Source organism: Caulobacter hibisci (assembly GCF_016135805.1).
Taxonomy (GTDB): domain Bacteria; phylum Pseudomonadota; class Alphaproteobacteria; order Caulobacterales; family Caulobacteraceae; genus Caulobacter; species Caulobacter hibisci.
In genome coordinates this window covers 167,377-221,277 of record NZ_JADWOX010000001.1, presented here as the reverse complement: position 1 = coordinate 221,277, position 53,901 = coordinate 167,377, and the positions used below count along the sequence as shown (strand labels likewise).

Genomic DNA, 53,901 nt, shown 5'->3' with positions numbered 1-53,901 from the left:
GAAGACGTCGCCGGTAGCCAGGAAGGCGGGCGCATCGCGCCAGCCGACCAGCCGCACGCGCTCGCCAAGGCCGTGCTCGGCGATCAGACCTTCCAGCCTGACGCGCTCGTCGCCCTCCCCCGCGATCTCGACCTCGAAGGCCAGGCCCCGGTCGCGCAGCAGGGCGGCGGCGGCGATCAGCAGATCGAACCCCTTCTTGGGATGCAGGCGGCCGGCCGCGACGATGCGCGGCGGACGCCCAGGCGCCGCGAAGGGCTCGGCCAGCACCTTCGGGATCTTCACCGCGTTGGGCACAAAGTGGACGCGTTCGGCCGGAACGCCGCGCTCGATAGCCAGCTCGGCCAGATGGCGACCGACGCAGATATAGTCGGTGCGGGTGGTCTCGATGTCGAAGACAGGCTTGTGGACGCAGATCGCCAATCGCGTCGATCGCGGCGCGGCCTTCTGGAACAGGCGCGCGGGCCGCTGGCCGTGGCTGAGGATCAGGGCCGGCTTCACGGCCTTCACGATGCGACGGGCCGCGCCGAGCGTCAGGGGATCCCAGTCGGTATAGGCGGGCATGGACAGCAGCGGCGGGCTGCGGCCGGCCTGACTGTCGGCCACCTTGCCCCCGGCCCGCACGACGCCGGCGCAGAGGCCGCCGCGCCGGGCGGCCCAGGCCTCGAGGATCGGCTGGTAGTCGAGGAACACCTGCTCCAGTCCGCCCAGCCCCTTGCCCAGCATGGCGTGCAGGATGGCGGTCAAGGCGAGCTCCGAAACTGGGGCGCGGGGCCCGGAAAGCGCCGGACCCTTCCCCGCGCGGCCGGTCCTGTCAATGCGCCTGCCGAAAACCGCGACGCCCGCGCTCGCCGCCCCCTCGCCTAGTTCGCGAAAAGGCGGTTATGGTCCCTCCATGCGTTCATCCCTGATCTTCGCCGCCTCCGCCCTTCTCGCCATCGCCGCCTGCGGCCCGGGCGAGGCCCAGGACAGCGCCGCCCCGGCCGTGACCGCCGACGGTGGCCCGGTCGAGACCCGCGCCGCCAACGCCCCCGACCAGAAGCCCGCCTTCGCCGGCCAGACCCGCGCGCCGCTGAAGGCCGCCGGCGTCGCCTACCAGGTGCAGGTCGTGGCCAAGGGACTGGACCATCCGTGGGCGATCGCCTTCCTGCCCGATGGCTCGCCCCTGGTGACCGAGCGCGCCGGCCGTCTGCGCCTGCTGGCCAAGGACGGGACCCTGTCGCCCGCCGTCGCCGGCCTGCCGGCGGTGGACGCCAACGGTCAGGGCGGCCTGCTGGGCCTGGCGGTCGATCCGCACTACGCCCACAACGGCCTCGTCTATTGGAGCTACGCCGAGCCGCGTGACGGCGGCAACGGCACGAGCGTGGCTCGCGGCAAGCTGGTCCCGGGCCCGACGCCCAAGGTCGAGAGCGTCCAGGTGATCTGGCGCCAGACCCCGGCCCTGGCCTCGCCGCTGCACTTCGGCGGCCGGCTGGTCTTCGCCCGCGACGGCAACCTGTTCGTCACCACCGGCGAGCGCTCGATCCCCGAAGGCCGCGCCCAGGCCCAGCGCCTGGACGGGACCCTGGGCAAGGTGATCCGCATCAAGCCGGACGGTTCGATCCCCGAGGGCAACCCCTTCGCCGGCCAGACCGGGGCCAAGCCCGAGATCTGGTCGATCGGCCACCGCAACCTGCAGGCCGCCGCCATCAATCCCAAGACCGGCGAGCTGTGGACCGTCGAGCACGGCGCCAAGGGCGGCGACGAGCTGAACATCCCGCGCGCCGGCAAGAACTATGGCTGGCCGACCATCACCTATGGCGAGGAATATTCCGGCAAGCCGATCGGCGACGGGATCACCGCCAAGGAGGGCCTGGAGCAGCCGATCTACTACTGGGATCCGGTGATCGCGCCCTCGGGCATGGCCTTCTACACCGCCGACCTGTTCCCTGCCTGGAAGGGCAGTCTGCTGGTCGGCTCGATGAAGGAGCACCACATCGCCCGCCTGACGCTGGACGGCGATAAGGTGGTCGGCGAGGAGCGCCTGCTGACCGAGTTCGGCGAGCGGATCCGCGACGTCGTGGTCGGCCCCGACGGCGCCGTCTGGGCGGTGACCGACGAGGAAGACGGCAAGGTGCTGCGGATCACGCCCAAGGGCTGAAGCTTCATCGCGGCGCGATTGACGAATCCACCTCAGGCTGCACCGATGCGGCCACAACCTGCGAGGCTGGGATGTTCAATCGTCGTCGCGTTCTGTCGCTGCTTTCCTCGCCGTTCCTCGCGAGTGTCGCCGGCCGCGCCCTGGCGGCCGACGGCGTCGTGGCCGCGCCGATCACGCTGAACGACAAACGGATCCTGATCGACGTGACGCTCGGAGGCAAAGGCCCCTACCCCTTCGCGATCGACACCGGCGGCGCCTTCAGCCTGATCCGCGAGTCGCTGGCCGAAGAGCTGAAGCTGCGCCAGGTGCGGACCCTGTGGCTGAACGGCAAGCCCTCGCCGATATACGAGGCCAAGGACGTCGTGATGGGCGGCGCCGTGCGCCAGCAGATCGTGGCCTTCGGCGGCATAGAAGGCCTGCGGCTGGGCGCCCAGGGGGCGTTGGCCGCGGGGTTGCTGACCACGGGAGACAGCGAGCTCGACCTCGACGCCGGCGAGTGGCGACTGTTCCCCAACGGGCCGCCGGACCGGAACGGCTATGTCCGCGCGCCCGCCGAACTGCGGCTCGAAGGCGCCAACGCCTCCAAGCGCATCTTCGGCCAGGTGATGCTGAACGGAGCGCCGCTGGAGGCGATCCTCGACACCGGCGGACCGCTGGTCCTGACCATGCCCTACGAGGAAGGCGTCAAGCGGGGCCTATGGAACGACGCCACGCCCTATTCGCCGCAATCGTTTTCGGGCGGGGTGCTCGGCCTGAGTAAGAGCCGCGGGCGGATGGTGCGGGCCAAGCGGCTCGAACTGGGCCCGATCGTGCAAGAGAACGTCCTGGTGTGCGTGCGTCCGCCCGACATGGATCAAGCCGGCCAGCGCGCCCATGCCGTGCTGGGCCTGCCGTTCCTGCGGACCATGAACTGGTCGCTGTCCAGCGACGCCCTCTGGGTGAGGCGCAACAGCCAGGCCCCCACCGTGCCTACCTATGCGCTCTCCGGGGTGTGGGTGACGAACGACGGCGGCAAGGTCGTGGTCGATTCCGTCGGTGGCGGCAGCCCGGCGGCCAAGGCCGGCGTGCGTCCGGGCGACGTCGTTCAGAACGTGGCCGACCTGCGCGAGGCCATCGCCCTGTTCAACGGTCCGGCCGGCCAGCCGAGCACCGTGACGCTGAAGCGCGGCGGCGAGACCGTGACGGCCGAGTTCGTGATGACCGACTACCTCTGAGGCTCAGTCCACGTCTTGCCGGGCCCGCCAAGCCTTGCGGGCTTCGGACGGCTTTCCCTTGACCAGCGCCCCGGCCGCGACGCCGGCCAGAAACGAGGCGGTCGGATGGGCCAGGATGATGTCGGCCACCCGCTCCTCGATCGGCGCCTTGCGCGACTTGGCGTGCTGGTTGGACTGGGCCAGGGCCCAGATCGCCACCACGGCCGCGGCGATGGCGGCGACGATGGCGTGGGCCCAGGCCGTGCCGACCACCGAGGCCAGAAAGGCGAACACCGCCATGGCCCCCGAGACAGCGGCGATCGCCGCGGCCATGACCAAGCCCGCGCCGCGCACCAGCCGCGAGGTCAGCCTCTCGATGAAATCGTCCACCATCGCCCTCTCCGTGAAACAGCCTTTCGGCTAACGCGCGAGGCGGGGTTTGGTGTCAGCCCGCCGACACAAGCAGGTCTGTCACCGCTTCGCCGATGGCGAGGCTGCTGGTCAGGCCCGGACTCTCGATGCCGAACAGGGCCACGAGACCGGGCAGGCCGTGCGTCTCGGCGCCGCGCAGCTGGAAGTCGGGCTGCGGCTCGTCGGGTCCATGCAGCTTGGGCCGCACGCCGGCGTAGTCGGGCGTCAGGGCTCCGTCGGGCAGGCCCGGCCAGAACTTGCGGATATAGGCCGCGAAGGCCTCCGCTCGCGCCGGATCGACCGAATAGTCGGGAGCCGGGACGTATTCCAGGTCGGGACCGAACACCGCCTGGCCGCCCATGTCGTTGCGGTAGTGGGTGCCCAGCGCCCCGTGGATCGGCGGGGGATAGATCAGGCGCTGGAACGGCGCCCGGCCGGCCAGCCGGAAATAGACGCCCTTGCCGTAATGGGCGGTTGGGATCTGATCGGCCGGAAAGCCCTCGATGGCCGCCGCTACGCCCTGCGCCGATAAGCCGGGCGCCGTGACTAGCAGGCGGGTCGTCAGGGCGGTCGGATCCGCGCCGCCGGCTCGCACCGAGAACCCGCCGCCCTCCAGAGGCGTCGCGCCCTCGAACGGCGTTCCCAGCACCACCGCTCCGCCGGCGGCCTCGATCTCGCCTTGCAGGGCCAGCATGTAGTCGTGGCTGGCGAAGACGCCGCTCTCGGGCGACAGCAGGGCCGCGTGGGCGTTGAGGCCGGGCTCAAGCGCCTGGGCCTGTGCGCCCGACAGTCGCTCCATGCCCTCGACGTCATTGGCCAGGGCCTGGTCCCAGATGGCGTCGAGACGGACGATCTCGTCGTCGCTGGTGGCCACGACCAGCTTGCCGCACTTCTTGTAGGCGACCTTGTGGGCGTCGAGGAACGCATAGAGCCGCCGCCGGCCTTGCACGCAGAGGCGAGCTTTCAGCGAACCGGTCGGATAGTAGAGCCCGCCGTGGATCACCTCGGAATTGCGCGACGACACGCCCTGGCCGATGTGCCCCTCGGCCTCCAGCACCGCGACCACCAGGCCTCGCCGCGACAGGGCGTAGCCGCAGGCCAGCCCCACCGCGCCCGCGCCCACCACGACGGCGTCGAAATCGAACTCGGTCATTTAAACGCCACCGGCCTTCGCGCCCCGTGCCGGACGCCGAGGATGAGGATGTCCCGCTCGCGGATGCGATAAGGGATGAGGTAGAGCGGAATGGTCACGCCCCGAACGCCCGAACCAAAGGCCGGCTTCAGGCCGTATCCCTCCGGCGCATTCGCCAGGCTCTGGCAACGTTGGATAAGGTGGTCGACGAAGCTTGCTGCTGCCCTCGGCTTGTCGGCGGCGATATCGTCGCCGATCGCGCTGATGTCCCTTGCCGCCGGTGCGCTCAAGCGAACCGGCTTCAAGCCTGATCGTCCTGAGCGTCCGCCATGTCCTCGTATCTGGCCGGAAGATTGACCGAAACCATCGAAGCGCTGCGAACCGGCCTGTTCATGGCGGCAAGCCTAGCACGAACCCGGTCGAGCGCCAGTCGCGCCCATGCCTGCACCAGGCGTGGCCTATCCACGCCAGCGGCATAGCTTGACCATTGCCAGCGCGCCAGTTGCATGTTCAGCCGTGGATCGCAGTCCAAGGATCCGAGTCATGAGCGCTTCACGTCGCCCCGCCATTGTCGTCCTGGGACTGTCTGGCGCCCTGCTCGCCGGTGCGGCCCTCGCGCAACCGACGGCCTATCATCGGCTGAGCGGCCCCGACGTGATCTGGACCCGCAAGCCCAGCGGAGCGGACATGGGCTCGCTGTTTCCCAGCAAGGCCATGCAGGCCGGCCGAGGCGGCGCGGCGGTGCTCGAATGCCTGCTCACGCCGAAAGGCGGTGTCGCCGACTGCGTAATCTTGGCCGAGACCGAGCCCGATTTCGGCAAGGCGTCGCTGAAGGTCACGCCGAAATTCGGCTTCGACGTCCGCAAGATGACTCCGGACATGCTGGCCGGCGCGGTCGTGACCCTGCCGATCAGCTGGGGAGCCCCCGACGGGCGGCCGCCCCTCACGCCGGAATATCGGGCAGGCGGGCGCCCCTACCTGATCACGCCGAAGGCCGACGGGAAGGTTCCCTGCGCCACCAAGGCCGCGCCGGACCAGCACTGCGACATCCACGACCTGACCTGGGAAAAGCAGCCGAGCCTGGAGGAGACCGCTCCCCAGGTCCGGATGGTCCACGGCGGGCCGGACGTCACCAGCCTGCTGTGCTCGACACGCCCCGACCGTCAGCTGGATGGCTGCGAAGCGTTCGGCGCGCCGACCGCCGAACAGCTGGACGCCATGGACCAGCTGGCCAAGCAGTTCGTGGCCAAGGCCGAGGCCGACGACAAGACGCCGGTGACCCACGGCCGCGTACTGCTGCGGTTCAACTGGCCGGTGCTGCGCCGCGCGGTCGACGCCAGCCATTTGAGCCCGCCCGCGCAGCCCTAGGGTCCGTACTCAATAAGCGCTAGCGACGGAGCGGTGTTGCTGATTCAAGGCTTCTGAAAGGGAGCCTTGAAGATGGCCAAGCAGGTTCAGTGGCTTAGCGATGAAGAGTGGGCTCGGATCGAGCCGCTGCTGCCACGCGGGCGAAAGGGCGCTCACCGGGTGGACGACCGTAGGGTGATCTCGGGGATCGTCCACATGCTCAAGAGCGGGGCGCGCTGGCGCGACTGCCCGCCGGAGTTTGGCCCCTACACGACGGTCTACAACCGCTTCAACCGCTGGAGCCGCCAGGGCCTTTGGCTGCGGATGTTCGAGGCCCTGACTGGGCACAACGGCATTTTCGACGGCGCGGCCATAGACGCCACCCACATCAAGGCCCACCGCTCGGCGGCCGGCGCAAAAGGGGGGCCTTCGCCCAGGCGATAGGCCGCTCACGCGGCGGTCGCACCACCAAGGTCCACGGCCTGGTCGACGAACGCGGCAAGCCCCGGGTGTTGCTGCTCAGCGCCGGAAACATCAACGACATCAGCATGGCCCACGCCCTGATCCAAGCCGCCGGGCCATTCCGTCGCCTGCTCGCCGACAGGGCCTATGACGCCAATCACTTTCGCCAGCGGCTGGCCGAGCAAGGCGCCGAGGCGGTCATACCCTCCACCACCTCGCGCAAGGTCCCAATCGCCTACGACGCCCAAGCCTACAAGCAGCGAAACCTCGTCGAGCGCATGTGGTGCAGGCTCAAGGACTTCCGACGCGTGGCCACCCGTTACGACAAGCTGGCCAGAAACTACCTCTCCGGCGCCCTCATCGCAGCCCTCTGCGCCTACTGGCTCAATTGAGTCCGGACCCTAGGGTCCGCGACGTCTAGGCGAGCGTCCCCCACTGTTCCCAAAGCTTGCCCCCCGTCGCCTTGGCCTTCTCCACGGCGGCTTCCTTGACGTGGCCGTAGCCGCGGATCTCGGAGGGGACCTCGGCCAGCTTGATCGCCAGGGCCTTGTTCTCGGGGCGCAGGCCGGCGGCCAGGCGGTCGAGCGTGACCTCGTAGTCGGCGATCAGGCCTCGCTCCATCTTCCGCTCCTCGGTCTTGCCGAAGATGTCGAAGGCGCCGCCGCGCAGGCCCTTCATCCGGGCGATCACCGGGAAGGCGAAATCAAGCATCCAGCCGCCGAAGGCGATCTTCCTGGGCCTGCCGTCCTTGCCCTTGGGGGCGATCAGCGGCGGCGACAGCCAGACCTTGGCCTTGCCCCCCTTGAAGGTTCCGGCCAGTTCCCGGGCGAAGCGGCCGTCGGTGTAGAGGCGGGCGACCTCGTACTCATCCTTGCAGGCCATCAGCTTGTAGAGGTTTACCGCCGCAGCCCGGGTCAGGGGCAGGTCGGCGCCCTCCCCGACCACCGCGAACTCGGCGTGACGGACCTTCGCGATCCGTTCGGCGTAGCGGGCGGCGTAGGCTGCGTTCTGATAGGCGGCGAGGTCCTCGACGCGGCGGGCGACCAGGACGTCCAACGGTTCGGTCTGCGGGGTGGGCACGTCAGTCGGCTTGTCGCCGGCCATGGCCGGGTCGAAGGCGATCTGACGACCCAGCTCGAAGGCCTGCAGGTTGGCGTCGGCGTCCACCCCGTTCAGCTTGATGGCCCGGTAGAGCGCGCGACTGGAGACCGGGATCACGCCGCGCTGCCAGGCGAAGCCGACCATGATCATGTTGGCGTAGATGGCGTCGCCGAACCGGGCCTCGGCCAGGCGCTGGGCCGGACAGGCGTCGAAGGCCTTGGTTGCGGCCTTGACCCGCCGGGCCATGGCCCCGCCGTCGAAGCGCACGTCGCGGCTGGTGACGAAGTCCGCCGTGGGGGCGAAGTCGCTGTTGCCGAAGGCCATGGTGCGGTCCTTGGCGTAGAGCGACAGGGCCTCGGGGCTGGCGGCGACCAGCAGGTCGCAGGCGATCAGCACGTCGGCGCTGGCGGCCGGCACGCGGCCGCCGACGATGGTGTCCTCCAGCTCGCCGATCTTGACGTGGCTAAACACCGCCCCGCCCTTCTGGGCCAGGCCCGTCATGTCGACCACGCTGCCGGCGCGGCCGTCGATATGGGCGGCCATGGCCAGGATCGAGGCGACGGTGGTCACCCCGGTGCCGCCAACGCCGGTGAAGATGATCCGCCGCACGCCGTGGAAGTCCTCGAACGCCGGCAAGGGCGTGGAGTCCGCCGACAGCGGCGCGGGCTTGGCGGTCTCGCCGGCCTTTTCGGCGCCCTCCAGGGTGATGAAGGACGGGCAGAAGCCCTCGACGCAGGAATAGTCCTGATTGCAGCTGGACTGGTTGATCTTGCGCTTGCGGCCGAAGGCGGTGTCGAGCGGCTCGACCGACACGCAGTTGGACTTCACCGAGCAGTCGCCGCAGCCCTCGCAGACCAGCGGATTGATGAACACCCTCTGCGTCGCCTTGGCCATGGTTCCGCGCTTGCGGCGGCGTCGCTTCTCGGTGGCGCAGGTCTGGTCGTAGAGCAGCACCGTCGTGCCGGACGTCTCGCGCAGGCGCTCCTGCACGGTCATCAGCTCCGAACGCGGGAAGATCTCGACGCCGGGGGCCAGGTCCGTCACGCCCTCGTAGCGCTTGAGATCGTCGACGACGATGACCGTCTTGGTCACGCCTTCGCTGGCCAGCTGGCGGGTGATCTGGGCCGGGGTGAAGCCGCTCTCGGCGCGCTGACCGCCGGTCATGGCCACCGCGTCGTTGAACAGCAGCTTGTAGGTGATGTTGGCCCCGGCCGCGACGGCGGCGCGGATGGCGAGCGATCCCGAGTGATTGTAGGTGCCGTCGCCGAGGTTTTGGAAGACATGCTTCTCGGTGGTGAAGGGCGCCGCGCCGACCCAGGTCAGGCCCTCGCCGCCCATGTGGGTGTTGAGGTCGGTCTGGGGATCGTTGAAGCCGGCCATGTAGTGACAGCCGATGCCGGCCAGGGCGCGCGAGCCCTCGGGCAGCTTGGTCGAGCTGTTGTGCGGGCAGCCCGAGCAGAAGAACGGCTTGCGGGCCTGGTCCGAGGCCAGGCTGACGGCGGCGACGCCGGCGGCCGAGACGCGGTTCAGATAGGCGCGCGCCCGCTCCATGTGCGAGCCTTCGGGCAGGCGGTCGTAGATGGCCAGAGCGATCTCGGCCACAGACAACGAGCCCAGCTCCGACAGCAGGGGATGGCCCTTCTCGTCGGTCTTGCCGATGATGCGGGGACGGGCCTGGGCCGGCAGGTCATAGAGCGCGGCGCGCGCCTGGGGTTCGATCAGGGCCCGCTTGTGCTCGATGACCATCAGGGTCTCGAGGCCGGCGGCGAAGGCGCGCAGGCCCAGCGGCTCCAGCGGCCAGGGCATGCCGACCTTGTAGACCGACACGCCGAGGTCGGCGGCTTCCTGCAGGCTCACGCCCATGGCCGAGAAGGCCTCCAGCACGTCCTTGTAGGCCTGCCCCTGGCAGACGATGCCCAGGCGGGCCTTGCCGACCCGCACGTGCGAGGCGCCCAGCACCACCCGGTCGATCTGGTTGGCGCGGGCGAAGGCCAGGGCGGCGGGGATCTTGTGGAGACGGAGACGACGCTCCTTCTCCATCGGCTGATCCTTCAGCCGGATGCCCAAGCCTCCGGGCGGCATGGCGAAGTCCGGGATCACCGCGTGGTGGCGATCCAGCGACACGTCGATGGTCACGCCGCTGTCCATAGTGTCGGCTAGGGCGATCAGACCGGTCCACAGGCCCGAAAAGCGCGACATGGCGATGCCCAGCAGGCCGTAGTCGAGCACCTCCTGCACATCGGCCGGCGACAGCACGGGAATTTCGAAGTCTTGGAACGCGAATTCCGACTGCGACGGCAGGGTCGAGCTCTTGCAGGCATGGTCGTCGCCGGCCACGGCCAGCACGCCGCCGGTCGGGAAGGTCCCCGCGAAATTGGCGTGCTTGAAGACGTCGCCGGTGCGGTCGACGCCGGGCGCCTTGCCGTACCAGAGGCCGTAGACGCCGTCGTGGGTCGCGCCCGGGAAGAGGTTGGCCTGCTGGCTGCCCCAGACCGCCGTGGCGGCCAGGTCCTCGTTGAGGCCTTCCTTGAAGACCACGTCGTGGGCGGTGAGCAGCTTGTTGATGCGCGCGGCCTGCTGGTCGAGGCCGCCCAGGGGCGAGCCGCGATAGCCCGACATGAAGCCCGCGGTGTTCAGTCCGGCGAGGCGATCCAGGCGCTTTCTATCGAGCAGCACACGGAGCAGCGCCTGCACGCCAGTGATGAACGCGCGACCATCTTCGAGCACATATTTGTCGTCAAGCGTGACTTCCGAGTGCCGCATGGCAAAATTTTTCCTCCCGGGTCTTTTCGCCCGTAAGGCAATATCTTATAGAAGCGCGGAAATTGTTTGCCCAAGGCGTGCCCGAGTCAGGGGCGCTTCGCGCAAAATCGACGCGTCAAACACCCTCTGGGGGGAGGAATTCTTGTCCGAACAACTCGACGCCGTGGATGCCAAGATCCTGGATCTCATCCAACACGACGCCGGACTGTCCGTCGCCGAGATCGCCGAGCGAGTCGGGCTGTCTTCCAGCCCGTGCTGGCGACGCATCAAGCGACTGGAAGACGCGGGCGTCATCCAGCGCCGCGTGACCATTCTGGACCGCGAAAAGCTGGGCCTCGGCTTCGAGGTCTATTGCACCGTGAAGCTGTCGCTGCCGACCAAGGAAAACCTCGAGACGTTCGAGCACGCCGTGGCCAAGTGGGCCGAGGTGGTGCAGTGCGCCACCGTGACCGGCGCGGCGGACTACGAGATGCGCATCGTCACCCGCGACATGCACGCCTTCGACGAGTTCCTGCGCGACAAGATCCTGTCGCTGGGCCTGGTGTCGAACATCGAGAGCCGCATCGTCATCCGCGGCGTCAAGAACTCGACGGCCGTGCCGCTGGGCCTGGTCAGCCCCTATGTCAGCCCCCTGAGCTAGGGGTCATGAGGGCGGCGCGAGCCGTCCTCGACAACAGCGCTTGCATCCCAGGCCCGGGAGTCCTCCACTAGGGGCAAGGTCGGATCATATCGACCGGGAGGACACGCCCCATGGGCCAGCACGTCGATCACACGACGGCCGGCGAGCGCTATCGGCGCTTCGCCGACTTCTATCCCTTCTACCTGTCCGAACATCAGAGCCGCACCAGTCGCCGCCTGCATGTGGTCGGCACCGGCCTGGTCATCATCAGCCTGGTGCTGGGCTTCTCGATCAGTCCGTGGTTCTTCGCGGTCGCGCCGCTGGTCGGCTACGGCTTCGCCTGGATCGGCCACTTCGTGTTCGAGAAGAACCGCCCCGCCACCTTCCGCTATCCGCTGTTCAGCCTGATGGGCGATTTCCGGCTGTTCTTCGAGACGGTGGGCGGCCGCCGGCCCTGGTAGGGCGGCCGTCGCGCAAGGCTTTTGACCTGGGCTTCCGGATTGGCGCCGCACTTGCTGCGTAGGGTGGCAAGCGACCCATTTCGAGAAAGCCGCCGGACTATGTTCCAGAAGAAGAAAGACGTTCCCGCTTCGCTGTCCCTGGAGCCCCTGGCGACCGCCCCGATCCAGGTGCAGCTGCAGCCGCAGCCGGCCCCGCCGCCGCCGCGCCCCAAGCCCGCCTCGCTGATCGCCCAGGGCCTGACCATCCGCGGCGACGTCTCGGGCGACGGCGAACTGCATCTGGACTGCGTGGTGATCGGCGACATCAAGGTCGGCAAGCTGGTGCTGGGTCCCAACGGCAGCGTCGAGGGCTCGATCGCCGCCCAGGCCATCGAGATCCACGGCAAGGTCAAGGGCACGGTCGCCGCCCGCGCCGTGCGCCTGTACGGCACGGCCAAGGTCGATGGCGACATCGCCCACGAGCAGCTGGCCATGGAGACCGGCGCCGACTTCCAGGGCCGCAGCGTCAAGTTCACCCGTCCCGCGCCCCAGCCCGCCCCTGCTCCCGCGCCAGTCGCGCCGGCTCCGGTCGCGAGCGCGCCCGCCGACTACGCCCCCGTCGCGGGCTGATCGCTGGAAACCGGCCGGGCGATCCGGGTATTGTTCGGACGAGGCGCTTCGTCGCCCTCGTTCGCCGGATTCGCATGCCCATGACGCCGCCCGTTCGCCTCGTCCTGATCCTGGCCGCTCTCGCCACCGTCGCGGGCTGCTCGCGCAACGACGACAAGGCCGCGACCTCGGCGGCGGGGACGGCGGCTTCGTCTGCGAACGCGGAGGCCGCGCCCGTGGCCGGCGGACCGCCGAAGCCGATGCGCCCCGGCCTCTGGAAGACCACCGCCCGGACGGCGGGCGGCGCCGAACGCACCACCACCCAATGCATCGGCGAAGGCCAGGACCCGGCCGCGATCGCCGCCCAGGACACCCCCTGCGGCAAGCCCCAGGTCACCCCGGTCATCGACGGCTTCACCATCGAGCTGGCCTGCACCAAGGACAACATCGCCTACAGCCTGGCCGGCGTGGTCAAGGGCGACTTCGAGACCCGAACCACCAGCACCCTCGAAATGATCGTAAAGGCCTACGGCGTGTCCAAGACCATGAAGCTGGACAGCGAAAGCGTCTATGTCGGCCCGTGCGAGGCGGCCCAAGGTTCGCCCCCGCCTCGGGACTAGGCAAAACCCCATACCCAAACGGCGTTATGTGTCCCGCTGGCCACAAGCGCCGAGCTTCGCGGCCGGCTCTGCTTTTTTACAGGAACAGCAAGGCTTCTGGGTTCATTGTCTTCGCATGGGGGTTCCGTGAGTTCGAGGAGCCGATGACGATGAACGGTCCGCATCTGGCCGTGGTGCCCGAGGAAACCGAAGGCGCTGAAGTCTACAACCTGACCCGGGGTCCCGAGACCACGGCGCAGCGTCTGCAACGCCTGCAACATGAAGCCCGGCTGCTGGCCCGCGAAGAAATCGAGGCCCTGGAAAGGGACCTGATCGCGTTGGGCGAGCGCGCCCAGCAGATCGCCGAGGGCGGCGAAGCCTATGCGGTGGGTCTTCGGGAAATGGCCTCGCGGCTGTCGTCCGACCTTCCTCAGAAGGCCCAGTCCCTGCGCGCGATCCTGGAACGCACCGCGAGGAGCTGACCTTCGAAAAGAAAACGGCCCGGAAGCAAAGCTCCCGGGCCGTCGAATTCTCGAGATGAAGACGCCTGGGCCTAGAGGCCCGGCAGCTTGATCTTGCCCTGCTTCTCACGGCTGATGATGATCGCGCCGCCACCGGTCAGGGCCTTCAGGCGGGCTTCCTCGGCGGCCGCGTCGACCGGAACCGGAGCGGTCGCGCCGGCTTCGGCGGCGGTCACGGCGCCGGCGGACTTGTCGTCCTTCTTCCAGAACATCACCTTGCTGGCGAAGCTCTCGTCCTTGTGGGCCAGATCGCCGTTCTCATCGTCGACGACGAAGCGGATCAGCGGATCGGCCTTGTCGACGCCGGCGCGGGCGACCAGCAGCTTCTCGCCATCCGAACGGTTGGCGGCCAGGCTCTGGCCCAGCAGCGCCTGACGGGCGGCGCTTTCCGGCTGCAGCTCCTGCGGACGGGGCTCGCCGGGGGCCGGCGGGCGCAGGCTGTAGTCGGGCGGAACGACGAGCGGAGCCTTGGTGACAACGCGGAACTCGTCGGGGACCACCTTGCTCATGCCCAGGGCCTTGGAGGCCGACTGGCAGCCGGCCAGGCCGGTGGCGGCCACCGCGGCCAGCACGCTCAGGGTCGCGACCCGGTTGAACTTCATGAAACCCATGCTCCAGCGGCCGCCCCCGGGGCCTAAAATCGGACGCCCTCGATACGACATCCGAGGGCGGGCGCCAATGTCCTTCGGATTTGTGGCCTTGCTTGGGCGCTGAGCCCTGGTTTGGCCCCTATTCGGTCTGGTGGGAGAGCTTCTTTTCTTCACCGATGAAACTGTCCAGCAACAGACAGGCGACCCCGATGTTGATCCACGAGTCGGCGACGTTGAAGACCCAGGGGAAGCGCATCGCCGACACGTCGATGAAGTCGACGACGTAGCCGTAGATCATCCGGTCGATCAGGTTGTTGCCGACCGCGCCGGCGATGATTAGGCCCAGGCCCACGGCGACCAGCGGCCGCACGGCCTTGCTGGCCCAGATCCCCAGGCCGACGGCCACGGCGGTGGCGAAGCCGATCAGCAGCCAGCGCCCCCAGGCGTGATCCCGCAGCAGGCCAAAGCTCATGCCGTAGTTATGGACCATGGTGAAATTAAGCGGTCCGGCGACGTGGATGCTGCTGCCCTGGGCCGTGCCCAGGACGCCCAGGATCCAGACCTTGGAAATCTGGTCGAGCACCACCGCGACGACGGCGACGGCGTAGGCGGTCCAGCCCAGGCGAGTGATCTTCAAGGAAGCCACGTTCGTTCTCTCATCCCGTCGTCCTTCTCCCCTTGCGGGAGAAGGTGGCCTGCGCAGCAGGTCGGATGAGGGGTCGCACCGGCGGCGCCGTACGCGGCGGATCACGCCTTCAACCCCTTATCCGTCGCCTGCGGCGACACCTTCTCCCGCAAGGGGAGAAGGAACAATGCGGCGAGCCTAAGCCCTTTGCGCGTCCCAGAAGGCCACGGCGTCGGCGTCGCGAAGGCTAAGCTCCGGATAGCGGGGGTCGGTTCCCACCTCCGGCAGGATGCGCCACGAGCGGGCGCACTTGCTGCCTTCGGCCTTGGCCGGATCCACCGAGACGCCTTTGACCTCGTCGGTCGCGAACGCCCCGCCCTCGCCCGCGACCAGGGTCGCGGCGCTGGTGCGGAACACCTCGGCCGCGTCCAGTCCGTCGAAGGCGGCCAGCAGGTCAACATCGGCGATGTGGACGACCGGGGCCGCCTCAAGGGCCGAACCGATACGCTTTTCGCGGCGCTCGACTTCCAGCGCGCCGGTGACGACGCCGGTTACGGTCTCGACCTTGGCCCAGCGCGCGGCCTCGGCCTGGTTTTCCCACGCCGCCGGGGTCTCCGGCATGGTGCGCAGGGTCACCGGACCGGCCTCGGGGAAGCGCGTCGTCCAGGCCTCTTCCATCGTGAAGCTGGCCAGCGGGGCCAGCCAGATGGTCAGGCGATCGAACACGTAGTCCAGCACCGTGCGATAGGCGCGGCGGCGCAGGGCGCTCGGGGCGTCGCAATAGAGGCTGTCCTTGCGGATATCGAAGAAGATCGCCGACAGGTCGCTCTGGCAGAACTCGACCAGCGGCCGGATCACGTCGCTGAAGCGATAGGATTCGTAGGCGGCCTTCACCTGGCCATCCAGCTCCCACAGGCGGTGCAGGATGAACTTCTCCAGCGGCGGGAACTCGGCATAGTCGGTGACCCGCTCGGCCTCGTCGAAGCCGGCCAGGGCGCCCAGCAGGTAGCGCATGGTGTTGCGCAGCTTGCGATAGGCGTCGGTGGTCGTGGCCAGGATCGTCTTGCCGATGCGCTGGTCTTCCGAATAGTCGACCATGGCCGCCCACAGCCGCAGGATTTCGGCGCCGGACTCCTTGGTGATGGCCTGGGGCTCGATCGTGTTGCCCTTGGATTTGCTCATCTTCTCGCCGTTCTCGTCCATGGTGAAGCCATGGGTCAGGACGGCCTTGTACGGCGCGCGGCCGCGCGAGCCGCAGCCTTCGAGAAGCGAGGACTGGAACCAGCCGCGATGCTGGTCGGAGCCTTCCAGATAGAGGTCGGCCGGCCAGGCGCTATCGTCACGGCCCTCGATGGTGAAGGCGTGGGTGCAGCCGCTGTCGAACCAGACGTCGAGGATGTCAGCGACCTTCTCGTACTGGGCCGGATCGTGGTTGCCCAGGAAGTCGGCGTCCGGACGGGTGAACCAGGCGTCGGCCCCGCCTTCCGTGACGGCCGCCAGGATGCGGGCGTTGACGTCGGCGTCGACCAGGGGATGGCCGGTGTGCTTGTCGACGAACATCGCCAGGGGCGTGCCCCAGTTGCGCTGGCGGCTGATCAGCCAGTCGGGACGGGTCTCGACCATGGCGCCGATGCGGTTGCGGCCGGCGTCGGGGTGGAAGGCGGTGTCGGCGATGGCCTGCACGGCGACCTCGCGCAGGGTCTTGCCGCCCAGGCTCTCGACCTCGTGGTCCATGCGGATGAACCATTGCGGGGTGTTGCGGAAGATCACCGGGGCCTTGGAGCGCCAGCTGTGCGGATAGCTGTGCTCGACGCGGCCGCGGGCCAGCAGGTTGCCGGCCTCGATCAGCTTGTCCATCACCGCGCCATTGGCCGGACCGAACTTGCCGACCTTCTTGCCCTCGGTCTCCAGCACCTTCAGGCCGGCGAACAGGGCGACAGTCGGATAGTAGGCGCCGTCCGGATCGACGGTGTCGGGGATCTCGCGATGACCATGGGCCAGCCAGACCTGGTAGTCGTCGGCGCCGTGGCCCGGGGCGGTGTGGACGAAGCCCGTGCCGGCGTCGTCGGTGACGTGGTCGCCGGCCAGCAGCGGCACGGCAAAGCCGTAGTGGCTGTCCAGATCGGCCAGCGGGTGGGCCAGGACCATGCCCTCGCAGTCGACGCTCTCGATCTTCTCGAAGGCGGCGACCTTGGCGGCCTTGAAGACCTCGCCGGCCAGCTTTTCAGCCACGATCAAGCGATCGCCGACCTGCGACCAGGGGGCGAATTCGAGACCCTCCTCCAGCGCCTTCACCTCGAAGACGGCGTAGGGGATGTCGGGGTTGTAGGAGACCGCGCGGTTGGCTGGGATGGTCCAGGGCGTCGTCGTCCAGATCACCAGCTTGGCGCCGACGGCGGCGTCCGAGCCCTCCACGACCGGGAACTTCACCCAGATCGTCGGCGAAACGTGGTCGTGGTACTCGATCTCGGCCTCGGCCAGAGCCGTGCGCTCGACGGGGCTCCACATCACCGGCTTGGAGCCGCGATAGAGCTGGCCGCTCGAGGCGAAGCGGTGGAACTCCTCGACGATCTTGGCTTCGCTGGTGAAGTCCATGGTGGCGTAGCGGTTCCACCAGTCGCCCAGCACGCCCAGCCGCTGGAACTCGACCTTCTGGGCTTCGATCCAGCCGGCGGCGTAGGCGCGGCACTCGCGGCGGAACTCCTCGGCCGGGACCTCGTCCTTGCGGCGGCCCTTGGCGCGGAACTGCTCCTCGATCTTCCACTCGATCGGCAGGCCGTGGCAGTCCCAGCCCGGCACGTAGTCGACGTCGTAGCCCAGGGCGAAGCGCGAGCGGACGACGAAGTCCTTGAGGATCTTGTTCAGCGCGTGGCCGATGTGGATCGCGCCGTTGGCGTAGGGCGGGCCGTCGTGCAGCACGAACAGCGGCGCGCCGTCGGCCTGGCGCTTGGCGCGAACCGCGCCATAGAGGCCCTTGTCGGACAGGGCCGCCCAGCCCGCCAGGATCTCGGGCTCCTTCTTGGGCAGACCGGCGCGCATCGGGAACGGCGTGTCGGGAAGGAAAACGGTTTCGCGGTAGTCGCGGGCGGGCGCGGCGTCGTCGGCCATGGGAAGGCTATCCAGCTCTGGAATGTCGGAAGAAGGCGGGTGGAACCCGGCGCGCGCTGGAGGTCTCGTCCGGCGGCGTCACGCCGGGCGGATAATTCGCGCGATCTTCCGAACGAAACTCATGAGGCGACGGGATAGCAGAGCGGGCGGCGAGCGCAAAGGGGAGCCTGACACGGAAACGGCCGCTCCAGTCGCCTGGAACGGCCGTCTCGTCGTTCGATCGAAGAAGGATCAGCCCAGCTTGGCCAGCTCTTCCTCGCTGATGTCGGCGCTGGAATAGACATTCTGGACGTCGTCGTCCTCGTCCAGGCCGTCGAGCAGCTTCATCAGGGTGGCGACGCTGTCGCCGGTGACCTCGTTCAGCAGCTTGGGCTTCCAGACGATCTTGGTCGAGGAGGCTTCGCCGAACTTGGCTTCAAGGGCGGTCGAGACCTCGTTGAGGTCCTCGAAGGCGGTGTAGACGGTGTGGCCGCCGTCCTCGCCCATGTCGCTCTCGACGTCCTGGGCGCCGGCCTCGATGGCCGCTTCCATCATGTCGTCTTCGCTGGCCTTCGAGGCCGGATACTCGATCTGGCCCAGGCGGTCGAAGTTGAAGGTCACAGAGCCGGTGGCGCCCAGATTGCCGCCGTGCTTGGAGAACAGCGAGCGGACGTTGCTGGCCGCGCGGTTCTTGTTGTCGGTCAGCACCTCGACGATGACGCCGACGCCGCCCGGGCCCATGCCCTCGTAGCGGATTTCGGCGTAGTCGGCCGCGTCGCCCATCTGCGACTTCTTGATGGCGCGCTCGATGACGTCCTTGGGCAGGCTTTCGGCCTTGGCGTTGTTCACGGCCAGGCGCAGGCGCGGGTTCATGGCCGGATCGGGCAGGCCGGTCTTGGCCGCCACGGTGATTTCACGCGACAGCTTGGAGAACAGCTTGGAGCGCGCGGCGTCGGCGCGGCCCTTGCGGTGCATGATGTTCTTGAATTTCGAGTGGCCGGCCATTCGGAGGCTCTTCTCTAGTGTGTGACAGTAAGGGGTTGGCGGCGCTTCTACCGCTTCGAGGCGCGTCTTGTCACCCCGGGGATGGAACCGTCGGCCACGCTGAATGGTTGAGGTCCAGCCGAGTTCCATGTTCGGGGGCGCGTCGCGCCGGCTCGGCGATGGGAGTCTGCTTCATGCGCAAGATGATGCTCGCCGTGATCGGCGCCGCCCTGCTGGCCGCCGCGCCCGCCGCCCTCGCCCAGTCGCCGCAATCGCATCCGCCCGGCCATGGCGGGCAAGGTCCTGGACAAGGATCGGGACCCGGATCGGGCCATGGTCCCGGCGGCCCCGGCCCTGATCGTCCTGGTCCCGGCCGTCCGGATCCCGGTCGCCCCGGCGGACCGGACTATGGCCATTGGGACAACCACTGGGGCGCTCGCCCACCGGCCCCGCCCTCGCACTGGGGCAAGCCCAACAGCTGGTACCGGCACGTCCGCGCCTGCCAGCAGCGCTATCGCAGCTACAACCCGCGCACCGACACCTACCGCCTGCGGCCGGGCGTCTATCGCAAGTGCCGGCTGTAGATGTGAGAAGCGAAAACCTCGCCCTTCGACAGGCTCAGGGTGAGGTTTTCTACTGATCCGCAGACCTGAAAATGGTCCTCATCCTGAGCCTGTCGAAGGACGAGGACCACGCCCGCCTCACGCCACCTTCAGCTCGACCACCACGTTGCCGCGCGTCGCCTTGGAATAGGGACACACCTGGTGGGCCTTGTGCAGTAGGTCTTCGGCGACCGCGCGATCGACGTCCGGCGCGTTCAGCGTCAGGCGCACGCCGATGTGGAAGCTGACGTCGTCCTTGATCAGATCGACCTCGCTGTCGAGGCTGTGCTCGCCCAGGGCGACGCTCTGCCCACGGGCCACGAGTCCCAGCGCGCCCAGGAAACAGGCCGCGTAGCCCGCTGCGAACAGCTGCTCGGGATTGGTCCCCTCGCCATTGCCGCCCAGCGACTTGGGATAGCCCAGCTGCACGTCCAGGTGACCGTCATCGGTCTTGGCGGTCCCCTGGCGTCCGCCCACGGCGTGGGCCTTGGCGGTGTAGACGGTGGCGTCGGTCATGGAGGTCTCCTCTGGCTTTCCTCGAGCGGAGGTTGGGCCGGGGATGATGACGGATGCAAGCTAAACCATTGCCAGATAGGTGCTGAAAAGACAACCTATGGTGCGCATTCCCATAGGGTCGTTGCATGGCGAAACAGGCGAACCAGCCGCCCAATCTTTATTGGGCTGAGTTGAGGCAGGTGAAAGCCGCGAGCAATTATATGCGGCTGTACCGCAATCGCCTCGCCAAGCAGGTGCGAGCCATCGAACTGATCAAGGCCGTAAGTTCAAGCGGGGCTATCGCAGGATGGGTCGTCTGGAAGGACTTGCCGCTCCTCTGGTCCGGTATCATCGCCTCGGCGCAGCTTCTCGATGCGCTGAAAGGCGTGTTTCCATTTGCCAAGCTGCATCGTGCGGCCAGTGACTTGACCATTGCTATGGAGATCATCTGGATCGATGCCGATGCAGAATGGACGGAAATCTACGCCGGACGACTCACCGATCAGGAAATCAGCAAGCGTTTGCAAAAGTTGCGTCGCCTGCGGCTGGACGCCGAACGCAAGCACTTTCCCGAAGGCTTCGAACCGGATCCGAAGCTGGTCCGGCTGGCGGAATCTCAGACGGAAGACTATCTTCGGGTTACGTACATCGACGAGGTGACGCCTTGAGCCAGCAAGACCGAAAGGCCCCGAACGCCGGGAATTCGATCTTCCCGACGTTCAAGGTGAACGTACCGATGCCCGCCGGAACAGCCCCGGCGCGACCAGCGCCGGTCCCTCCCCCGCACGCCAGCAAGCCCGCGCGCTAAGGTCTGCGGGTCAGACTTGGGGCACGCTCTGCTGGAGCCTGCCCCCCACCCGGATCGGCTCGACGCGGACCGCCAAGCCCGTGCGGTCGTCGGTCTCGACGAACACGCCGCAGACCGTGGCCGGGCCGCTGGCGGGCTGGTAGCGGCCGCCGCTGATCTTGGTGGTGAAGCGCCGCAGGGGCTCTTCCTTCTGGTTGCCGATGACGCTGTCGTAGTCGGCGCAGGCCCCGGCGTCGGTCTGGTAGGCCGTGCCGCCGGGCAGGATCTGGCAGTCGGCGGTCGGCACGTGGGTGTGGGTGCCCACCACCAGGCTGGCGCGGCTGTCGCAATAGTGGCCCATGGCCATCTTCTCTGACGTCGCCTCGCAGTGCATGTCGACGATCACCGCGTCGGCCACCTGGCCCAGCGGGGCCTTGTCGAGCTCGCGGTCGGCGGCGGCGAACGGGTCGTCCATGGCGTCCATGTGCACCCGACCCAGCAGGTTGACGACGAACACGGTCTTGCCCGAGTCGGTCTGGAACAGATGGCTGCCCCGGCCCGGCGCGTCCGACAGGATCGGGTAGTTGGCCGGACGGATCAGGCGCGGCTCGCGCACGATGTAGGTCAGGGCCTCGCGCTGGTCCCAGCTGTGGTTGCCGAGCGTCAGGCAGTCGGCCCCGGCCTCGAACAGCTCGCGGGCGGTGTTCTCGGTGATGCCGAAGCCGGCGGCGGCGTTCTCGGCGTTGATGATCACGAACTCGAGTCCGAGCTGGCGACGCAGGGCGAGCAGGTGATCGGCCAGGCCGTCACGGCCCGACTTGCCGACGACATCCCCGAAGAAGGCAAAGCGCATCAGTTAGTCCTTTCGGACCGCGATATACTCGTTTTCGGTCAGGATGGCGTCCAATCGTTGATCGTGCGCCTCGACCGGCAGGTTATGGGTCTCCTGGCCGTGATAGGCCAGCCCCAGGGCGAAGACGTCCTTGCGGCCGCGCAGGGCCTCCAGCGCCCGGTCGTAATAGCCTCCGCCCTGCCCCAGCCGCACGCCGGCGCGGTCGTAGGCGAGCAGCGGAACGGCTACCAGATCGGGCTGAACTATGGGGTTCTGCCGCAGCGGAGCGACCAGGCCGATGGCGTCGCGGGCCAGGGCCTCTCCCGGCGTCCAGGTTCGGAAGACCATGTGGCCGCCCAGGCCGTCGGCGTTCGCGCCCTCGACGCTGGGCAAGGCCAGCGCCCAACCCTGCTCGGCCAGCCAGTCGGCCAGGGCGCGGGCCGAAACCTCCGAACCCAGGCCGTGATAGAGCGCGGCGACCTTGCCCTGCGGCTGCGGAAAGCGCGCCGACAGCGGCTCGCGGCCGGCGTCGACCAGCTTCCAGTCGGCTTCGGGATGCTCCAGCGCCAGCTGCTTGCGGCGATTGCGCACGAAGACGCGCAGGGCGGTCTTGGCGGCGGCGGGATCGGCGATGGTCATGGCCGACTTCTAGCGCGCGGCATGGCGTGAAGGGAGGGGCATGAAGGGGATAAGGTGGCGGCGCCGCGAAGAACCGTGAAGACGTTTCAATCCACTCGAACCTGTTAGTTACAGGTGGGCCCCGTGTTCCCGCAGCCACGGCCACGGGAGGGAACAGGTCCCGATAGAGAGATTAAGGTCCCTGGGAATAGAAATCTTCGACGAGGGCCACAGCAAGACCCGCCGCCTGACAAGATAGGGGGTCGGGGGCGTCGGCGCCAGCGCCGCGTTGACGCGGGTCGCGATTTACCCCGCCGCCAGCTTCTCGATGCGCTCGGCCGCGGCGTCGATGGCCTTGATGGCGCGGATTTCGACGCGGGTCTGTTCGTTCTGCAGGCGGGCCAGTTCCGACTGGTTGTGGGCCAGGCGCAGCTTCAGATCCGACAGCTCGTCGGCCAGCAGCAGGGCGCCCATCAGGAACAGGCGGGTCTCGCCCAGCTGGCCGACCTCCTGGCTGACCTGGCGGACCTGGCGGTCGAACAGGCGCGCGATCTCCAGGAGGTGGGCCTCCTGGCCGTCTTCGCAGCCGACGCTGTAGGGACGGCCGTTCACGTGAATGGTCAGTTGCGCCATGGGCTCAGGCCTTCGCGGGCGGGTCGGGGTCGAAGGGCGGCTCGTCGTCCTCGAACGGCGGCTCCAGGTCGTCCTCGACGATGTCGGTGAGCTGGAGTTCGTCTTCGTCGTCGTGGACGCCTTCGCCGATCAGGCTCTCGTCGCCCAAAGCGGCGCGGATCTCGGCGATGGCGCGGCCCAGGGCCTCGCTGGCCTGCTCGCCGGCCTCTTCCAGGGCGCGCTCGCGACCGCGGGCGGCTTCCAGATCGGCGGCCAGCTGGGCGGCCTTCTCGACGACGGCGGCGTCCGCCACGGCCGACGGCGCCTCGAACAGGTCCCCCGAGGCCGGCTGAGCGGCCAGACGCGCGTGTTCGGCCCGTTCGGCGGCGATTTTCTGCTCCAAATTCGCCACCGCGCGCTCAAGCCGGCGCGCGGCCAGGTCGAGGGCGCTTCCTTCGCCCGGGGTCATCGGCAAGCTTCCATCATGCGGCGCAACATATAGATCGCCGCCGACTTCGCCAGCGGGCGTGACCACAATTGGGCGATGTTACCGGCGCCACAACAATAGCGAATGGCTTGTGAGCGATCCTGGGGTTGACTTCGCCGCTCGCGACCGCGAAACCGCCTGCAAAATCAAGGAACGCCGCTCGATCCCGAGCGGGTCCGATCGTGAGGAGAAAGACCACATGGCCCTTCGCGTCGCCATCAACGGCTTCGGCCGCATCGGCCGCCTCGTGCTGCGCTCCATCGCCGAGCACGGCCGCCGCGACATCGAGGTGGTGGCGATCAACGATCTGGGCCCGGTCGAGACCAATGCGCACCTGCTGCGCTACGACAGCGTCCACGGCCGCTTCCCCGGCGTCGTCACCTCGGGCGAGGACTGGATCGACGTCGGCACGGGCAAGATCAAGGTCACCGCGATCCGCAACCCCGAAGAGCTGCCGCACGGCGACCTCGGCGTCGACATCGCCTTCGAGTGCACCGGCATCTTCACCGCCAAGGACAAGGCCGCCCTGCACCTGAAGGCCGGCGCCAAGCGCGTGCTGGTCTCGGCTCCCGCCGACGGCGCCGACAAGACCATCGTCTACAAGGTCAACCACGAGACCCTGACCGCCGACGACATCATCGTCTCGAACGGCTCGTGCACCACCAACGCCCTGGCCCCGGTGGCCAAGGTCCTGCACGACCTGGTCGGCATCGAGCGTGGCTACATGACCACGATCCACAGCTACACCGGCGACCAGCCGACGCTGGACACCATGCACAAGGACCTCTACCGCGCCCGCGCCGCGGCCCTGAGCATGATCCCGACCTCGACCGGCGCCGCCAAGGCCCTGGGCCTGGTGCTGCCGGAACTGAAGGGCAAGCTCGACGGCTCGTCGATCCGCGTCCCGACCCCGAACGTCTCGGTCATCGACCTGAAGGTCGTGCCCTCGCGCGACACCACGGTCGACGAGGTCAACGCCGCCCTGCAGGCCGCCGCCGACGGCGCCATGAAGGGCGTGCTGTTCACCACCACCGAGCCGCTGGTCTCGTCGGACCTCAACCACATCGCCGCCAGCTCGACGGCCGCCCTGCCCCAGACCCAGGTCATCGAGGGCAAGCTGGTCCGCGTGCTCAGCTGGTACGACAACGAATGGGGCTTCGCGACCCGCATGAGCGACACCGCTCTGGAAATGGCGAAGTTCCTCTAAGCCTTCAAAAACCCCCGCCCTCCCAAGGACGGGGGTTTTCCTTGGCCTCTCGCGAGGCCGCTCTCGTCCTTCGACAGGCTCAGGATGAGGGCTGATGCAACGCCTGCTCTCTTGGACCTCGCCCTGAGCCTGTCGAAGGGCGAGGTCCAACGCACCGACCTTCAGGATCTTCCCGATGACCTTCCGCACCCTCGACACCGCCGATCTCGCCGGCAAGCGCGCCCTGGTCCGGGTGGACTTCAACGTGCCGGTCGATGGCGGCCGGATCACCGACGACACCCGCCTGCGCGCGGCCCTGCCGACCATCCACTACCTGTCCAAGCAAGGCGCCAAGGTCGTCCTGCTGGCCCACTTCGACCGCCCCAAGGGCAAGGTCGTGCCGGAGATGAGCCTGGGCTTCGTGGCCGAGCCGCTGTCCAAGCTGCTGGAGCAGCCGGTGGCCTTCGCCAGCGACGCCATCGGTCCTGAAGCCGCCAAGGTGGTCGACGGCCTGGAGAACGGCGGCGTGGCCCTGCTGGAGAACGTCCGCTTCCACGCCGGCGAGGAAAAGAACGACGCCGAGTTCGCCGCCGCCCTGGCCGCCAATGGCGACGTCTATGTCAACGACGCCTTCAGCGCCGCCCACCGCGCCCACGCCTCGACCGAGGGCCTGGCCAAGCTGCTGCCGGCCTATCCGGGCCTGGCCATGCAGCGCGAGCTGGAAGCGCTGGACGCCGCCCTCGGCAATCCGAAGAAGCCAGTGATCGGCATCGTCGGCGGCTCCAAGGTCTCGACCAAGCTCGACCTGCTCAACAACCTGGTCGCCAAGCTGGACCGCCTGGCCATCGGCGGCGGCATGGCCAACACCTTCCTCTACGCCCAGGGCCACGACGTCGGCGGCTCGCTCTGCGAAAAGGACCTGGCCGACACCGCCCGCGAGATCATCGCCAAGGCCGCGACAGCCGGCTGCGAGCTGCTGCTGCCGGTCGACGTGGTGGTGGCCAAGAAGGTCGCTCCCGGCGTCGAAACCGCTGTCCGTTCGCTGGGCGAAGTGCAGGCCGACGACCTGATCCTCGACGCCGGCCCCGAGAGCGCCAAGCGCCTGCTGGCCGCCATGGATGAAAGCGTCACCTTGATCTGGAATGGTCCGCTTGGCGTTTTCGAAGTCCCCCCGTTCGACGAAGCGACCGTTTCGGCGGCGAAACACGCGGCGGAACTGGCTAAATCGGGTAAGATCGTGGCGGTTGCAGGCGGCGGTGATACTGTCGCGGCATTGAACCATGCGGGCGTGTCGGCCGACTTCACCTTCGTTTCGACGGCGGGCGGCGCATTCCTGGAATGGATGGAAGGCAAGACGCTTCCGGGCGTCGCGGCCCTCTCGGCCTAGTGCATGCAGAAGGCCCGCCGTTCGGCTCCGGATGTCTCTATCCGGAACGGGCGGGCCTCAAAGGGAGGAAGTACGACGAGCCGAACACGGCCGTCGAACAGCTGAAAAGTCGGAACGCCCTGCCCCGAGTCCTTCGGGACCAAGGCTTCCGCTCTCGGATCACCGGACGAGGAACCGGCCCCGAGACGACTGGGCAAAGAACGCAAAAGCGTCGCGCCCCAAAAACAAGAAACACTTCAACGACTTCAAAGCTTGCAGGAGAAATACCACGTGGCGAGGATCACGCTTAGGCAGTTGCTGGACCATGCCGCGGAGCATGAGTACGGTCTGCCCGCCTTCAACATCAACAACATGGAACAGGGCCTGGCCATCATGGAGGCCGCGGACGCGGTCGACAGCCCGGTCATCATCCAGGCGTCGCGCGGTGCGCGCAACTACGCCAACGACATCATCCTGACCCGGCTGATCGATGGCCTGGTCGAACTCTATCCCCACATCCCGGTGTGCATGCACCAGGACCACGGCAACGGCCCGGCGACCTGCGCCACGGCGATCCAGTACGGCTTCACTTCGGTGATGATGGACGGCTCGCTGATGGAAGACGCCAAGACCCCGGCTTCCTACGAGTACAACGTCGACGTCACCCGTCGCGTGGTCGAGATGGCCCACGCCTGCGGCGTGTCGGTCGAGGGCGAACTGGGCGTGCTGGGCTCGCTGGAGACCGGCATGGGCGAGGCCGAAGACGGCCACGGCTTCGAAGGCAAGCTGTCGCATGACGAGCTGCTGACCGATCCGGACCAGGCGGTCGACTTCGTGCAGGCCACCGGCGTCGACGCCCTGGCCATCGCCATGGGCACCAGCCACGGCGCCTACAAGTTCACGCGCAAGCCGGACGGCGACGTCCTGGCCATGAACGTGATCGAAGAGATCCACCGCCGCCTGCCCAACACCCACCTGGTGATGCACGGCAGCTCCAGCGTTCCGCAGGACCTGCAGGACATCATCAACGCCTATGGCGGCGAGATGCCCCAGACCTGGGGCGTGCCGGTCGAAGAGATCCAGCGCGGCATCAAGCACGGCGTGCGCAAGATCAACGTCGACACCGACAACCGCATGGCCATCACCGGCGCCATCCGCAAGCTGCTGATCGAGAAGCCGCAGGAGTTCGACCCGCGCGCCTATCTGAAGCCGGCCAAGGAAGCCATGAAGAAGGTCTGCCAGGCCCGCTTCACCGAGTTCGGCTCGGCCGGCCACGCCAGCAAGATCCGCGCGATCTCGACGGCGCTGATGGCCAAGCGCTACATCTCGGGCGAGCTGGACGCCAAGTTCGGCGCCCCGGCCGGCAAGGCCGCCGCCGAGTAATCGGCGGTCGGATTCACGCCACGATCAAGGGCCCTTCCGGTTCGCCGGGAGGGCCTTTTGTTTTGTATGGAGGTCAGGCCGTCAGGCGGTTGATCGCCGCGCCGGCCAGGCCGCACAGCAGCACGCCGCCGCCGTACCACAGCCCCACGAACAGGAAGGTCGCGTGCGGGCAGTGCAGACCGTAGACGCTGGCGGCCAGGCCGCCGGCGAAGATGCCGGCCGAAAAGCCGACCAGGGCCGAACGCTCACGCTCCATGCATCGCAGGGCCGTCAGGCTCAGCAGCAGGGTCGGCAGGGCCAGGGCGACGACGTTGAACAGGCAAGAGCCGATCGAGGCCGGGAAAAACTGTCGGGCCAGCATCGCCGGCTCAAGCCGCAGGGCCTCGGTCACGCCGCCGACAGCGAAGACCAGCATGGCGATTACGGCGACGATGATCGCCGTCGGGGCCGGCGGCCCGCCGCGCAGCAGCCGGGCGAAGCCGTCAAAGCCCGCCGCGCCCAGCGAGACGGTGAAGGCCATTTTCAGCCAGAAGAAGGGATGAGCCGGAGCGCTCTCGATATCGGGGCGCAGGTCCAGCCAGAAGAAGATGAGCAGAAGAGCGGCCAGGCCACCGGCGACACCGATCTCGGCCAGAAGCCAGGCCGGCCTTGCGGCCCTCGCCCCTCGCCCCCGCGAGCGCCCGGCGCCGTTCCTGGCCAGGACGGCGTCGTCATGAATCGCGTCGTCGAAGGCCAACCGCTCCCCCCGCAACAGCTTGTTGTCGCCGTCATCCCCAGGCGGCGCTTCTGAGATGCGATCTCAAAAGGTGGGGCGAATGCGTAAAGCTTGGGCAGAGGAAGTCAATACCGGCGTTCGCCGACTCCTGTGGAGCGGTTGTGGACGCCCTTCATTCTCGCATGGCGACGCTAGGCGGCGCCCTGCCTAGTGCAGGGTGGGCGGCGCCGGCGAGCGTCGCCACAGCTGGGCGGTCAGGGCGTTGGCGACGCCCAGCCAGCCGAGATCCGGCGCCGAGGCGCCGCCGACCTTGCGCGCTTCGACGGCGTAGGCCGCCGAGGCGCCCAGCGAGGCGGTGGCCACGGCCAACTGGCCGCCGCCCCGTTTCGTGCCGAACGCCAGCCACAGGGCGTTGAACCCCTGTGTCAGGCTCCACAGTGTCAGGGCTCGGGTGCGGGCGGGGCTGGACGGCGCGTTCCAGGTTCGCAGGCCCGACAGGGTCATGGCGATGAACAGGGGCGGCAATAGCAGGCTGGTCAGGGGCTTGGGCTGATGGGCGACCGGCTCGTGCATCTCGGCGTAGCCGACCGCATATTCCTCGTCGTCGATCACCCGTTCGTGGCGGCGGCCCATCAAGGTGGCGGCCAGCAGAGCGCCGCCGGCCAGGGCCAGGCCTATGGCCAGTTGCGCGCCAGCGCTGTTTCCGCTGGTGTCCGGCTGGAACGCTTCGCGGCCGGCCAGGGTGCGGTGGGCGTACGGCTTGCCGGTGGTGATGCGCATGACGGACTCCTCGCTAACTTGGAACCGTAAACCGCCTAGCTTCCGGCTTGGTTCCAGATGACCCGCGCCCCCACGACTCCCATCCTGCTACGTCCCGCGCGCGCCGTCGAGGCGCCCGTCAGCGCGGCAGCAGCGAGATCGCGGTGCTGGCCACGGTGCTGACCGGCAGGGCCTTGAGGTCGGGCGAGCGGATCACCGCCACATGGCCGCGCGGGCCGCACAGGGCCGGGTCCGAGGCGTCGGAGAACAGGGCGATGGTCGGCGCCCCGGCCGCCGCCAGCAGGTGGGTCGGGCCGGTGTCGTTGCCGACCACCAGGGCCGCCTTGGCGCCAAGCACCGCCAGCTGGGCGAAGTCCGTGCGGCCGGTCAGGTCGCGGGCCTGGCCGGCGGCCTTCTGGATCTGGCGGGCCATGGCGCTTTCCTGCGGCCCGCCGATGATGACGATGTCCAGCCCCTTGGACTTCAGCAGGGCCGCCAGCTGGGCGTAGCTTTCCACCGGCCAGCGCTTTTCGGGGCGATGGGCCGAACCGCCGGGCACCAGCAGCACATAGGGCTTGGGCGCCACGGCGCCGGCCACCGGCCGGGCGTCCTTGTGCTTGCGCAGGATCCACGACAGGTCCGGCGGCGGGGCGCTGCCCGGCTCGATCGGCGCGTCGGACCAGATGCCGGCCTGGCGCAGCTGGTCGGCGTGCCGCTCCAGCGTGTGCATATGATAGCGGGCGCGGCCGCGCTGGGGCAGGCCGGCGCCCTTGGCGATGCCCGACCACTGCGGCGGGAACGGCCGCAGGGCCTGGAAGTACCAGCCGGTGCGGCTGTTGGTCTGCAGGTCGTAGACGCGGTCGTACTTGGCCTTGCGGATACGGCCCAGCATCTTGAACAGGTCGCCCGCGTCGCTTGGACGGCCATCGACCTCGACGGCGTTGAAATAGGGCGACAGCTTGGCCAGGGCCTCGAACGGCGGGGTGGTCAGCAGAGTGATCTTGGCGCGCGGGTGAGCCTCGCGGATCTTCTTCATCGCCGCCAGGGCCAGGACGAAGTCGCCCAACGCCCCCAGCTTGATGACCAGGACCTTCTTGATCTCCTTGCTCAACCCACCGACTCCGAAACACCGGCGCCAGCCTTGCCGACGGCGATCACGCGCGCATAGACCTTAAGGGTCGCCTCGACCATGGCGTCCACAGAATACAACCGGCGCGCACGCGTACGGGCGGCAAGGCCCATGGCCTGACGGCCCGCGGCGCCCGCCTCGCAGGCGTCGTTCAGGGCCTGGGCCCAGGCCTCGACATCGCCGGGGGCGGCCAGCCAGCCAGTCTCGCCGGGCACCACCGTCTCGCGCGTGGCGCCATGGTCGGCGGCGATCACCGGACGACCCATGACCTGCGGCTCGACCGCCGTGCGGCCGAAGGCCTCCGGCTCCAGCGACGGGGCGATGGCCAGGTCGGCCAGCAGGTAGGCTGCCGGCATGTCGTCGCAGTGGCCCACCAGCTTGACGCTGTCTTCCAGGCCCGCCTGGGCGATCATGTGTTCCAGCTCGGCGCGGTAGCCCTTGCGGCCCTGGTCGTCTCCGGCCAGCAGCAGCAGCACCCGGGCCTCGCCCAGCGCCTTCAGCCGAGCCACCGCCTGGATGGCGAGGCCCTGGCCCTTCCAGCGGGTCAGGCGACCCGCCAGCAGCACCTTCAGCCGGCGGTCGTCGCAGGACACGCCCCAGGCCTTGCGCAGGGCCTCGACGCGCTCGTTGGAGACGAAGCTGGGCTCGAAGCGCGACAGGTCCACGCCGCGCGGAATGGCCACCACCCGCTCGGGGGCGATGCCGTGCTCGGCGATGACGTGGGCGCGGGTGTAGTCGGAATTGGCGATCACCAGGTCGCCCTTGGTCATCACCGCGTTGTACCAGCGCTTGAGGCCGGACTTGGCGTTGTAGACCCCGTGATAGGTGGCCACGAACGGTGTCTTCGTCGCCTGCGCCGCCCACAGGGCCGAGAAGGCCGGGGCGCGCGAGCGGGCGTGAACCAGGGTCACCTTCTCGCGGCGGATCAGGTCGATCAGGCGGGCGGCGTTGCCCAGCATCACCAGCGGGTTCTTCGACTGGGCCGGCATCTGGGCCAGGCGTCCGCCGTCGGCCTCGAGCCGCGCGGCCATGCGTCCGCCTCGCGTAGCGACCAGGGCCTTGCCGCCCAGGGCGACCACGCCATGGGCCACGTCGATCGTGGTCTGCTCGGCGCCGCCGGTCTCCAGCTCGGGAGTCACCTGCAGCAGGGTGAAATCATCGGGAAGGATGGACACGCCGCGCCCTGAAAAGGTTAGGAGGAGCTAGTTAGCGAAACGAACAAGGCCGCGCCATGACCGAAGCCCGTGATTTCCATCCGCGCGAGGAAAATCAGCGTCTCGCGTACCGCAAGATCGATGGCGAGGGCCCGATGGTGGTCTGGCTGGGCGGTTTTCACTCCGACATGACCGGAACCAAGGCCCAGGTCCTGGCCGAACAGGCCCAGGCGACCGGCGGCGGCTACCTGCGCTTCGACTATTTCGGCCACGGCGAATCGTCGGGCGACTTCAAGGACGGCACGATCAGCCGCTGGCGCGCCGACGCCCTGGCGGTGATCGACGACCTGACCGAGGGGCCGCTGGTGCTGGTCGGCTCGTCGATGGGCGGCTGGCTGGCGTGTCTCGCCGCCATCGCCAGGCCCGACCGGGTCAAGGCCCTGGTGCTGGTCGCCCCCGCGCCCGACTTCACCGAAAAGCTGATGGGGCCCGAGCTTTCCGACGAAGCGAAGGCGGCGATCGAGCGCGACGGCTTCTGGATCCGACCGTCGGAATACGACGACGGCGGCTATGCGATCACCCGCGAACTGCTGGAGGACGGCGCCCGCTGGTCGATCCTGCCCGGCCCCGTGCCGATCGACGTCCCGGTGCGCGTGCTGCAGGGCGGCCAGGACGACGCCGTGCCTTGGACCCACGCCCTGGAACTGGCCAATGGCCTCAACAGTGAAGACGTCGTCTTCTCGCTGATCAAGGACGGCGACCACCGCTTGTCGCGCCCGCAGGATCTGGAGCGTCTGATCGCGGCCGTGGCCGAGGCCCGTGTGCTGGCCACGCCGGTGGACGACGATCCGGTCGCCCGCCGTCTCGCCCGCGCGGCCCGCGCCCGTTCGGCCGGACAGGCGCCCGCGGCGGCCTGGGCCGCGGCGGACTTGGGGGATGAGGAGGAGTAGGCGGGAGGCTCCTCCCATCTCCCGTCATTCCCGCCCTTGTGGCGGGAACCTCTCTTTCGGCCGCAAGGGCAGATGAGGCGGCGTGCTGAGCACGCCGCTTGCACTTCACGTGCGAATGGAACCAGGGGTTCCCGCCACAAGGGCGGGAATGACGGGAGCTTAGGTAGGCGCTTCGCCCCTACCCCGCCAGGATCGCCGCCAGCCCCTCGCGATACGTCGCATACTTCGGCCGCCAGCCAAGCTCGGCCTTGGCCAGGGCGTTCGAGACGCGCTTGTTCTCGGCGTAGAAGCGGCGGGTGGCGGGCGACAGGCCCAGGGCGTTGAACGGCAGGTCGGGCGGGACTGGCACGCCCAGCAGCAAGGCGGCGTGCTCCATGACGTCCTGCGGCGGGGCCGGTTCGTCGTCGCAGAGATTGTAGACGGCCCCGGCCCGGGGCTTTTCCAGCGAGGCCAGCAGGCCGCTGACGATGTCGTCGCGATGGACGCGGCTGAACACCTGGCCTGGCTTGACGATGCGGCGGCCCTCGCCGGCCCTCAGGCGATCGAAGGCGCTGCGGCCCGGCCCGTAGATGCCCGGCAGACGGAAGGTCACGACCGTCAGCCCCATGCCCCGGCAGACCTGTCGCCAGTCGCGCTCGGCCCCGACGCGTCGTGCGCCCTCGACCGACTGGGCCTTCAGCGGGCTGGTCTCGAACACCCAGCGACCATCGAAGTCGCCATAGACGCCGGTGGTGGAGAGATAGCCGATCCAGTCGGGGAACGCCTCCGCGGCGGCCAGAGCCGGGATCACCGCCTCGAGGGCCGGGCAACCCTCGCCGGTGGGCGGGGCGGTGACGAGGATGGCGGTGACGCCGCGCATGGCCTCGGCCATCGCCGCCTTGTCGTCGGGGTCGACCGCGGAGAAACCTTGAGCCTCTACCGCCGCCCGCGCCTCGGCCGTGCGCCCAGTCGCTATCACCGACCAACCGCGCGCAGCGAGAGATTCGGCGAAGGCGGCGCCGACGAAGCCCAATCCGTACACGAAGAGACGCAAACCCGAGCCCCGACCTCAATTCCAAGGGACCAATGAGCCGCTCAAACGGCCGGTTCCGCAAGTGCGACATTCATCCCCATGAAGTTGACCGACAGTGCTTGCCAAGCGCGAAACGCTCTGCCATAAGCCGCCTCCTCGTCGCGGGGCGCTGTTTCCAGCCCCTCCGATGCGGGCGTAGCTCAGTGGTAGAGCGCCACCTTGCCAAGGTGGATGTCGAGAGTTCGAATCTCTTCGCCCGCTCCATTCCCTCCCTCGCGGAGGTCATGGACAGAGACAAGAAAATCGGTGCGCGGGCGTAGCTCAGTGGTAGAGCGCCACCTTGCCAAGGTGGATGTCGAGAGTTCGAATCTCTTCGCCCGCTCCATTTTCTTCTCTCTTCTTCTCCATCCCTGGAAATGATCCGAAAGCTTCGGCCAGGCCGTTTGGCCCTGCCCGGCGACATGATCTAACCTCGCCCCGGTTTATTCCGGGGAGCGTTCATGCGTCATCACATCCTCCGCCTCGCCGCCGGCGCGGCCCTGTCGGCCGTGTTGCTGGCCGGCCCCGTCCAGGCCGCCGAAGCCAGCGCCTCGGCCCGCCTGACCCAGGCCGTGAAGGCCTACGAGTCGGTCTCGGCCGTGGACGACGAGGAAGGTGCTTCGGACGAGGCCCGCTGGCGGCTGCCGCCGGTCGGCCCCAAGGCCGACGCAGCGCGCAAGGCGAAGTACGAGAACGCCAAGGCCCTGCTGGCCAAGGTCGACGAGGCAGGCCTCACAGACGACGAGAAGCTGACCCGCCAGATCCTGGCCTGGAGCCTGGACGACAAGCTCGTGGGCCTGTCGTTCGACGAAGGCCGCATGCCGTTCAGTAGCGACGGCGGCTTCGACGTCTCCCTGCTCTATCGCGCCAACGGCGTCCGCCTGAAGGACGAGGCCGAGGCCAGGCAGTGGATTGGCCTGCTGGCCCAGTCGCCCGAATGGTACGCCGCCAACATCGCCGAGGCCCGGCGCGGGATCGCCACCGGCTTCGTCCATGCCCGCTCGACCGCCGAGTCGGTGCTCGACCGCGCCCAGCGCACCGCCGCGACGCCGCGTTCCGAGGATCCGCTGCTGGCCCCGCTACGCGCCCTGCCCACCAGCGTGCCGGCCGACCACAAGGCCGCGCTGATCGCTGAGGGCGAAGCGGTGCTGAGGGACAAGGTCGCACCTGCCCGCGCTGGCTTCGTCGCCTTCATGAAGGACGAGTACGTGCCGCACGCGGCCAAGAGCCTGGCCGCCTCCGACCTGCCCGACGGCAAGCGCTACTACGCCTTCCTGGTCAAGCGCTACACCACCACCGAGATGACCCCCGACCAGGTGCACGAGATCGGCCAGGCCGAAGTGCGCCGCATCCGCGCCCGGATGGAGACGGTGATGAGAGAGGCCGGCTTCCAGGGCGACCTGCCGGCCTTCCTGGCCTATCTGCGCAAGGATCCGAAATTCTACGCCACCAGCCGCCAGCAACTGCTGGAAAAGGCCAGCGAGATCGCCAAGCGCGCCGACGACCAACTGCCGGCCCACTTCGGAACCCTGCCGCGCCTGACCTACGGCGTGCGCCCAGTGCCGGCCAGCATCGAAAAGGGCTACACAACCGGCCGCTATTTCGGCGGAGATCCCAAGGCCGGCCGGGCCGGCGGGCTGATGATCAACACCTCCGAGCTCGACCAGCGGGCGCTCTACGAGCTGCCGGCCCTGGTGCTGCACGAGGGCGCCCCGGGCCACCACGTCCAGACCTCGCTGGCCCAGGAGCAGACCGGCCCCGAGTTCCGCAAGAACCTCTATTTCAGCGCCTTCGGCGAAGGCTGGGGGCTCTATTCAGAATGGCTGGGCGAGGAGATGGGCATCTATCGCGACCCCTACGAGCTGTTCGGCCGGCTGTCCTACGAGATGTGGCGCGCCTGCCGCCTCGTCGCCGACACCGGCATCCACGCCAAGGGCTGGAGCCTGGATCAGGCCCGCGCCTGCTTCACCGACAACACCGCCCTGTCGCCGACCAATATCGAGGTCGAGCTGAAGCGCTACGTCTCCTGGCCGGGCCAGGCCCTGTCCTACAAGATCGGCGAGCTGAAGATCCTGGAGCTGCGCAAGCGCGCCGAGGACCAGTTGGGCCCGAAGTTCGACGAGCGGGCCTTCCACGATCTCGTCCTGCTAGGCGGCTCCACGCCCCTGGCGGTGCTGGACGCCCGCACCGACGCCTGGATCGCCGAGAGCAAAAAGAAGTCGTAAGCGTCACAACGTCCCGGGGTTGACCGCATCGTCGCCCCGGGCCGAACCTCCCGGCCAACATCAAGGGAGGTTTCATGTCCTACGTCTCGAAGCTCGCGATCGGCGGCGCCCTGCTGCTGGCGCTCGCGGCCTGCTCCGACCAGAAGACCGCTCAGGCTCCGGCCAAGCCGGCGGGCGAGACGGCCGCCGCACCGACGCCCGCCGAGCCGCCCGCCGACCTGCCGGCCGGCGAGTACGTGCTGGACAAGACCCATGCCGACCTGTCGTTCAAGCTCAACCACCTGGGCTTCTCCTGGTACACGGCCCGCTTCACCGACTTCGACGTCAAGCTGAACCTGGACCCCAAGGCGCCAGAGGCCGCCAGCGTCGAAGCCAGCATCAAGACCAGCTCCCTGACCCTGCCCGCTCCGCCGCCTGGCTTCACCGACGAGCTGCTGGGCAAGGACTGGCTCGACGCGGCCAAATATCCAGCCATCACCTTCCGCTCGACCAAAGTGGCCAGCACAGGCCCCGACACCGCCGACGTCACCGGCGACCTCACCCTGCACGGGGTGACCAAGCCGGTGACCCTGAAGGCCCGCTTCAACGGCGGATATGCCGGCTTCCCGCCGATGGACCCCAACGCCCGCATCGGCTTCTCGCTGAGCGGCAGCTTCAAGCGCTCGGACTTCGGGGTCAGCTACGGGGTGCCCAAGCCCGGCTCGACCATGGGCGTCGGCGACGAGGTCAAGATCGCCATCGAGGCCGAGCTGCTCAAGCCCAACCCGACGGCGGCGACCGCCCCCGCGGAGCCCGCCAAGCCGTGATCGGAACGCCTATCCCCGTCACGGGACGGGGATAGGCGACTTTGTCAAGAAATACAATCAAGGGTTTAGATTTAGACTAGACGCGCGATATAGGAAAGTTATCCTACAGGAGGAATATCAGCCTAGGCTGATGCTCATGGGCGCCGTGGGGGCGCCGCTCTTGAGGGACCGCCATGCTCGCTCAAATCCTGGAGGAGGCCTGGGCGATCTCGCCCGACCCGCGTCGCGACCGGCTGGCCGCCGCCTTCGTCACCCATGCCGTGGCCCTGGCCACCGGGGTGGCTCCGACCGAGATCAGCTCGGACAGGCGCACGTCCAAGTCCGCCGCCCGGGCGCGGCAGATCGCCATCTACCTGGCCCACGTGATCTTCCATTGGCCGCTGGCGCGGGTGGCCTTCGCGTTCGGGCGCGACCGCACCACCTGCGCCCACGCCTGCCATCGCATCGAGGACATGCGCGAGGACCGGATGTTCGACGCCCGGATGACCGCCCTGGAAGCCTGCGTGCGCCAGGCGCCCGACACCATTCCCGATCTGGCCGGCGTGCTGTTCGCCAATGCCGCGGGGGTCGGCCGATGAGCGCCGCCGCCGTCCTGGAGCAAGATCTCGCCGCCGAGCACCTGGCCGACCGCGCCGCCCGCCTGCTGGCCCGGGCCGGCTCGGTGATCGAGGCGCGAGGCTTGGCCTACGCCGTGCGCTTCGCCCGCGGCCGCAAGCCGATGCTGATCCTCGACGAGGCGGCGTTCCGCAAGCTGGTCGGCCGGCTGGTTTCCCGACCCGAAGGCGGCTGGCGGCTGGGCTGGGCGCCGCCGCCCTCCCCACCCGGCCGTCCGGGCATGGTCGAGGAGGAGAAGGTGGTGATCGAGGAGGGCGTGGCGACCACCCATCGCGCCAATCTCGGAGAAGCGCCGCTGGACTGGCTGTTCCGGCGCGGCCTGCTCAGCGCCGTCGAGCGCGCGGCGGGCGAACGCCTGGCGGCCGACGCCCACGCCTGCGGCCTGCTGGGCCGGCTGACCATGAACTGGGATCCCACGCCGCGCGGCGGCGGTCCGCGCCTAGAGCCGGCCGAACGGGCCCTCGGGGCCAAGGCGCGGATGGCCCGGGCGATGACCGCCCTCTCGCCGGAGCAGCGGGCGATCTTGTCGCCAATCTGCCTGCACGGCGCCTCCCTGCAAGCGACGGAGACGATGCTCGGTCTCAAGCCCAGAACGGGCAAGGCCGCCCTGAGGGCGGCCTTGCAGCGCCTCGCGGCGCATTACGGCATGCTTTGAGACAGCGCGGCGGTCAGATCTCGACCGCCGCCTTGCTCAGCCCACGTTTTCAGTGGGACTGCTGGGTCTTCTTGATGTCGCGCATCTGGTCGTGGCCGGCCTTGACCTTGGCGTAGGCGGCCTCGATGGCGCTGCGGGTCTGCGGATCCACGTCGAGGTCCTGAAGGGCCTTCTCGTACTTGGCCTTGATGTGGTCCTCGCCGTCCTCGACGGTCTTGACCACCGACTCGTCGCCCTTGGTCAGGGAGTCGCGGACGTTCAGGAACACGCGGTGGGCGGCGGCCAGGATGCTGCCGTCATCGTCGGGCGTGCCGCCCAGGCGGCGAACCTCGCCCTGCAGGTCGGAGACGATGCCGCGACGCTCTTGAGCACGGGCTTCGAACAGCGACTTGAAGCTGCGGCTCTCGGCGTCCTTGGCGGCGGCTTCATAGCCGTCGGCGCTGTCGATGGTGATCTCGACCAGGCCGTTGACGAGCTTGATGTGGTCTTCGTTCGTATGGGCCATGTTGGGGCTCCTGTGGCGTTTCGAAGGGAGGGACCGCAGCAACGCGGCCCCCTCGCGAAAGGTTCGAAGCTGGGCCTTACGGTTTCTTCGATTGCAGGAAGGTCCAGGCCGTACCGGCGGCGGTGATCGCCGCGCCGCGCGTGCGCTTGTTGATCAGCAGCCCGGCCAGCACCGCTCCGCCCAACACCGCGACCGCCAGGGGCACGGTGCGGCCGCCCAGCTGGATCTCGCGGCCGGCGATGGTCAGCGGCTTCTTGGCCGGACCGCCAACGGCGTAGTCGGCGACCGGGGCCTGCGGGTCGGCCGGCTTGGAATGGTTGTCGAGGAAGGTAGAGACCTTGTCCGACAGGGTGTCGATCAGGCCCTGGCGAGCGCGGGCCGGGCCGGCGCCGTTGGTCTGGCCAGGATTCAGGGTGGGGTCGTAGGCGACCATGGGTCATCTCCGTGTCCGAGGGGAAGGGCTCGGCCGGAATAACGCCGTGCGGCGCGGGGCGATCCGTCAGGACTCGCCGGAAGACTTGGGAAGTGAAGACTTGGGAAGTTGGGTCGCGCCGACATGATCGATGCCCAGCTCGATCGCCCGCGCCGCCTGACGCTGGCGCTCGGCGTAGCGGGCCTTCTGATCGTCGCTGCGCGTATCGTGGCAGCGCGCGCACGACACCCCTTCGACATAGAACGGCGAGGCGCGCCCCGCTTCCGAGACCGGCATGCGGCAACCCCGGCACAGCACGTGCGAGCCGTCCGAAAGGCCGTGGCCCACGGCCACCCGCTCGTCGAACACGAAGCACTCGCCGCGCCACAGGCTCTCGGCTTGCGGCACCGTCTCCAGGTAGTTGAGGATCCCGCCCTTGAGGTGGAACACCTCCTCGACGCCGCGCGCCTTGAGCAGGGCCGTCGACTTCTCGCAGCGGATGCCGCCGGTGCAGAACATGGCGACCTTGGGGGCCGGCGCGGCCGGATCCCAGGTCTGGCGGAAGGCGTCGAACCAGGCGGGGAAGTCGGCGAAGCTGGGCGTGGCCGGATCGATCGCGCCTTCGAAGGTGCCGCAATCGACCTCGTAGCCGTTGCGGGTGTCGATCACTACGACGTCGGGCTGGGCGATCAGAGCGTTCCAGTCGGCCGGATCGACGTGGACGCCGTGATTGTGGGCCGGGTCGAGGTCGGGTTCGCCCAGGGTGACGATCTCGGCCTTCACCTTGACCTTCAGGCGATGGAACGGCGGGCTGTCGGCGTCGGCGAACTTCAGCTCCAGGGCCTCGCAGCCCGGCAGCGTGCGGATATGGGCGATGACCGTGTCGATCGCTTCCGGCGTTCCGGCGATCGTGCCGTTGATCCCCTCGCGGGCCAGCAGCAGCGTGCCCTTGACCTTCAGGCCGCAGCACAGCTTGGCGAGGCCCGCGCGGATCGCTTCGGGGTCGTCGAAGGTCGCGAAGCGATAGAGGGCGGCGATGCGGTAGGCCGAAGTCATGGGCGGGCCATAGAAGATCGGAGGGGCCGGCTCAAGCGCGGCCGGAACCAAGCGGCCCGAACGCGGGTTACCGCGCCATGAGCATCCTGATCACCGTCATCATCGCCCTCGTGCTGCTGGGCCTGGCCCTCTACGCCGTCCAGCGCTCGCCCATTCCCTCGCCCGTGAACTGGCTGATCCAGCTTCTGCTGATCGTCGTGGCCATCGTGTTCATCGGCAATCGAGCGGGCTTCTTCTAGGCGCCCGCCAGAGCCGCCGCGTCCCGCTGGATGCGGGCGACCATCGACTTGAGGCCGTTGGAGCGCTGCGACGAAAGCGCCTCCGACAGGCCCAGGCGCGCCATGGCCGCCGCGGCGTCGAAGGCGACGATGTCGCCGGCCGCCGCGCCGGAATAGAGCCGCAGCACGATGGCGATCAGCCCGCTGACGATGTGGGCGTCGCTGTCGCCGCGAAAGCGGATCGTGCCGTCGCCTTGCGGTTCGGTCACCAGCCAGACCTGGCTGGCGCAGCCGCGCACCTTGTTGTCCTCGGAATGCTCCGCGGTCGTCAGCGGCTCAAGGTCCTTGCCCAGCTCGATGACGTAGCGATAGCGCTCTTCCCAGTCGCCGAGCAGTTCGAACTCGTCGGCTAGTTCGTCGAGGGCGGCGTTGGGGCTGGTGCTCATGGCGCGGCGTGTAGGCGGGCCACGCCCGTGATGCAAGCGTATCAGGCCGCCGGCAGGCTTACGATCGCGGTCAGGCCCGACCCGGGCGCCGACTTCAGCCGCAGCGCCCCGTTCATGGCCCGCGCCAGCAGGTCGACGATCGGCAGGCCCAGGCCCGCCCCTTCGCCGCTGCGGGTCAGGGAGGTGCCGGCCTGCTCGAACGGCTTCAGCAGGCGCGGCAGGTCCGCCGCCTCCACGCCTTCGCCCTGGTCGCGGATCGAGATCTCGACCAGACCGCCGCCGGCGTGCTGGGCCTCGATGGTCACCACCCCGCCCGAGGGCGAGTGGGAGACGGCGTTGTGCAGCAGGTTCGACAGGATGGTGCGCAGGCCACGGCGGTCGGCCAGCACGGCGGGCATGCCCACGAGGTCGGGCGCGCTGAGCACCACGCCGCGCGTTTCGCACTCGGTGCGCAATTGGGCCATGACGTCTTCCACCGCCTCGTCCAGCGGTTCGGCGGCGACGTCGAGGTCGGTGACGTGGCCTTCGAGGCGGGCGATCTCGACGATCTGGTTGACCAGCTTGAGCAGCTTCAGGCCGCTCTCATGCACCAGCTTGGCGTATTCCTTGTACTGCGGCGCGCCCAGCGGACCGTAGAGCTCGCTGGCCAGGATCTCGGAAAAACCGATGACGGCGTTGAGCGGCGTGCGCAGCTCGTGGCTGACCATGCGCAGGAAAGAACGCTTCTGATCGTCGAGGGCCGCCTTGCGGCGAGCGCGCGCGGCCGCGCGGCGAAACGTCGCGGTCGGCCCCTCGGCGGGCCTCTGCGGCTGGCGCGAATCAGCCCCAGCCCCGCTTTCGGCGAGGTCTTCGGCCGGCAAAGAAGCGTCCGCGGACGCCGTCTGAGACATGTGGAACTCCCGGACCTTCTGTCCGCAAAGGCATTCTGTGCCACCCTGAACCAACCCGCTTACGAATCCGTTTCCGTCCACAAGAAGCTGGATTCGGCCGGTCGCCCCACAATTGTGCGCGCTTGGGAGATAGGGCGATGCGGGGTTAGGATTCACCAATAACAGCCACACGAGGCGGACCCGCCCCCTTGGACATCGACCCGCAGCCGTCTCGGCAGGACGAAGCCGCTCTTCGCCCCCTGCTCTCCAACCCCGCGCTGTCGGGGCGGGAGACGGCGCGCGCCTGGCGTCTGGGCTGGCTGGCGGCCGCCCTGCTGGCCGGCGGGGCGGTGGCCTTCGTGCCGTCCTCCACCGGCTGGGCGGCCTGGGTCGCCCTGCTGGCCGGCGCCCTGCCCGCCATCGCCGCCCTGCTGCTGGGCGACAGCGAGGACGAGCGCGTCCAATCCCTGCTGCTGGTCGGCTGGGCCGCCGGCGGCGCCCTGGCCGCGGCCGTGACCGGCGGCGTCTCGGGCGCGATGAGCGCCTGGTGCCTGGCGCCGGTCGCCGCCGCCTCGACCCTGGCCGCCCCGCGCCGCCTGGCCGAGGGCGCGGCCCTGGCCCTGATCGGCGGCGCCGTGGCGGCGCTGGCCCAGCTTTCCGGCCTGGCCCCACCGCCGCCCGCCGGCCCCACCGCCTTCATCCTCGGCTTCCTGGCCGTCGCCACGACCGGGCTCGGCCTCGCGGCCGGCCTGATGCTGACCCATCGCCGGGCCGGGGAGCGCGACGTGCGCAACCTGTCGGAGCTGACCGCCCTGTCGACCCTGCTCGACGGCCTGCCGTTCCTGGCCTTCGCCGTCACCCTGCAGGGCCGGGTGCGCACCGTGCGCGGCGTCGCCCCCGAGGGCGCGACCCTGGATCGGATCATGATCGACGGCCTGTCGCAGGCCGCCGTGCCGGGCGAGCGCGCTCGCGTCGACTTCGCTCTTGGCCAGGCTTTGCGCGAGCGCGAGGCCAGCCTGACCTTCGCCGCCGCCGAGGCCCCGGAAAAGACCCTCAGCCTGATCCTGCGCCGGGTCGGCCCCGGCATGCTGGTCGGCGTGCTGAGCGACGTCACCGCCGAGACCCGCCACCTGCAGCAGCTGGACCAGGCCCGCGCCGAGGCCGAGAACCTGGCCGCCGGCCGCGCTCGTTTCCTGGCCAATATGAGCCACGAGCTGCGCACGCCGCTGAACGCCATCATGGGCTTCTCCGACATCATGCGCGCCCGGATGTTCGGCCCCCTGACCGACCGCTACGGCGAATACGCCGAACTGATCCACGAGAGCGGCCGCCACCTGCTGGACCTGATCAACGACGTGCTCGACATGTCGAAGATCGAGGCCGAGCGCTTCGAGCTGTCGCGCGGCGAGTTCGACGCCCGCGAAGCCGTCAACGCCGCCATGCGGCTGATGCGCGTGCAGGCCGACGGCGCGGGCGTGCAGCTGCGCGGTGTGCTGCCGCCGGGCGAGCTGGAGGTCGACGCCGACCGCCGGGCGCTGAAGCAGATCGTGCTGAACCTGGTGTCCAACGCCCTGAAGTTCACCCCGCGCGGCGGCCAGGTGACGGTCACCGCCGACGGCCACGACGGCATGCTGGAGATCGTCGTCGCCGACACCGGCGTCGGCATCAGCCCCGAGGACCTCGAGCGCCTGGGCCGCCCCTACGAGCAGGCCGGCGGCGTCGACCAGCGCGCCAAGGGCACCGGCCTTGGCCTGTCGCTGGTGCGCGCCTTCGCCCAACTGCACGGCGGCGAGATGCATGTCGAAAGCCGGCTGGGCGCGGGCACCAGCGTCTCGGTGCGCATGCCGATCCTGCTGCCGGACCCCGTCGCCGCGCCCGCCCCGGCTCCCGCCCCGCCGGAAAGCCCCACGGCCACCGCCGACGCCATGGAGCCGCTGTTCGAGCCGCCCGCCGAGGGCTCGACCGCCGAAGAGCCCTTTCTGGGCGAGAACGTCATCCGCTTCGCCCCGCCGCGCTGAGGCGGGCTCGGGCGTCGCTCCAGGCTTCGGGGGGAGCCAGTGACCCGAACCGATCGCTCGCCATGCCTGATCTGGGCCGCCAGCCTGCTGCTGGCCTGGATCCTGGTCGCCGTCGCCCTCGGCCAGCCGCCGTGGGTTCAGCAGCATTCCCGCGCGCTCGTGGCCTTCGGGGCGATCAAGGGATCGGATTTCACCTGGGCTGAGGCCTGGCGGCTGGTCGCCTCGCAGTGGCTGCACGTCAAGCCGCCGCACATGCTGCTGAACGTGCTGGTGATCGGCGGCGTGGGCCTGGCCGCCGAAGCGCGCCTGGGACGCCTCACGCCCGCCCTGGTGGCCCTGGCGGGCGGAACCCTGGGCCAATGGATCGCCGTCGTCACCCAGCCGGAGGCGTTCATCTCCGGCGCGTCCCAGGCCTATCTGGCGATCTGCGGCCTGGCGGTCGCGGTCGGCGGCGTTTCCCGCTGGGGCCGGATCCTGGCCTGGGCGGCGATCGTGGTCGCCCTGCTGCTGGACATCGTCGTCAGCGGCCATGGGACGGTGAAGCCGGGTCATCTGTGCGGCCTTGCGGTGGGCATCCTGGCGGGGCTGATCCTGCGGGTTACGGGCGCCAGACGCTCCGCCTGAACGATCGTCCTTCTCCCCTTGCGGGAGAAGGTGGCGGCCGAAGGCCGTCGGATGAGGGGTTTCTCGGATGTTGGACGCTCCGCCCGATCTATCCACAGCAAGCGGCTTTGAGGTCTGAGAGACCCCTCACCCGACCCCCGCCTTCGCGGGGGCCACCCTCTCCCGCAAGGGGAGAGGGACATGGGTTTGCGGCCTCTCGCGGAAATCCGCGAAAGTGGGTGGGAAGGCGCGGAGCGGCCGGGCGGAGCCCGGAGACCGTGATGGGTTTTAGCGTTTCGGCTTCGTCTGACCGCTCCGCCGCATCGTTGGCTCGAAGGACCGGGGGCGTAGGCGCTATTTCAGCCATTGGCCCGGCTAGCCCTCGGACGGGCAGGATCGACAGCCCCGCGGTAGTCCGGCGCGGCCTCGGCTGATCCTGTTGAACCGGTTTGAACGTTCCCGGCCTGTCGACCCGCTTGTCGCGTCACGGAACGGCTGACGGCCCAATCACGCCTTCTGAGCGATCCTGCAAACCCGCCCTTCCCGCAACGCCCCAAGCGGCCCCGCTCGATGCGATCACAGCCGCAACTTGGGCCGGTACCAAGAGCCCTCCCCATGGCTGGGATGGGTTCAAGTATGGGGGTGGTTTCGACGCGTCTGATAAGTTTGGGTGAGAAAGTTATAGAGCATTGTTTTGGTTGGATTCTTTTTCGAGTTCGCCGGGGATGGAGAGCGCTCGATACCCGTAAGAGCGTCCTTCTCCCCTTGCGGGAGAAGGTGGCGGCCGAAGGCCGACGGATGAGGGGTTTCTCAGGCATCCGACTTCGCGCCCGGCCTGACCGCTTCACGTGGCTTTCAGTTTTGAGAGACCCCTCACCCGACCTGCTTCGCAGGCCACCCTCTCCCGCAAGGGGAGAGGGATCAGGCAGCGCCCAGTCTCGCGCCCTCCGGCCCTCCCCCAAAGGGGCAAGATCTGAGGCCCAGATACAGAAAAAGCCGGCCCGCAAACGCGGAGCCGGCTTTTCGTCGCCCTTACGGCGAGACCTTGCGGTCTTACTTCTTCGCGGTGAAACCGGCGAACTTGGCGTTGAAGCGCGAGACGCGGCCGCCACGGTCCATCAGTTGCGCGTTGCCGCCGGTCCACGCCGGGTGGGTGCGCGGATCGATGTCGAGCGCGAGGGTCGCGCCTTCCTTGCCGTAGGTCGAGCGCGTTTGATAGCTCGAACCATCGGTCAGGGTGACGTTGATGAAGTGGTAGTCGGGGTGAATGTCTTGTTTCATCGGGCGGTCCAACCGACTAGAGGGCGGCGTGAAATGTGGGTGAGCGCCGCCGTGCGGGGTGGCCCTCGAAGACGCGCGGCTATAAAGAACCCGCGCGTTTTTGGCAAGGACCCTGTTGATGAGCGACGTTAACGGCGGCGAGATTTCGGTCGAAGGCCGCCCCGGCGCGGGGGCCGAATTGGCCCAGAACCTGTCGGAATCGGCCGCCCGCCGCCCACGCCGCAAGGACATACGGCCCCTCGCCCACCTTTTGCCGTTCGTTCGCCGCCATATCGGCGACGCCCTGGCCGCCGGCTTCTGCCTGCTGTTCTCGACCGGCGCCACCCTGGGCCTGACCGCCGCCTTCAAGGGCGTGATCGACAAGGGATTCGCGCGCGGCGCCGAGGGCGCGGTCAACAATGCCTTCCTGACCCTGGGCGCGGTCGCCCTGGTGCTGGCCGTGGCCACCGCCGCGCGGTTCTTCTTCGTCACGCGCCTGGGCGAGCGGGTCGTCGCCGACCTGCGCCGCACGCTCTATGGCCACGTGCTGACGCTGGACCCGGCCTATTTCCTCAAGACACGCACCGGCGAGGTGCTGTCGCGGATGACCGCCGACGTCTCGCTGATCGACCAGCTGGTCGGGGCCTCGGCCTCGATCGCCCTGCGCAACACCCTGAGCCTGGTCGGGGGCCTTGGATACATGGCCGTGGTCAGCCCCAAGCTGGCGGGCTTCATCGTGCTGATGGTGCCGGTGGTGCTGGCCCCGATGTTCCTGATGGGCCGCAACGTCCGCAAGCTGTCAGCCACCGCCCAGGACCGCTTCGCCGACGCCGTCGGCTATGCCGGCGAGAGCCTGGACGCGCTGGACACCGTCCAGGCCTTCGTGCGCGAGGGCGAGGCCGACCGCCGGTTCGGCTCGGCCGTCGAGAGCGCCTATGGCGCCTCGGTGCGTCGGATCAGCGCGCGGGCCCTGATGACCGCCGTGGTCATCACCCTGGCGTTTGGCGGCGTCACCCTGCTGCTGTGGTTCGGCGCGCAGCTTGTGCTGAAGGGCGAGATGACGCCGGGCACCCTGGCCCAGTTCGCCATGCTGGCGGTGATGGCCGCCGGCTCGGTCGGCGCCCTGGGCGAGGTCTGGGGCGACGTGCAGAAGGCCTCCGGGGCGATGGACCGCATCTCCGACCTGCTCAACGCCCGTCCCGGCATCGCCCCGCCGGCCGCGCCCAAGACCCTGCCCGCGCCGGTGCGCGGCGAGATCGCCTTCCAGGACGTGGCCTTCGCCTATCCCGGCCGCCCGGACCTGCCGGCCCTGAACGGCTTCAGCCTGACCGTGAGCCCCGGAGAGACCGTCGCCCTGGTCGGCCCCTCGGGCGCGGGCAAGAGCACCGTCCTGCGCCTGCTGCTGCGCTTCTACGACCCGCAGGGGGGCGCGGTGCGCCTGGACGGCGTCGACCTGCGCGACGCCGAGCCCTCCGAGGTGCGCGCGGCCATGGCCCTGGTCGCCCAGGACTCGCCGCTGTTCTCGGGCTCGGCCATGGACAACATCCGCTTCGGCCGCGAGGACGCCACCGAGGAGGAGGCCCGCGCCGCCGCCGAGGCGGCCCAGGCCACCGGCTTCATCACCGCCCTGCCCCAGGGCTTCGACACCCCCGTGGGCGAGCGCGCCAAGACCCTGTCGGGCGGCCAGCGCCAGCGCCTGGCCATCGCCCGCGCCCTGGTCCGCCAGGCCCCGATCCTGCTGCTCGACGAGGCCACCAGCGCCCTGGACGCCGAGAACGAGCGCCTGGTGCAGCAGGCCCTCGACGCGGCCATGAGCGGGCGGACCACGCTCGTTATCGCCCACCGCCTGGCCACCGTGCTGCAGGCCGACCGCATCGTGGTGATGGAAGACGGCCGGGTGGTCGAGGAAGGCACCCATGCCGTCCTCGTGGCCAAGGGCGGCCTCTACGCCCGCCTGGCGCGGCTGCAGTTCGGGGTCGAGGCGGCCTAGAGCGATTGACGCGACGCACGCTCCCGGAGAAAGCTCCCAAGCTTCGCCTCAGGGGCGTGAGTGGGGGTGCGTAATGATCGACAAGCTGACCGTCCTGAATCCGTTCGCCAAGCTGCCCGACGAAGAGGCCGCCTCGCGGGCCGCTCGCGCCGGCGCCGTCGGCGCCTGGCTGACCGCGCTCGGGAGCGCCGTCGGCGCCGTCACGCTCTATCTGCGGATCGACGTCTTCGTCGCCGAGATGAACCGCCAGATGGCGCTCAGCGCCGCTTCTCAGCCCAATGCGGAAGCCACACAGGCCCTGATGAGCGCCATGGGGCCGGGGATCGCCTGGACCACCATCATCGTCAGCGTCATCATCGCCCTGGCCTACGTCCTGTTCGGCTTCATCCAGTGGCGCAAGAAGACGCGGTTCATCCCGCTGCTGATGCTGCTGTTCGCCGCCTACGGCCTGCTGGCCATGCTCACCGGCCTGGCCAACGCCAAGGCGAGCAGCGCCCTGACCTCGCCCCTGCAACTGGGCTTTAGCCTGGTCATCAGCGTCCTGGCCCTGCTGTGCTTCACCGCCGGCCTGCGCGGCGGCTACCGCCTGCACGTCCTGAAGCAGGCCGCCTAGGCGGCCTTGTCGTCCTTCTCGGCCTCGACGGCCTTCTTGATCAGGGCCACATGGGCGACCTGATCGCGCAGGGCCTGGAAGGCCGGGCTCGCGGCGCCGTCCGGCTGCTTCTCGGCCCAGTCGACCAGGGCCAGCAGCGCCTCGCTGATGCGGCCGATCTGGCGGCCGTAGCTGCCCACCTCGTTCAGTACCCTGGCCTCGATCTCGGGCTTGCCCGACTGGCCGAGATTGATCGTGAACAGCGACAGGTCGCCGAAGCTCCACGACCACGGATTGATGGTCTGGGTCAGTTGGCGCGGGGCGAGGGAAAGCTGGAACGGTTCGGACATGCGGGCCTCCCGGTTCTGGAAGGGCCAGCATGCGCCGTTTGCAACGCCCGCGCGTGACAATCGGGCGGGTCGAAACTGAAAACGACGATCTCGCTCAAGTTGTCGGCTGTGCTACAGCCTGCCTGGGCAGGTCGGGCGAACGGGAGCTTCGCATGTCTTTTTCGATACGTGCGGCGGCCGCCGCGATCGGGGCGACAATGATGCTGGCCTTGGCGCCGCAGGCCACGGCCCAGCCGCCTTCCTACGCCATGCCCGACCAGTGGCGAGCTCACAGCGAAACCGCCTACGGCTTCTCGGTGGACCTGCCGACGGAGCCCATACGCCAGGAAGACGCCTCGCCGCCGGCTTCGCTCTCGCTCGAATACCGCGACCGCGACGGCCAGGTGACGATCACGGCGATCGACCTCGGCGCCATCCAGGACGCATTGCCGATCGACGGCGTCCTCGACGGCATGACGGCGCAGATCGGCGAGGACCTGAAGGCGCGGCTGATCGAAAGCGCGCCGGCGACCTTCGCGGGCGGCGCGGCGCGCGACGTGACCTATCGTTCCGAAGCCGACGAGAAGATCGTCATGAAGACACGTCTCGTCCTGGCGGAAAAGCGCCTCTTCATCCTGACCAGCACCGGCTTCGAGACCAACATGCCGCTGACCTACGCGCGGGTCGTCGGCTCGCTGAAGCTCATCGCGCCGCCGCCGCCAGGTCCGGGAAGTCGCTGAACACCCCATCGACGCCGGCGGCGTACAGCGCCTTCAGCACCGCCGTCGCATCGCCGGCCTTGGCCAGGTAGTCGGCGGCGGCCGGGTCGCCCTTCCGCAGGGACGCCGGCAGGAAGTAGTTCTCGGCGCGTACGGTCCAGGGGTGGACCAGCAGGCCCGCCGCGTGGGCGTCCCTGACCAGCGAGGTGGCCGGCAGCAGGGTCTGGGCGTCCTGCGGCACGACCATGGTCTTCTCCGGACCCAGGCCGTCGGCATAGGCGGCCACGCCCTTCAGGCCCTCGGGCGTGACGAGATCGGCATATTTCACGGTCGGCAGGTCGGCGGGCCCGCCCTGGCCGGCGACCAGCAGGACGAGGCGCGCCGGCGTCTTCAGGCGCACGGTCTTCAGCGGGCCGACCTCGAAGCACTGCACGAACACCGGGGCGGTCTTGGAGTTGAGGTCGTTGCGCTTCAGCGCCTCGACCATCCGGCCCTCGATGGCCAGGCCGACCGAGGCGAAGTAGCTGGGGTGCTTCATCTCCGGATAGACGCCGATCGTGCGGCCCACCCGCTTGCTCTCGGCGCGGGCGAAGGCGACCACCTCGTCGAAGGTGAGAACCTGGGCCTGGCCGTCGAAGGCGGCGCTGGCCGGGCGCAGCTGCGGCAGGCGCTCGCGGGCCCGCAGGGTCTTGATCTCGGCGAGGGTGAAGTCCTCGGTGAACCAGCCGGTCAGGCTTTCGCCGTCGATGGTCTTGGTCGCCTTGCGGGCGGCGAACTCGGGGCGGGAGGCGACGTCGGTCGTGCCGCCGATCTCGTTCTCGTGGCGCACCACCAGATGGCCGTCCTTGGTCACCACCAGGTCCGGCTCGATGAAATCGCAGCCCTGGTCCACCGCCAGGCCGTAGGCCAGCAGGGTGTGCTCGGGTCGATAGCCCGATGCGCCGCGGTGGGCGATCACGATCGGCTTGCGCACGCCGGCGCGAACCATGGCGGGGATCATGCTGGCGCCCATGGTGCCGGCGAGGGCGGCGGTCGTCATGGCGCGGCGGGTCAGAAGGGTCATGCCGGCTGATTAGCGCGCGGATGTGACGGTTTGGCGAGTGTGAAAGAGAAATCACGACCATCGCTTGACGATGATAAATTATCGTGAATTGATAATCTACGCTGAATTGATCGAGGCAAGGCATGACCACCATAGCGAGCTCGAACCACTCCGCCGGCCGGCGGGACATCGCCCTACGCGGCTTCAGCGGCCTGATGGCCGGCGTCTGCGGGCTGGCGAGCGTGGTCCTCGCGACCGTGATCGTGATCTGTTTCGCGGCCATCATGCGCACGATGACGACGGGCGAGCCGCTCCACTGGGATCCAAACCGGAACATCAGTGTGAGCATCGAGAGCACGTATAAGGACTGCCCTTCCGGATCAGCTGAATGCAAAACGATCACGGGCTCCTCGATGCCAAAAAGCGGCGTTCCGGCGATGATGGGCATCGCCCTCGTCATGCTGCCGTCAGCGATCCTGGCCTACGCCTTCGGGCAAGGGGCCGCCTGCTTCTTCTCGCTGGCCCGCGGCCGATACCTGCAGCGCAAGACCGTGACCCATCTGACGCACTTCGCCTTGGCGGGACTGATCTTCGTCCTGGCCAGCCCGTTCGCGGAGCTTCTGGGTCAAGCGGCCGCCAGCCTGATGGACGGTCTCGTTGAGCTGCTCACCCACCAGCCGGTCGAGACCGAACTGAACGTGATCAAGGCGACGTTCAAGGGTGCGCCGGGCTTCCTCAGCGGCGTGTACGCCGTCGCCATGACGATCATCGCCCTGATCATGGTGCGCGCCTCGCGCATCGCCGAAGACCACGCCCAGATCGTCTGATGCGGATCGTCGTGAAGCTGGGCGTCGTGATGGCCGACCGGAACGTCAAGTCCAAGGACCTGGCCGTCCAGGTCGGCATCACCGAGGCCAATCTGTCCCTGCTCAAGCAGGGCAAGGTGAAGGGCGTGCGGTTCGAGACCCTGGAGAAGATCTGCGCCGTGCTCGACTGCGAGCCGGGCGACATCCTGAAGATCGAGCGCTAGGCGCCGATGGAAAGACGGCGCGTGATCGTGCGGTGACGATCACGCGCCGGGCCGGCCTGACGGATCAGGCGGCGGCGGGCTTGCGGGTGAGGATGAACTCGGCCCGCTTGCCGAAGACCACGCGGTTGAGCAGCAGCGAGAACGCCACCGTGGTCCACAGCGTGATGAACATCATGTGGATGTAGTGCAGCGGCGCCCAGCCGAAGCTGAACACGGCGTACAGCGCCACGCCGAACACGAGGCCGGCGATGGCCGCGCGGGCGTCGACATTGCGGAACAGCAGGCCGACGATGAACACCGACAGCACGGGCATGCTGGTCAGGCCGTTCAGCTTCTGGACCAGGTTGATGATGCTGTCGGCGCCGTCATAGATCGGCACCAGGAGCAGCGAGAGGATCACGAACCCGATGCTGACCAGCATGCTCAGGCGCGGCACGTTGGGCTTGGGGTTGATGTACTTCTCGTGGATGTCGCAGACATAGAGCGCGGCCGACGAGTTCAGCACGCTGGCGAAGTGGGCCAGCACGGCCGAGGCGATGGCGGCGGCGAAGATGCCCGACATCCAGTTGGGCAGGACGTGCCAGACGATCTTGCCGTAGGCGGCGTCGCCCAGGTGGCCGAACAGCTTGTACGAGACGATGCCGGGGATCACGACCATCGGCGGCACGATCAGCAGGCGCACGACGGTGGCGGCGAAGACGCCCTTCTGGGCCTCCTTCAGGTTCGGCGCGGCCATGGCCCGCTGGGTGATGGTCTGGTTGGTCGACCAGTAGAACATCTGGATGAAGATCATGCCGGTCAGCAGCACGTGCCAGGGCAGCGGCGAGTCGTTGCCGCCGATCATGGTCAGGCGCTCGGCCGGGATGCCGCTGAAGTCGAAGCCGATCGCCTTCAGTGACAGGAAGACCACCAGCATGCACATGGCCAGCAGCAGGATGCCGCTGTAGGTGTCGGTCACGGCCACGGCGCGCAGGCCGCCGAAGATGGCGTAGAGCGAACCGGCCACGGCGAAGGCCAGGGCCAGCACCATGATCGGGATCTCGAGCCCGAACATCGACTTCATCATCAGCGCGCCCGTGTAGAGCATGATCGGCTGGTAGATGACGACGTTGCCGATCAGGAAGATCGTGCCGATGGTCGAGCGCACGCCGACATTGCCGTACTTCTTCTCCAGAAGCTCGGTCACGGTCGTGCAGTTGTGCTTGTAGTAGATCGGCAGGAACACCCAGGCCAGGATCGACAGGCCGACCACGCCCGACAGCTCCCACCAGGCCAGCAGGGCCATCTGGTTGCCGTTCATGCCGACCAGCTGGTCGGTGCTGAGGTTGGTGATGGTGATCGAGCCGGCGACGAACAGCCACGACAGGCCGCCGCCCGCCAGGAAGAACTCCTTGTTCCCCCCTTCGGCCCCGCGCCCCTGCCCTCGGCACTTCAGGTAGGTGATCAGCCCGATCAGGGCCGTCAATCCGGCGGCGATCCAGGCTTGGGTCTCTTGAAGGTGCATGGCTTGAGCGTTTCCGGTCGTTCTTGTTCTGGTGTCGTAGAGAGATCGTCTATCGCGGCGCGTCGGGCGGCGAGCCCGGCGCGGCGTGAAGCAGGCGAAGGCCCAGGGCCCAGCGACGCTGGAAGCCGGGCCAGTAGTCGGCGGTATTGGCGTCGTCCGGGCCGGCGAGGCGATCGCCGACCGAGGCGCCGGGCGCCAGCGACCAGGTTCCGTCCGCGGCGCGCGGGGTCGGCACGGCCAGATAGGCGCCGTGGGCGCCGTCGCCCTTGAGGTTCTGGTCGAGGAAGGCGGTGATGAAGTGGCGGTTGATCGCCAGGATGCGATCGCGACGCCAGACCGGCTCCTCGTGGCGCTCGATCTCCTTGAAGTCGCCGGCCTGGGCGGGCGTGACCCCGTCCAGCGCGATGTTGTGGCGGGCGTTCTCGTAGACCAGCATCCGCCGGTCGGCGCCGGCCAGGTTGGCGTAGAGCCAGGCCACGCCCGGATCATAGCCGCTGACGTCGTCCTGGTCGCCCACCACCAGCAGGGTCGGGACCGACACCTGGGCCAGGCCCTCGGCGCTCCAGGCGCGTAGCGGCGGCGCGCCGCCCCAGGGGGCGAGGGCGACCATCGCCTTGACGCCCTTGGGCAGGCCGGCGGCGAAGTCGGGATCCAGCGTGGTGAAGGGCTTGAGCAGGTCGAACGGCGCGAGCTTGTAGAGCGGACCTTGCGGATCCAGGCCCGCGCCCAGGGTCGTCAGAGCGCCGAAGCCGCCCATCGAATAGCCGACCAGGGCGATGTCGTCGGGGTCGTAGACGTCGCGCAAGGGCCCCTCGCCCGCCGTGCGGGTCAGCTCGGCGATCACGAAGCGCTGGTCGGCGACGCGGGTGATCAGGGTGGTGGCGAACGACAGCTGCGGGTTGGCCAAGGTCTTGGGTTCGAGGTCGCGGTGCTCGATCGAGGCCACGACATAACCCTTGGACGCCAGGTTCTCGGCCAAGTCGGCGAAGCTGGTCGCCCAGTTGCGGTAGCCGTGCGACAGCACCACCAAGGGGAAGTGCTGGCCGCTGACCGGCGCGGCGTCGGGATAGGCGCCGCCGGTGCGATAGAAGACGGGCGGCGCGGCCGGGGTCGTCCCCGGCTGCATGTAGCGGACGACGGCCGCGCCCGCCTTGGGCTTGGCCGTCGGATACCAGACCGTGACCGGCAGCACCCGGTCGCGGCGCGCGATCTTGCCGTTGGCCAGGTCGCTGGCCAGCAGGTCGGGCTGGCCAGGATTGGCGAAGGTCAGGGTTCGCACCCCGACGGCATAGGCGCCCGGCGCCGACAGCGCCGGAGCGTCCGCCAGCGGCTGGGCCCGGCCCGCGAGCGGAGCCAGGACTAGAGCCAGGACCAGGGCGGCCAGACGCATCACGACGGGTCCCGCCAGACGGCGACGTCGCGCGGGCCGATCACGGCGCCGCCGAGCACGAAGTCCGCGCCCTCCGGGGCCGGCGCGGGCGTCCGCGCGTCGCTGTAGTTGAAGGCGAACGCCAGACCGCCGCGGCGACGCACCCGCACGTCCTTGTGCAGGCGCTGGGTGGCGACGCCGGCCTCGGCGCACAGGCCCTCGAGGAAGTCGGCCAGGAAGTCGCGGTCGGTCAGACTGGCCACATAGACCGCGCGGCCCGAGCGGACGATGGCGGGACCGCCCTCGTCGAAGCGCGCGAGCACTTCGCCCTCGCCCGCCAGCTCGACCTCCTCGCGCCAGCAGCGGCTGGCATAGGCCTTGCCGTTCCAGGTCAGCGCGCCCGAGCAGTCGGGGCGCAGGGTCTCGACCGACAGCACGCGGATCGGCATCAGCTCGCGCAGCGGACCGGGCGGCAGGCCTTCCGGCAGGGTCACGTCGAGGGTCTTGGCGCCCGAACGCGGACCAAACACCACGATCGCCCCGCTGGCCGCCAGGTTGGCCAGGGTCTTTGCGCTGGGCGTGGACAGGGCCGGGATCACCACCAGGGCGTAGCCGGAGACGTCGCCTTCCGGCGGCACGAAATCGACGTCCAGGCCCAGGGCGCGCAGGGCCCGGTAGTGGTCGAGCAGGATGTGGGTGTAGTCGTAGCTCTTGCCCTGGCGCTCGATCTCGCCGAGCCACTGGGCGTTGACGTCGACCATCAGCGCCACCTTGGCGCGGACGGTGGGGTTCTGCTCCAGGTCCAGCGTCGCCAGCTCGCCGAGCACGGTCTCGATCTCGGGCCAGGCGGCGGCGTGGGTGCTGTCGGGACGCAGCAGGCCCGCGTGCATCT

General features: G+C 68.8%; 57 protein-coding genes and 2 tRNA genes (2 of these 59 cut by a window edge). 29 read left to right on the top strand and 30 right to left on the bottom strand.

Annotation, left to right across the window (positions count from 1 at the left end; genetic code table 11):
* Window positions 1-744, bottom strand: the 5' portion of a protein-coding gene (locus I4Q42_RS01065) for a glycosyltransferase (protein WP_198574217.1). It extends 306 nt beyond the left edge of the window; the window shows 744 of its 1,050 coding nt (coding positions 1-744); its start codon is at window positions 742-744; its stop codon lies off the left edge, out of view.
* A 148-nt stretch (window positions 745-892) separates the two neighbouring features.
* Here I4Q42_RS01065 and I4Q42_RS01060 point away from each other — a divergent pair, with 148 nt between their 5' ends.
* Window positions 893-2,137, top strand: a complete 1,245-nt coding sequence (locus I4Q42_RS01060) for a PQQ-dependent sugar dehydrogenase (RefSeq protein WP_198574216.1) — start codon at window positions 893-895, stop codon at window positions 2,135-2,137.
* Window positions 2,138-2,208: 71 nt separating this feature from the next.
* Window positions 2,209-3,351 (top strand): aspartyl protease family protein, encoded by a 1,143-nt coding sequence (locus tag I4Q42_RS01055; protein WP_198574215.1) that lies wholly within the window; start codon window positions 2,209-2,211, stop codon window positions 3,349-3,351.
* 3 nt (window positions 3,352-3,354) lie between these two features.
* Here I4Q42_RS01055 and I4Q42_RS01050 read toward each other — a convergent pair whose 3' ends face one another.
* Genes I4Q42_RS01050 through I4Q42_RS01040 form a run of 3 tightly spaced genes read right to left on the bottom strand, consistent with a single transcriptional unit; the run spans window position 3,355 to window position 5,178 of the window.
* Complete coding sequence (locus I4Q42_RS01050) at window positions 3,355-3,723, bottom strand: hypothetical protein (protein ID WP_198574214.1); 369 nt, start codon at window positions 3,721-3,723, stop codon at window positions 3,355-3,357.
* Between the two features lie 52 nt (window positions 3,724-3,775).
* Complete coding sequence (locus I4Q42_RS01045; RefSeq protein ID WP_198574213.1) at window positions 3,776-4,894, bottom strand: NAD(P)/FAD-dependent oxidoreductase; 1,119 nt, start codon at window positions 4,892-4,894, stop codon at window positions 3,776-3,778.
* Entirely contained in the window at window positions 4,891-5,178 is a 288-nt protein-coding gene (locus tag I4Q42_RS01040) for a type II toxin-antitoxin system RelE/ParE family toxin (protein WP_198574212.1), read from the bottom strand. The genes I4Q42_RS01045 and I4Q42_RS01040 overlap by 4 nt, the downstream gene beginning before the upstream one ends.
* A gap of 238 nt (window positions 5,179-5,416) precedes the next feature.
* On the opposite strand from I4Q42_RS01040, the gene I4Q42_RS01035 reads away from it, so the two are divergent.
* Together I4Q42_RS01035 and I4Q42_RS01030 are read left to right on the top strand one after the other, a co-directional pair.
* Complete coding sequence (locus I4Q42_RS01035) at window positions 5,417-6,241, top strand: energy transducer TonB (protein WP_198574211.1); 825 nt, start codon at window positions 5,417-5,419, stop codon at window positions 6,239-6,241.
* 72 nt (window positions 6,242-6,313) lie between these two features.
* A protein-coding gene (locus I4Q42_RS01030; protein WP_408611022.1) for an IS5 family transposase occupies window positions 6,314-7,074 on the top strand; the annotation gives its coding sequence in 2 pieces (ribosomal slippage) (window positions 6,314-6,652 and window positions 6,655-7,074; 759 coding nt in all).
* Window positions 7,075-7,099: 25 nt separating this feature from the next.
* Here the strand turns inward: I4Q42_RS01030 and I4Q42_RS01025 are convergent.
* The gene (locus tag I4Q42_RS01025; RefSeq protein ID WP_198574209.1) at window positions 7,100-10,546 is read right to left on the bottom strand and encodes an indolepyruvate ferredoxin oxidoreductase family protein; all 3,447 of its coding nucleotides are present in this window, start codon (window positions 10,544-10,546) and stop codon (window positions 7,100-7,102) included.
* A gap of 142 nt (window positions 10,547-10,688) precedes the next feature.
* On the opposite strand from I4Q42_RS01025, the gene I4Q42_RS01020 reads away from it, so the two are divergent.
* The 5 genes from I4Q42_RS01020 to I4Q42_RS01000 all read left to right on the top strand — a co-directional run bounded on the left by I4Q42_RS01020 (window position 10,689) and on the right by I4Q42_RS01000 (window position 13,295).
* Window positions 10,689-11,186, top strand: a complete 498-nt coding sequence (locus tag I4Q42_RS01020) for an Lrp/AsnC family transcriptional regulator (RefSeq protein WP_116490685.1) — start codon at window positions 10,689-10,691, stop codon at window positions 11,184-11,186.
* Window positions 11,187-11,296: 110 nt separating this feature from the next.
* Window positions 11,297-11,626, top strand: coding sequence for an Mpo1-like protein (locus I4Q42_RS01015; RefSeq protein ID WP_198574208.1), 330 nt, complete (start codon window positions 11,297-11,299; stop codon window positions 11,624-11,626).
* A gap of 99 nt (window positions 11,627-11,725) precedes the next feature.
* A complete protein-coding gene (locus I4Q42_RS01010) occupies window positions 11,726-12,235 on the top strand; it encodes a bactofilin family protein (protein WP_198574207.1) in 510 nt (169 codons plus the stop codon).
* Window positions 12,236-12,315: 80 nt separating this feature from the next.
* Complete coding sequence (locus I4Q42_RS01005; RefSeq protein ID WP_198574206.1) at window positions 12,316-12,834, top strand: DUF3617 domain-containing protein; 519 nt, start codon at window positions 12,316-12,318, stop codon at window positions 12,832-12,834.
* 149 nt (window positions 12,835-12,983) lie between these two features.
* On the top strand, window positions 12,984-13,295 hold the full coding sequence (locus I4Q42_RS01000) for a hypothetical protein (RefSeq protein WP_198574205.1): 312 nt from the start codon (window positions 12,984-12,986) through the stop codon (window positions 13,293-13,295).
* Window positions 13,296-13,366: 71 nt separating this feature from the next.
* On the opposite strand, the gene I4Q42_RS00995 is transcribed toward I4Q42_RS01000, so the two are convergent.
* The 4 genes from I4Q42_RS00995 to I4Q42_RS00980 form a co-directional block, all read right to left on the bottom strand.
* Window positions 13,367-13,936 (bottom strand): DUF3035 domain-containing protein, encoded by a 570-nt coding sequence (locus I4Q42_RS00995; RefSeq protein ID WP_198574204.1) that lies wholly within the window; start codon window positions 13,934-13,936, stop codon window positions 13,367-13,369.
* Between the two features lie 127 nt (window positions 13,937-14,063).
* Entirely contained in the window at window positions 14,064-14,570 is a 507-nt protein-coding gene (gene lspA / locus I4Q42_RS00990) for a signal peptidase II (RefSeq protein ID WP_198574203.1), read from the bottom strand.
* Window positions 14,571-14,747: 177 nt separating this feature from the next.
* Window positions 14,748-17,657 carry an isoleucine--tRNA ligase gene (gene ileS / locus I4Q42_RS00985; RefSeq protein WP_198574202.1) on the bottom strand — a complete coding sequence of 970 codons (2,910 nt, stop codon included), beginning with the start codon at window positions 17,655-17,657 and terminating at the stop codon, window positions 14,748-14,750.
* Between the two features lie 231 nt (window positions 17,658-17,888).
* Complete coding sequence (locus I4Q42_RS00980) at window positions 17,889-18,641, bottom strand: YebC/PmpR family DNA-binding transcriptional regulator (RefSeq protein WP_198574201.1); 753 nt, start codon at window positions 18,639-18,641, stop codon at window positions 17,889-17,891.
* Between the two features lie 173 nt (window positions 18,642-18,814).
* On the opposite strand from I4Q42_RS00980, the gene I4Q42_RS00975 reads away from it, so the two are divergent.
* Window positions 18,815-19,204: a BA14K family protein gene (locus tag I4Q42_RS00975; protein ID WP_198574200.1), complete on the top strand. Its 390-nt coding sequence runs from the start codon at window positions 18,815-18,817 to the stop codon at window positions 19,202-19,204.
* Window positions 19,205-19,321: 117 nt separating this feature from the next.
* Here the strand turns inward: I4Q42_RS00975 and I4Q42_RS00970 are convergent, their stop codons facing one another.
* Entirely contained in the window at window positions 19,322-19,738 is a 417-nt protein-coding gene (locus I4Q42_RS00970; protein WP_198574199.1) for an organic hydroperoxide resistance protein, read from the bottom strand.
* 125 nt (window positions 19,739-19,863) lie between these two features.
* Here I4Q42_RS00970 and I4Q42_RS00965 point away from each other — a divergent pair, with 125 nt between their 5' ends.
* The gene (locus tag I4Q42_RS00965) at window positions 19,864-20,385 is read left to right on the top strand and encodes a hypothetical protein (RefSeq protein WP_198574198.1); all 522 of its coding nucleotides are present in this window, start codon (window positions 19,864-19,866) and stop codon (window positions 20,383-20,385) included.
* 150 nt (window positions 20,386-20,535) lie between these two features.
* Here I4Q42_RS00965 and I4Q42_RS00960 read toward each other — a convergent pair whose 3' ends face one another.
* The 4 genes from I4Q42_RS00960 to I4Q42_RS00945 all read right to left on the bottom strand — a co-directional run bounded on the left by I4Q42_RS00960 (window position 20,536) and on the right by I4Q42_RS00945 (window position 23,035).
* Window positions 20,536-21,357 (bottom strand): TIGR00282 family metallophosphoesterase, encoded by an 822-nt coding sequence (locus tag I4Q42_RS00960; RefSeq protein ID WP_198574197.1) that lies wholly within the window; start codon window positions 21,355-21,357, stop codon window positions 20,536-20,538.
* A gap of 3 nt (window positions 21,358-21,360) precedes the next feature.
* On the bottom strand, window positions 21,361-21,975 hold the full coding sequence (locus tag I4Q42_RS00955) for a 5-formyltetrahydrofolate cyclo-ligase (protein WP_198574196.1): 615 nt from the start codon (window positions 21,973-21,975) through the stop codon (window positions 21,361-21,363).
* A gap of 285 nt (window positions 21,976-22,260) precedes the next feature.
* Window positions 22,261-22,587 carry a cell division protein ZapA gene (locus I4Q42_RS00950; protein WP_058348093.1) on the bottom strand — a complete coding sequence of 109 codons (327 nt, stop codon included), beginning with the start codon at window positions 22,585-22,587 and terminating at the stop codon, window positions 22,261-22,263.
* Window positions 22,588-22,591: 4 nt separating this feature from the next.
* Window positions 22,592-23,035, bottom strand: a complete 444-nt coding sequence (locus I4Q42_RS00945; protein ID WP_232792762.1) for a hypothetical protein — start codon at window positions 23,033-23,035, stop codon at window positions 22,592-22,594.
* Window positions 23,036-23,252: 217 nt separating this feature from the next.
* Here I4Q42_RS00945 and gap point away from each other — a divergent pair, with 217 nt between their 5' ends.
* The 3 genes from gap (at window position 23,253) to fba (ending at window position 26,988) form a co-directional block, all read left to right on the top strand.
* Window positions 23,253-24,260 (top strand): type I glyceraldehyde-3-phosphate dehydrogenase, encoded by a 1,008-nt coding sequence (gene gap / locus I4Q42_RS00940; RefSeq protein ID WP_198574195.1) that lies wholly within the window; start codon window positions 23,253-23,255, stop codon window positions 24,258-24,260.
* Window positions 24,261-24,435: 175 nt separating this feature from the next.
* Window positions 24,436-25,626, top strand: a complete 1,191-nt coding sequence (locus I4Q42_RS00935; protein ID WP_198574194.1) for a phosphoglycerate kinase — start codon at window positions 24,436-24,438, stop codon at window positions 25,624-25,626.
* A gap of 270 nt (window positions 25,627-25,896) precedes the next feature.
* Window positions 25,897-26,988 (top strand): class II fructose-bisphosphate aldolase, encoded by a 1,092-nt coding sequence (gene fba, locus I4Q42_RS00930; RefSeq protein WP_198574193.1) that lies wholly within the window; start codon window positions 25,897-25,899, stop codon window positions 26,986-26,988.
* A gap of 73 nt (window positions 26,989-27,061) precedes the next feature.
* On the opposite strand, the gene I4Q42_RS00925 is transcribed toward fba, so the two are convergent.
* The 4 genes from I4Q42_RS00925 to I4Q42_RS00910 all read right to left on the bottom strand — a co-directional run bounded on the left by I4Q42_RS00925 (window position 27,062) and on the right by I4Q42_RS00910 (window position 30,766).
* Window positions 27,062-27,724 carry a DUF1109 domain-containing protein gene (locus I4Q42_RS00925; protein ID WP_198574192.1) on the bottom strand — a complete coding sequence of 221 codons (663 nt, stop codon included), beginning with the start codon at window positions 27,722-27,724 and terminating at the stop codon, window positions 27,062-27,064.
* 186 nt (window positions 27,725-27,910) lie between these two features.
* The gene (locus I4Q42_RS00920) at window positions 27,911-28,483 is read right to left on the bottom strand and encodes a TspO/MBR family protein (protein ID WP_198574191.1); all 573 of its coding nucleotides are present in this window, start codon (window positions 28,481-28,483) and stop codon (window positions 27,911-27,913) included.
* 118 nt (window positions 28,484-28,601) lie between these two features.
* A complete protein-coding gene (locus tag I4Q42_RS00915; protein WP_198574190.1) occupies window positions 28,602-29,573 on the bottom strand; it encodes a glycosyltransferase family 9 protein in 972 nt (323 codons plus the stop codon).
* Window positions 29,570-30,766: a glycosyltransferase family 4 protein gene (locus I4Q42_RS00910; protein WP_198574189.1), complete on the bottom strand. Its 1,197-nt coding sequence runs from the start codon at window positions 30,764-30,766 to the stop codon at window positions 29,570-29,572. Before I4Q42_RS00910 ends, I4Q42_RS00915 begins: the two co-directional genes overlap by 4 nt.
* Window positions 30,767-30,822: 56 nt before the next feature.
* Here I4Q42_RS00910 and I4Q42_RS00905 point away from each other — a divergent pair, with 56 nt between their 5' ends.
* Complete coding sequence (locus tag I4Q42_RS00905) at window positions 30,823-31,695, top strand: alpha/beta hydrolase (RefSeq protein WP_198574188.1); 873 nt, start codon at window positions 30,823-30,825, stop codon at window positions 31,693-31,695.
* Window positions 31,696-31,873: 178 nt separating this feature from the next.
* Here the strand turns inward: I4Q42_RS00905 and I4Q42_RS00900 are convergent, their stop codons facing one another.
* The gene (locus tag I4Q42_RS00900; RefSeq protein WP_198574187.1) at window positions 31,874-32,728 is read right to left on the bottom strand and encodes an SDR family oxidoreductase; all 855 of its coding nucleotides are present in this window, start codon (window positions 32,726-32,728) and stop codon (window positions 31,874-31,876) included.
* A gap of 168 nt (window positions 32,729-32,896) precedes the next feature.
* On the opposite strand from I4Q42_RS00900, the gene I4Q42_RS00895 reads away from it, so the two are divergent.
* The 6 genes from I4Q42_RS00895 to I4Q42_RS00870 all read left to right on the top strand — a co-directional run bounded on the left by I4Q42_RS00895 (window position 32,897) and on the right by I4Q42_RS00870 (window position 37,047).
* Window positions 32,897-32,971, top strand: a tRNA-Gly gene (locus I4Q42_RS00895).
* A 46-nt stretch (window positions 32,972-33,017) separates the two neighbouring features.
* Window positions 33,018-33,092 (top strand) — tRNA-Gly (locus I4Q42_RS00890).
* 115 nt (window positions 33,093-33,207) lie between these two features.
* The gene (locus I4Q42_RS00885; RefSeq protein WP_198574186.1) at window positions 33,208-34,971 is read left to right on the top strand and encodes a DUF885 domain-containing protein; all 1,764 of its coding nucleotides are present in this window, start codon (window positions 33,208-33,210) and stop codon (window positions 34,969-34,971) included.
* 74 nt (window positions 34,972-35,045) lie between these two features.
* Entirely contained in the window at window positions 35,046-35,777 is a 732-nt protein-coding gene (locus tag I4Q42_RS00880; RefSeq protein ID WP_198574185.1) for a YceI family protein, read from the top strand.
* Between the two features lie 173 nt (window positions 35,778-35,950).
* Entirely contained in the window at window positions 35,951-36,355 is a 405-nt protein-coding gene (locus tag I4Q42_RS00875) for a helix-turn-helix domain-containing protein (RefSeq protein WP_198574184.1), read from the top strand.
* Complete coding sequence (locus tag I4Q42_RS00870; protein WP_198574183.1) at window positions 36,352-37,047, top strand: DUF6456 domain-containing protein; 696 nt, start codon at window positions 36,352-36,354, stop codon at window positions 37,045-37,047. Before I4Q42_RS00875 ends, I4Q42_RS00870 begins: the two co-directional genes overlap by 4 nt.
* Before the next feature lie 49 nt (window positions 37,048-37,096).
* Here I4Q42_RS00870 and I4Q42_RS00865 read toward each other — a convergent pair whose 3' ends face one another.
* The 3 genes from I4Q42_RS00865 to trhO all read right to left on the bottom strand — a co-directional run bounded on the left by I4Q42_RS00865 (window position 37,097) and on the right by trhO (window position 39,020).
* A complete protein-coding gene (locus I4Q42_RS00865) occupies window positions 37,097-37,552 on the bottom strand; it encodes a PA2169 family four-helix-bundle protein (RefSeq protein ID WP_198574182.1) in 456 nt (151 codons plus the stop codon).
* Window positions 37,553-37,628: 76 nt separating this feature from the next.
* On the bottom strand, window positions 37,629-37,985 hold the full coding sequence (locus tag I4Q42_RS00860; RefSeq protein ID WP_198574181.1) for a hypothetical protein: 357 nt from the start codon (window positions 37,983-37,985) through the stop codon (window positions 37,629-37,631).
* A 66-nt stretch (window positions 37,986-38,051) separates the two neighbouring features.
* Complete coding sequence (gene trhO / locus I4Q42_RS00855; protein WP_198574180.1) at window positions 38,052-39,020, bottom strand: oxygen-dependent tRNA uridine(34) hydroxylase TrhO; 969 nt, start codon at window positions 39,018-39,020, stop codon at window positions 38,052-38,054.
* Window positions 39,021-39,097: 77 nt separating this feature from the next.
* On the opposite strand from trhO, the gene I4Q42_RS00850 reads away from it, so the two are divergent.
* A complete protein-coding gene (locus I4Q42_RS00850; protein ID WP_165799372.1) occupies window positions 39,098-39,259 on the top strand; it encodes a hypothetical protein in 162 nt (53 codons plus the stop codon).
* Here I4Q42_RS00850 and I4Q42_RS00845 read toward each other — a convergent pair.
* Window positions 39,256-39,684: a SufE family protein gene (locus tag I4Q42_RS00845; RefSeq protein ID WP_198574179.1), complete on the bottom strand. Its 429-nt coding sequence runs from the start codon at window positions 39,682-39,684 to the stop codon at window positions 39,256-39,258. The genes I4Q42_RS00850 and I4Q42_RS00845 overlap by 4 nt on opposite strands.
* A 41-nt stretch (window positions 39,685-39,725) precedes the next feature.
* Window positions 39,726-40,544, bottom strand: a complete 819-nt coding sequence (locus I4Q42_RS00840; RefSeq protein ID WP_408611040.1) for a sensor histidine kinase — start codon at window positions 40,542-40,544, stop codon at window positions 39,726-39,728.
* A gap of 269 nt (window positions 40,545-40,813) precedes the next feature.
* Between I4Q42_RS00840 and divJ the strand changes: the two genes are divergently transcribed.
* On the top strand, window positions 40,814-42,571 hold the full coding sequence (gene divJ, locus I4Q42_RS00835) for a cell cycle sensor histidine kinase DivJ (RefSeq protein WP_232792800.1): 1,758 nt from the start codon (window positions 40,814-40,816) through the stop codon (window positions 42,569-42,571).
* 39 nt (window positions 42,572-42,610) lie between these two features.
* Window positions 42,611-43,195 carry a rhomboid family intramembrane serine protease gene (locus tag I4Q42_RS25830; protein ID WP_198574176.1) on the top strand — a complete coding sequence of 195 codons (585 nt, stop codon included), beginning with the start codon at window positions 42,611-42,613 and terminating at the stop codon, window positions 43,193-43,195.
* A gap of 1,032 nt (window positions 43,196-44,227) precedes the next feature.
* Here I4Q42_RS25830 and rpmE read toward each other — a convergent pair.
* Window positions 44,228-44,455 carry a 50S ribosomal protein L31 gene (gene rpmE / locus I4Q42_RS00825; protein ID WP_198574175.1) on the bottom strand — a complete coding sequence of 76 codons (228 nt, stop codon included), beginning with the start codon at window positions 44,453-44,455 and terminating at the stop codon, window positions 44,228-44,230.
* Between the two features lie 115 nt (window positions 44,456-44,570).
* Between rpmE and I4Q42_RS00820 the strand changes: the two genes are divergently transcribed.
* On the top strand, window positions 44,571-46,424 hold the full coding sequence (locus I4Q42_RS00820; protein ID WP_198574174.1) for an ABC transporter transmembrane domain-containing protein: 1,854 nt from the start codon (window positions 44,571-44,573) through the stop codon (window positions 46,422-46,424).
* Between the two features lie 73 nt (window positions 46,425-46,497).
* Window positions 46,498-47,037, top strand: a complete 540-nt coding sequence (locus I4Q42_RS00815; protein ID WP_198574173.1) for a hypothetical protein — start codon at window positions 46,498-46,500, stop codon at window positions 47,035-47,037.
* Here I4Q42_RS00815 and I4Q42_RS00810 read toward each other — a convergent pair.
* On the bottom strand, window positions 47,034-47,366 hold the full coding sequence (locus tag I4Q42_RS00810) for a hypothetical protein (RefSeq protein ID WP_198574172.1): 333 nt from the start codon (window positions 47,364-47,366) through the stop codon (window positions 47,034-47,036). The two genes, I4Q42_RS00815 and I4Q42_RS00810, sit on opposite strands and share 4 nt — an antisense overlap.
* 29 nt (window positions 47,367-47,395) lie before the next feature.
* Here I4Q42_RS00810 and I4Q42_RS00805 point away from each other — a divergent pair, with 29 nt between their 5' ends.
* Window positions 47,396-48,085 carry a hypothetical protein gene (locus I4Q42_RS00805; RefSeq protein ID WP_198574171.1) on the top strand — a complete coding sequence of 230 codons (690 nt, stop codon included), beginning with the start codon at window positions 47,396-47,398 and terminating at the stop codon, window positions 48,083-48,085.
* Here I4Q42_RS00805 and I4Q42_RS00800 read toward each other — a convergent pair.
* Entirely contained in the window at window positions 48,048-49,127 is a 1,080-nt protein-coding gene (locus I4Q42_RS00800) for a glycerophosphodiester phosphodiesterase (RefSeq protein ID WP_198574170.1), read from the bottom strand. The two genes, I4Q42_RS00805 and I4Q42_RS00800, sit on opposite strands and share 38 nt — an antisense overlap.
* 122 nt (window positions 49,128-49,249) lie before the next feature.
* Here I4Q42_RS00800 and I4Q42_RS00795 point away from each other — a divergent pair, with 122 nt between their 5' ends.
* On the top strand, window positions 49,250-49,933 hold the full coding sequence (locus tag I4Q42_RS00795) for a hypothetical protein (RefSeq protein ID WP_198574169.1): 684 nt from the start codon (window positions 49,250-49,252) through the stop codon (window positions 49,931-49,933).
* A complete protein-coding gene (locus tag I4Q42_RS00790) occupies window positions 49,933-50,136 on the top strand; it encodes a helix-turn-helix domain-containing protein (RefSeq protein WP_198574168.1) in 204 nt (67 codons plus the stop codon). Before I4Q42_RS00795 ends, I4Q42_RS00790 begins: the two co-directional genes overlap by 1 nt.
* A gap of 64 nt (window positions 50,137-50,200) precedes the next feature.
* On the opposite strand, the gene I4Q42_RS00785 is transcribed toward I4Q42_RS00790, so the two are convergent.
* The 3 genes in view from I4Q42_RS00785 to I4Q42_RS00775 are tightly spaced (at most 49 nt apart) and all read right to left on the bottom strand, a layout consistent with a single transcriptional unit that may run on beyond the window.
* Window positions 50,201-51,640, bottom strand: coding sequence for an SLC5 family protein (locus I4Q42_RS00785; protein WP_198574167.1), 1,440 nt, complete (start codon window positions 51,638-51,640; stop codon window positions 50,201-50,203).
* A 49-nt stretch (window positions 51,641-51,689) separates the two neighbouring features.
* Window positions 51,690-53,030 carry an alpha/beta hydrolase family protein gene (locus I4Q42_RS00780; protein WP_198574166.1) on the bottom strand — a complete coding sequence of 447 codons (1,341 nt, stop codon included), beginning with the start codon at window positions 53,028-53,030 and terminating at the stop codon, window positions 51,690-51,692.
* Window positions 53,030-53,901, bottom strand: the 3' end of a protein-coding gene (locus I4Q42_RS00775; RefSeq protein ID WP_198574165.1) for a beta-galactosidase. 1,093 nt of this gene lie beyond the right edge of the window; only the last 872 of its 1,965 coding nucleotides appear in the window; its start codon lies off the right edge, out of view; the stop codon is at window positions 53,030-53,032. The genes I4Q42_RS00780 and I4Q42_RS00775 overlap by 1 nt, the downstream gene beginning before the upstream one ends.

Coding starts and splice junctions, on each gene's coding strand:
- I4Q42_RS01060 (WP_198574216.1), top strand. CDS start 893: ATGCGTTCATCCCTGATCTTCGCCGCCTCCGCCCTTCTCGCCATCGCC.
- I4Q42_RS01055 (WP_198574215.1), top strand. CDS start 2,209: ATGTTCAATCGTCGTCGCGTTCTGTCGCTGCTTTCCTCGCCGTTCCTC.
- I4Q42_RS01050 (WP_198574214.1), bottom strand. CDS start 3,723: ATGGTGGACGATTTCATCGAGAGGCTGACCTCGCGGCTGGTGCGCGGC.
- I4Q42_RS01045 (WP_198574213.1), bottom strand. CDS start 4,894: ATGACCGAGTTCGATTTCGACGCCGTCGTGGTGGGCGCGGGCGCGGTG.
- I4Q42_RS01035 (WP_198574211.1), top strand. CDS start 5,417: ATGAGCGCTTCACGTCGCCCCGCCATTGTCGTCCTGGGACTGTCTGGC.
- I4Q42_RS01025 (WP_198574209.1), bottom strand. CDS start 10,546: ATGCGGCACTCGGAAGTCACGCTTGACGACAAATATGTGCTCGAAGAT.
- I4Q42_RS01015 (WP_198574208.1), top strand. CDS start 11,297: ATGGGCCAGCACGTCGATCACACGACGGCCGGCGAGCGCTATCGGCGC.
- I4Q42_RS01010 (WP_198574207.1), top strand. CDS start 11,726: ATGTTCCAGAAGAAGAAAGACGTTCCCGCTTCGCTGTCCCTGGAGCCC.
- I4Q42_RS01005 (WP_198574206.1), top strand. CDS start 12,316: ATGACGCCGCCCGTTCGCCTCGTCCTGATCCTGGCCGCTCTCGCCACC.
- I4Q42_RS01000 (WP_198574205.1), top strand. CDS start 12,984: ATGAACGGTCCGCATCTGGCCGTGGTGCCCGAGGAAACCGAAGGCGCT.
- I4Q42_RS00995 (WP_198574204.1), bottom strand. CDS start 13,936: ATGAAGTTCAACCGGGTCGCGACCCTGAGCGTGCTGGCCGCGGTGGCC.
- ileS (WP_198574202.1), bottom strand. CDS start 17,657: ATGGCCGACGACGCCGCGCCCGCCCGCGACTACCGCGAAACCGTTTTC.
- I4Q42_RS00980 (WP_198574201.1), bottom strand. CDS start 18,641: ATGGCCGGCCACTCGAAATTCAAGAACATCATGCACCGCAAGGGCCGC.
- I4Q42_RS00975 (WP_198574200.1), top strand. CDS start 18,815: ATGCGCAAGATGATGCTCGCCGTGATCGGCGCCGCCCTGCTGGCCGCC.
- I4Q42_RS00970 (WP_198574199.1), bottom strand. CDS start 19,738: ATGACCGACGCCACCGTCTACACCGCCAAGGCCCACGCCGTGGGCGGA.
- I4Q42_RS00965 (WP_198574198.1), top strand. CDS start 19,864: ATGGCGAAACAGGCGAACCAGCCGCCCAATCTTTATTGGGCTGAGTTG.
- I4Q42_RS00960 (WP_198574197.1), bottom strand. CDS start 21,357: ATGCGCTTTGCCTTCTTCGGGGATGTCGTCGGCAAGTCGGGCCGTGAC.
- I4Q42_RS00955 (WP_198574196.1), bottom strand. CDS start 21,975: ATGACCATCGCCGATCCCGCCGCCGCCAAGACCGCCCTGCGCGTCTTC.
- I4Q42_RS00950 (WP_058348093.1), bottom strand. CDS start 22,587: ATGGCGCAACTGACCATTCACGTGAACGGCCGTCCCTACAGCGTCGGC.
- I4Q42_RS00945 (WP_232792762.1), bottom strand. CDS start 23,035: ATGACCCCGGGCGAAGGAAGCGCCCTCGACCTGGCCGCGCGCCGGCTT.
- gap (WP_198574195.1), top strand. CDS start 23,253: ATGGCCCTTCGCGTCGCCATCAACGGCTTCGGCCGCATCGGCCGCCTC.
- I4Q42_RS00935 (WP_198574194.1), top strand. CDS start 24,436: ATGACCTTCCGCACCCTCGACACCGCCGATCTCGCCGGCAAGCGCGCC.
- I4Q42_RS00920 (WP_198574191.1), bottom strand. CDS start 28,483: ATGCGCATCACCACCGGCAAGCCGTACGCCCACCGCACCCTGGCCGGC.
- I4Q42_RS00905 (WP_198574188.1), top strand. CDS start 30,823: ATGACCGAAGCCCGTGATTTCCATCCGCGCGAGGAAAATCAGCGTCTC.
- I4Q42_RS00885 (WP_198574186.1), top strand. CDS start 33,208: ATGCGTCATCACATCCTCCGCCTCGCCGCCGGCGCGGCCCTGTCGGCC.
- I4Q42_RS00880 (WP_198574185.1), top strand. CDS start 35,046: ATGTCCTACGTCTCGAAGCTCGCGATCGGCGGCGCCCTGCTGCTGGCG.
- I4Q42_RS00875 (WP_198574184.1), top strand. CDS start 35,951: ATGCTCGCTCAAATCCTGGAGGAGGCCTGGGCGATCTCGCCCGACCCG.
- I4Q42_RS00870 (WP_198574183.1), top strand. CDS start 36,352: ATGAGCGCCGCCGCCGTCCTGGAGCAAGATCTCGCCGCCGAGCACCTG.
- I4Q42_RS00865 (WP_198574182.1), bottom strand. CDS start 37,552: ATGGCCCATACGAACGAAGACCACATCAAGCTCGTCAACGGCCTGGTC.
- I4Q42_RS00860 (WP_198574181.1), bottom strand. CDS start 37,985: ATGGTCGCCTACGACCCCACCCTGAATCCTGGCCAGACCAACGGCGCC.
- trhO (WP_198574180.1), bottom strand. CDS start 39,020: ATGACTTCGGCCTACCGCATCGCCGCCCTCTATCGCTTCGCGACCTTC.
- I4Q42_RS00850 (WP_165799372.1), top strand. CDS start 39,098: ATGAGCATCCTGATCACCGTCATCATCGCCCTCGTGCTGCTGGGCCTG.
- I4Q42_RS00845 (WP_198574179.1), bottom strand. CDS start 39,684: ATGAGCACCAGCCCCAACGCCGCCCTCGACGAACTAGCCGACGAGTTC.
- rpmE (WP_198574175.1), bottom strand. CDS start 44,455: ATGAAACAAGACATTCACCCCGACTACCACTTCATCAACGTCACCCTG.
- I4Q42_RS00815 (WP_198574173.1), top strand. CDS start 46,498: ATGATCGACAAGCTGACCGTCCTGAATCCGTTCGCCAAGCTGCCCGAC.
- I4Q42_RS00810 (WP_198574172.1), bottom strand. CDS start 47,366: ATGTCCGAACCGTTCCAGCTTTCCCTCGCCCCGCGCCAACTGACCCAG.
- I4Q42_RS00805 (WP_198574171.1), top strand. CDS start 47,396: ATGCGCCGTTTGCAACGCCCGCGCGTGACAATCGGGCGGGTCGAAACT.
- I4Q42_RS00800 (WP_198574170.1), bottom strand. CDS start 49,127: ATGACCCTTCTGACCCGCCGCGCCATGACGACCGCCGCCCTCGCCGGC.
- I4Q42_RS00795 (WP_198574169.1), top strand. CDS start 49,250: ATGACCACCATAGCGAGCTCGAACCACTCCGCCGGCCGGCGGGACATC.
- I4Q42_RS00790 (WP_198574168.1), top strand. CDS start 49,933: ATGCGGATCGTCGTGAAGCTGGGCGTCGTGATGGCCGACCGGAACGTC.
- I4Q42_RS00785 (WP_198574167.1), bottom strand. CDS start 51,640: ATGCACCTTCAAGAGACCCAAGCCTGGATCGCCGCCGGATTGACGGCC.
- I4Q42_RS00780 (WP_198574166.1), bottom strand. CDS start 53,030: ATGCGTCTGGCCGCCCTGGTCCTGGCTCTAGTCCTGGCTCCGCTCGCG.